Consider the following 57,671-nt stretch of genomic DNA (forward strand, 5'->3'; position numbering starts at 1 on the left):
ATCGAACAAATGTTTTTTAATGAAAAAGAAGACAACGATAACGAAAAACAAACCAGCGCGCCAATCTCGGATAAAAATAAAAACCGTTCCTAGAATAAGTAAGATGCCAGCAATGATAAATGAAACGTCACATATGAGAGCCGAAAGTGTACCGTTCATAGAAGATTGCCACTCTCCTATTAAAAGAAAGATTATTCCTATTAGAAAAACGATTATTCCTAGATAAAGCATAATTTTACTTTATTAAATCACCAACGCTCACATTAAGGGCTTCGCATATTTTCTTGAGCCTATCAAGCATGCATTGGATTCTAGTTTTTGCCGGTCTCAGTTTCAGCTGGAAATACCCATGGTTGTCAAAGTCTAGAAGGTTTTCGACGAGTGTAGTAATTATGTAGTTTTCGTTTTCGATTCTTTTTAATTTCCTTCAATCGATATGGTTCGAATCTTTGTAAGTATTCGAAAATGAGCTTTGTTTGAGATTTTGTACTATCTTCGCTACTAAAATGCCACCATGAATTGCGATTTAATTTTTGTGAAAGTAAATTAAGAATATTTTCAGCAAGTTTAAAAAGTTTCTCAATCTCCTCCGCAGAAAGAGACACCTTCTTTTTTTTGATCTGATCATGAGCTAAATCTTGATTACGAAATTTTTTTAGCTTCCCAATTAAGCTTCCTTTTGTAAATCTTTTCTCATCCAAATTTAGACCATTTGTAAATAAAAGCTCGCGACACTTGTTGAGATCAGTTTCTTTAATGCCATCATAATTTTTAGAAAGTTCATCAATATTCAGTCTTTGGGAATTAGACTCTTTAAATGTTTCCAAGGTCAGCTTTTTTAAATTGGCTTTTGCAAAATTTATAATTTTCACAATTGAAAGAGAATCTGGGTTGGGGTCGAAAAATTTAACAAGTTCAATTGCAAAAATCTTTCGGTGTGCATCCATTGTTGGACCGAAAAAATTTATAAAATTATTCATAGTTTTTACATTTTTTTCTGCTTGCTTCTTTCCAATTTGGAATGGATCACGAATCTCTTGCATAGCTTCCCAAATTTGAAAATGTTTATATGCAATAAACAACCGCTCATGTGAGCGTTTTAAAAATTCCCATAACTTTGAAAATTCGTTTTTCAAGAGATAAAACTTACTTTTTATAAAACTTACTCCTCCTCCCTCACCTCAATATGGAGCTCCTTGATCTGCTCCTCCGGCATTTTTGACGGAGCGCCGAGCATGAGATCCTGTGCGGTTTGGTTTTTTGGGAACGCAATCACTTCCCGAATATTTGGTTCTCCCGCAAACATCATCACAATCCGATCGAGTCCCGGAGCGCATCCTCCATGCGGCGGCGCTCCATATTCAAACGCGCGGAGCATGTGTCCAAATCTTCTGTCCGCATCTTCTTTCGAAATTCGGAGAATATCAAAAATCTGCGCTTGGAGTTCGGATTCGTGAATTCGGATCGAACCTCCTCCGAGTTCCACGCCGTTCAAAACGATGTCATACGCTTCCGCACGAGCTTTTAAAGGTTCATTTGCGAGCAAATGCTGATCTTCTTTCAGCGGTCTGGTAAACGGATGATGCACCGCGCCAATTTGTCCTTCGGAATTCATTTCAAACATTGGAAATTCATACACCCAAAGATACGCAAAATTATTCGGATCTTTGAGGTTGAAGACATCTCCCAAGCTTGAGCGAATTGCACCGAGCGGAGAAACTGCAGTTTCAAAATTTCCGGCGCCGAAGAGAAGGAGATCACCTTTTTCAGAATTCGTTTTTTTCGTAATTTTTTCCAAAAATTCTTTGGAACAGTATTTTGCGACTGGTCCGGATTCTTCTCCCACTCGAAACCATGCAAGCCCTCCGGCTCCATTTTTCTTCGCGAGTTCCGTATAGTCATCAATCATTTTTCTCGTCACTTCTCCATGTTTTTTCGGAACCGGAAGCACAAACACATATTCCGAATTTTCAAAAACTCCAAATCCACATTTTTCTTTTTCGCTCGAAATATTGACGAGTTTTAGATCAAATCGCATATCTGGTTTATCGACGCCGTATGTGCTCATCGCGTCGTGATACGTCATTCGGGGAAATTTCTTTGGGAATTTCTTTCCCGTTGTATGTTTTTCCGTAATTTCTAAAAAATATCGTTCGATCACGTCCATCACATCTTCCTGATTCACAAAACTCATTTCGAGGTCGAGTTGCGTAAACTCCGGCTGACGATCTCCGCGCTGATCTTCATCGCGAAAACATCGCGGAATTTGGAAATAGCGATCTATTCCTGCAACCATGAGGAGTTGTTTCAGCTGTTGCGGAGATTGCGGAAGTACATAAAAATCTCCGGGATAGAGTCTGCTTGGAACGAGGTATTCACGAGAACCTTCAGGCGTTCCCTTAATGAGAATTGGCGTTTCGATTTCGAGAAATCCTTCATTCTCAAAAAATTTTCGTGTCGTTTTGAAAATTTCCGACCTCAAAATGAGATTATTTTTCACTCGCTCACGACGAATATCAAGGTAGCGATATTTCAGGCGAAGCTCTTCTTTTACTTCCATTTCCTGATCGATTTCAAATGGCGGAGTTTTTGCACGATTCAAAAATTCGAGTTCCGTCACTTCGATTTCAATTTTCCCGGTTTTTATTTTTTCATTTGTCTGACCTTCCGGACGCATTCTCACTTTTCCCTGAACTTTGATCACATATTCCGGACGAAGCTCTTCGGCAAGCGAAAAATTCTTTTTCAGGATATCGGGATGAAAAACGACTTGTGTAAGCCCATAACGATCGCGAAGATCGACAAAAATTACACCGCCATGATCGCGTCTTCTGTGAACCCAACCGCACAGCGTGGTTTCGGTTTTTACATGTTTTTCGGTCAGTTCTCCGCAGGTATGTGTTCTCAGCATAGAAAAGAAAAAATAGCAGGGGGGATTTTCTCGTGTTTCTGCGGAAAAGGCAACGAAAATCAACTCCGCTGAAGCGGAGTCAATTACGAATTACGAGTTGATTCTTTACATATTGAGACTTTTATAAAAATTTTCACGAGCTCCGATGGCAACAATAAGAATTTCTTTCTCAATTTTATAAACAATGCGATACTCGACTCCTCTGTAAGAGAAATGATGAGAAAAGAGCCCTCGTAATGTACCGCCAAGAGTTCTTGCTTTTTGGTACGGGTTGGTCTGGATTTTCAGTGTTTCCAGTTTTATTTTTTCTTCAAGTTCTTGAGAAGACTTTTTGATGAATTTTTGCGCTTGCCGGAGGAAGAAGATTTCCATTTTTTTTGCCCAAATACCTCCTCAAATGTATATCGCTCTCCTGTTTTTTTATAATGCTTGAGTTCTTGAAGAATAAATTCTTCTTCTTTTTTTGCCAAATAGTCTTGTGCACGGAAATAATACTCCACAGCAGTATTCACGACTTTGCTTTTATTCGCAGCAGAAGTGACTTTTCCCCAGTTTTGAGGAGTGAAAGAAATGGTGCTTCTGACGACACTCATAGGATTAGAATAGTATTACGAATATATCATATCGTAATACTATACAAAAGTCAAAAAAAATAGGAATTTTCTGTCGACGAACCCCGACGACAGAATCGCAAGTTCTATCGAGTGTTGCCTGCGATCAATATCGCTCACAATCTTGAATTCAAAATTCAAAATTCAAAATTTAGAATTTAAAATTTTACCGAATTTTTCCCTGAAACTTCGCTTTTTTCCCGAGCATCGTCTCAATCCGAAGCAGCTGATTATACTTCGCAATTCGTTCACTTCGGCAGAGTGAACCGGTTTTGATTTGACCGGTCAAAAGTCCGACCGCGAGATCAGCAATCGTCGTGTCTTCCGTTTCTCCACTGCGGTGGCTGATAACGCTCGTCCACTTTGCATTTTTTGCCATTCCGACGGTTTCAATGGTTTCAGAAAGTGTTCCGATTTGATTCACTTTGATGAGCGCCGAATTCACGCATTTTCGCACAATCGCCATCTGAACTCTTCGTGGATTCGTGACGAGCAAATCATCGCCCACAATTTGGATTTTGTCTCCAATTGCTTTTGTAAGAGCGGTAAACGCATCCCAATCATCTTCAAAAAATGGATCTTCGATCGAAATAATTGGATATTTTTCTACGAGCGAAGAATAGAATACGAGCATTTCCTCCGCAGTTTTATATTCTCCACGAATTTTATAGCCCTTTCCTTCTTCATAAAATTCCGAAGCGGCAGCATCGAGCGCGATCTGAATTTTTCCATCATGTCCCGCTTCATGAATCGCCTCCAGAATCACTTCAATAGCTTCTTCATTGGTTTTAAAATGAGGAGCAAATCCGCCTTCATCGCCAACTGCCGTCACCATTTTTCGTGCCGCAAGAATTTTTTTGAGATGGTGAAATGTTTCTGATCCCATTCTCAGTGCTTCAGAAAAATTTTCCGCGCCGGTTGAAAAAATCATAAATTCTTGAATTTCCATTCCCGAATCCGCGTGAGCTCCACCATTCACGACGTTCATCATCGGAGTTGGAAGTAAATTTGGAGATGAATTTCCAGCAAGATGTCCAAAATATTCGAAGAGGGGAATACTCTTCTCCAGTGCTGTTGCCTTCGCTGTCGCGAGTGAAACTCCGAGAATTGCATTCGCTCCGAGTCGTTCCTTATTCATCGTTCCATCGAGATCAATCATCGTCTGATCGATTTTTTTTTGTTCTTCGCTTTCCATTCCGATCACAGCTTTTGCAATTTCTGTATTCACATTCTGAACCGCTTTCAAAACTCCTTTTCCGAGATAGCGATTCTTGTCTCCATCTCGAAGTTCCACAGCTTCATGAGCTCCAGTGGAAGCTCCAGAAGGAACAATTGCGCGAGCATTTGCACCACTTTCCAGTTGTACTTCTACTTCTACCGTCGGATTTCCACGAGAATCGAGAACTTCAAGAGTGTGGATGTGGGTGATACGAGACATAAAATTGGGTGTGAGAATCTGGTAGAATTGTAAGTGAGGAAACGAAAAGTACAAAGTACAAAGTACAAAATTAAAAAGTAGATAATGATTTTGTACTTTGTACTTTGTACTTTTAGCTTTGTACTTCGGCGTATCCGCTCATTCTCACTGCCACCTGCCCGATGATCGGAATCTTAAAGAATTTTCCTCTTGCGGCAAAAAATCCAACGAGGAAAAGTAAAGTAATTCCCACGGGAAGTGGAAAAAAAATTGATTTCAGAAAAAACTCATTTGGTTCTCCAGCTTCGAGTGCACGAATTGTATTTTGCACGTACCACAAATAAAAAATAACATCGAGAAGCGCAAAAGAAGTATTAAGAATGAGCGCTTGCCATAAGTGAAATAACGTCAGCGTATTTTTTTTCTCCTCCATAAGAATTCCCACAAACGCAATGGCTCCAAAGAAATACGCGAAGAAAATGAAAAATCTCGGATACTTCTCCATATATATTTCAAAGTAACAGTTTTCGTAAAATTCGCACTTCCATCTCCAAATGTATCATACACTCAAAGCGTAATTTTAAAGAATGATGCTGATCGAGAACTTGTCTTCTTTTTACAAATCTTTTACCGTATGCATTGACGTCATGTATCGACATTATGCGCAAGATTCCTGTTACGATGGCTACCCAACATCCGGATAACGCCTGCAAGACATATTTTACGGGGAAAAGGGCACTTTCTTCTCAAGATGAGATTGAAGAGTGTTATCGATGTTTTTCAGAACTCGGAATTCACGAATACATGTGGGATTGGGAAGGGAAATTTGTCGATGAAGCCGTTGTGGATCGCCTCTACAACACCTATCATGATTATTTTCAGAAGCATCCACTTGGACGTGATGAGTTTCTGACATTCCGCATTCCGAATATCTGGATTGAATCAAGCCATAAACTCCCAAGAGCATTTATGAATCTGCTTTCTTCTGAGAAGGCCGCTCTTCATTATAAATTTCATTCGCCGCCACTTTTTGAAATTATTCTTCCGATGACGACGCGAGCAGATCAGCTCATATATCTCCAAAAAGCGTTTTCTAAAATTGCAACCGCGACGGAAGAAATTTTTGAGCTGAAAACGGTTCTCTCCGTGCTCAGTATTATTCCGCTTTTTGAAGAGCTCAAAATTGTGGAAAAAGCGCCAGAAATTTTGCGAGAATATGTCCATTTTTTGAAAGAGGAATATGACGCGTATCCCGAATATCTCCGAGTATTTACCGCACGAAGTGATCCAGCACTCAATGCCGGATTCCTTTCAGCAAAACTCATGAATAAACTCGCGCTCCATCTCTATCAGGAATTCGAATCTGAGAGTGGAATTCCTGTGTATCCCATTGTTGGAGCTGGTTCGCTCCCATTTCGAGGAGGACTCAATCCGGAAAATATTGATGCTGCCATCGAAGAGTACAAAGGTGTTGCCACTCTTACGATTCAGAGTGCATTTCGATACGATTACGATTATGAAACTGTAAAAAAAATAATCGAAAAAATAAATACCGAAATTCCAAAAAATAGGGGAAAATCGCAAAAAATTTCCCCAGAAGAACAAAAACTTTTAAGGAAATTTACGAATGCAGCGGAAAAATTTTATCGCCCTATAATTGAAAGTTCTGCGGAGATGATCAATGCTGTCGCGGAAAAGCTTCCATCTCATCGAGAAAGAGTCCTTCACATTGGTCTTTTTGGATATTCTCGAGGAATGGGAAAAGTGCAGCTTCCGAGAGCGATTCATTTTACGGGAGCTCTCTATTCACTCGGGGTTCCCCCCGAACTCATTGGATCGGGAAGAGCTCTCAGATTCGCAAAAGAACAAGGAATGTTGGACCTTATCAATACACTCTGTCCGTATTTGAAAGAAGATTTTCGTCATGCTGGACATTATTTGAATCGTGAAAATCTCGATCATCTCTGCAAAGAAGATCCGCTGTGGGAAGAAGTGAAAAATGAAATTCAGGATATTGAAAAACACGTAGGAATTCCAATCGGACCTGAAGAATCTCACCATATCATCCACCGAAACTTTACTTCAAACATTTATCATAAATTGAAAATTGGTGAGGATTTTTCCGAAGATATTTTGCAAGCGGCAGAGATTCGAAAATCACTTGGATAAGAGTCAATTACGAATTACGAATTAACTTCCCACGTATTCCTCTATCGCATTCTTCAGTGTCGAATACGTTTTTTTCCTCCTCTCATCATCTCGATCAAGAGTCGTGAGACGGAAACCATGATACGGACTGAAAAATCCAGAAGCTGGAACCACGCAAATTCCGGTGGTTGCGAGGAGATAATAAGTAAATCGTTGATCCAGTGGGAATCCCGGGCGAGAAACTTCTTTTTCTATAAATTTTTGAACTTCTTCATTTTCAATGTGGAGCTTCTGCTTATCGTTTAAAATTCCTTTCTGAAAAAGCGGCATCATATAAAATGCTCCATTTGTTCTATTTACCTTCATTTCTTGAGCTTGAGAAAGAATATCTGCGATAAAATTCCCGTTTTTTTCAAGTTCTGAATTATAATGTTGAATCCATGCATCAAACTCAGGATGATCATAAATTCGCGACAAAATAAATTGCGGGAGACTTACAGAGCACACTTCCATAAGAACTCTTTTTTTCACTCCTTCCGCGTATGAACGAAAATCAGGATCTCTGTCAACATTATGAAATTCAAGCCATCCAGATCTTCCTCCCGGCCATGGAACGTCTTTTGAAATTCCCCTCATCACCACAAGTGGAACTCGATTCTGAGCGATTTCCGTAATTTGTGCATATGTATGCCCATTGTATACCATGCGAAAATACACTTCATCAGAAATCAGCATGAGGTGATATTTTTCAGCAATTTGCACGATTTTCTCGAGTGTTTCTGGGCTGTACACAGCGCCTGTTGGATTATTCGGATTAATAATAAGAATTCCGGTGACTTCTGGATGTGCTTTTACCTGTGATTCTAAATGTTCTATATTCGGCTGCCAGTTATTTTCCGGATCGAGCATATACGAAATAGGCTCTTTCCCAGATGAAAAAGATTCCATCGAAGCATGAGTTGGATAACTTGGAGTTGGTTGCAAAATTCGACTTCCTTCGGGGAGCATGTGATAGAGTGCAGAAATTCCGGCTCCGAGTCCGCTCACAAAAAGAACATATTCATAATCGAGTTTTGAAGATGGAGAAAAACGTTTGGCATAATCAACAACCCACTTTCTCGCTTCAGGAAGTCCCCTCGAATGAGAATATCCGAACACTTTATCTCCCGGTTTTTGCACTTCTTTTACAATAATTTCTTTGAGGAATGGCGGCACCGTCCAACTCTTTGCAATGGGATCTCCAATATTTTCTGAAATAAATTGGAAATGGGGATCCATTTCAGCTAACTTTTGCGCAACATCTACGATTTCACGGATGCCATATTTGAGGAGATGGACTTTTGGATTTGAGAGAGAATTGCGCATAGAAAAATCTTAAAAAAATGAGGAATATTTTCTCGGAAAAAAGACTCGCTCATTGTAGGAAATGTCCTCAAGAAATTCAAAGAAAAAATACACCTTCTCTCGTCTCCAGATTTTTCATTGTTCTCACCAAACGCGTAGTTGTATTCTGGAGAGGAAGATGATACCTTTACGCCTTATTATTTTACGTACTCGTTCTATGGACGCTCCTCAAAAAGTTATTTCTGCTCTTAGAAGCATTGGACTCAATGATAAAGAAGTTCATCTCTACGTTGAAATGCTTACGATTGGCGCTCAGCCCGCTTCTGTTCTTGCAAGAAAAATAAATTTGCCGAGAAGCAGTACACAATTCCTTGCAGAATCGCTCGTAGCGAAAGGAATTGTCAGCAAACATCATAAACAGCGCATTACACTATACCAGCCAATTCAAGCCGAAGACCTGATGCGAATGCTCGAAAAAGAGAAGACAGAAATGATGAACAACTTTGAAGAAAAAGAGAAGCAACTTTTATTCGCAGTTTCCGAACTGAAGAAATTGAAAAAACATGAATTTTCAAAACCGAAATTAAGTTTTTATGAGGGAACTCAAGGAATTAAAATGGTGTATGAGGATACGCTTTCCGCCAAGGAACCAGTTCGAGCTCTTGCAAATTTTGAAGAGCGACTCAAGTTTCTTCCGGATTATTTTAAAGAATATTACAAGCGTCGGAAAAAAGCAGGCGTCTATATGATGGCCATTTATCCGGATACTCCATTTGGGAAAGGGAGAAAGGCTGCGGATCCGGAGTGTTATCGGGAATCGCAAATCATTGATCACAAAAAGTACCTTTGGGAACCAGAAATTCAAATTTATGATAATAAAGTAACAATTGCATCTGGGAGAAATCGCATCGGAACCATTATTGAAGATGCCGAAATCGCCCAAGCCATGAAAGTGCTTTTTGATTTGGCATGGGAAGGAATCAAGAAGCGAGGAAAGAATTTACGGTAACCACAAAATAGCAGTTTTTAAGGGGAAATGGATTTTCATCGAAAATATTTTTGCCAATTTCTAGAGTCCTTTCTTGATTTCCCTCAGCACCTTCTCACTCACGATCTCAAGAAGCTTTTCATCACTCGCATCGCGGATTCCAGATATCGATCCGAACGCTTGCAGAAGTTTTTTCTTCGTTTTTGTTCCAATTCCCGGGAGATCATCAAGCACTGATTTCTGCTGTGATTTTTTGTGAAGATCAGCGTTATAGGTAATCGCAAACCGGTGAGCTTCATCACGGATTCGTTGGAGGAGTTTCCCTTCGGGAGAATCAGCGGTAATTGCGAGTGGTTTTGAATTTCCAGTGATATAGACTTCTTCAAATTGTTTCGCGAGGGAACAGAGTTGGATTTTTTTTGCGAATGGAAACTCATCAAGGATCTTTTTTGCAGAAGACAGTTGTCCTTTTCCTCCATCAATTACCAGAAGGTCTGGTATGATTTTGAGAGAATCGTATTTTTTCTTTTTGCTGAGATTTTTGAAAACCCAACATTCATTTTCAAAAATAAACCCGAGATTTTCCAAGTGTCGATCATCGTCGACTCCGGAAAAAAATATTTTCTTCGATTCTGAAATTTCCAAGAGTTTTCGCACGAGGAAATATCCGACTTCGGATTTCTGTGTCATTGCAAGTTTCGAATCCATCCAAGAAATTTGAATTTCTTCAGATTGGGCAACCGCGAGAGTTGCCCCTACGGGTTTGCGTTCCAATATTCCAATTATCTTTTCACCATTTTTGAGAATGATGAAATTTTCGTTTGGGCGTGAATTTGGATTCGCGCCTTCATTTTTGCCCGACGTCGCCGCTACGATGAATTCCATATCTTTTTTTGAATTCACCTTTTGTACTTTCCATCCGTCTGGCATTTGCCTCGGAATATGTTTGAGCCTTCGAAGAATCACCTCTTCCATGCTTTTAAAATCATTTATCTCTCCATGAGCAATTGTTTTTAATTGAAATCGCCGATACTCTGCATTTTTCTCTTCTCCTTCCACAAAAACCGCCATCGAAGCGACCGTTTCCGTTCCTCCAAAATGGGAAACATCATAACATTCGATGCGTTTTGGAATGTGTTTCATTTTGAGTTTTTTCTGAAGAGTTTCCAAAACTTTGTCGAGGTCTTCTTCGTGTTTCAAGAAACTTGCGGCATTTCGAATCGCATAACTCTCGGCATTTTTCTCAGCGAGTTCGAGAAGTTTTTTTCGTTTTCCCTTTTCTGGAAGAGAAATTTCAATTTTCTGATGCCATTTCTCTTGAAAGAATTTCTCCCAAATTTCCTGTTCTTCTTTGGGAAAAATTTGAAGGGAAAGTACGAGAGTTTTGGGAATATCCGCGGCTCTGTCTGAGTGTTCTCGAAGAAAAGCAAAAAGCGCTTCTTCAGAGTCCTCAGATGAATTCATCGACAGAGAAAATGTTTCTGAATTGATCACTTTTCCTTCGCGAATTTGAAAGAGATGAAAAAATGCATGACCAAATTTGAGGCATGTTCCAATGACATCTGCAGAAAATTCATCGGGAGCAGAAACGATTTGTTTTTCAGAAATTGACTCTACTGCACGAAAAAGATCACGAACCCGAGCGGCTTTTTCAAATTCTCTTTTCTCGGCAGACTCCTGCATCTGTTTTTCCAAATCCGCAAGAACTTCTTTGGTATCGCCCTTTAAAAACTTGATCGCCTTTTGAATTCGCGATCGATATTCTTCTTTGAAGATATTTCCAATGCAGGGGGCGGAACATTTTTTGATATGAAAATTAATACAGGGATACTTGATATTTCCCGGATTTTTCACCTCTACTTTTCCTGGAGAAATTTCGGTAATTTCCAGATTCGTTGTTCTCAGGAGAAAAATATCCCGTAAAAGATCGATTGTTTTTCGCACTGATCCTGCAGAAATTTTCGGACCAAAATATAAACTCCCATCTTTAATGACGTGCCTCGTGAGCGTGATTTGAGGAAAATCATCCCGTATGGAAACACAAAAATACGCATAACTTTTATCGTCTCTGAGAAGAATATTAAATTTGGGACGCTTCTCCTTGATCAGATTCGATTCGAGAATAAGAGCCTCGACCTCAGAACTCACTTCTGTCCAGAAAATATCGTGTGTTTTTTCGATCATTTTTTGAATACGCAGACTCAAAACTGCTTTTACTCGAAAGTAGGTTTGTACTCGCTTTCGGAGATTTTTCGCCTTTCCCACGTACAAAGTGTCGCCATCCTCCGACAGCATTTCATAAACACCAGGAGTACTCGGAAGATGGCGCAATGATTTTTTGAGTTTTTCAGAAAGCATTGTTAAAAGCGAAAAGTACAAAGTACAAAATACAAAATGCCAACAAGAAAAACAAATTTCTTTCCTGTTTTTATACTTTGTATTTTGTACTTTGTACTAAAAATTGACATCTTTTTCCATTTCGAGGAGAATTCAAACCGCTCTCAACACATACGAATATGGCATTCTTTGGTCACAAACACACTCCGTATTTTCGCAAACGGAAGGTTCATCCGCTTTTTATCAGCCTTCTCATTATTGCTGGAGGAGTCGCTCTTTTCTATTTGATTCAGTTTTTATTTTTTGGACAAACGGGAGAAGTCGCTGAAGTGAAACTGAATGTACCGCCACAAAATACGGTTTATGTTCAGTTTTCTGGTGAAGAAACATATCGATCAGTTATGGCAAGTTCGATCAAACTCCTGGAAAATGAAGTGGTCCAAAGCCGTAATACAGCGAACAGCTCTCTGGAATTTTTTGAAAAATCTGAGCTATATCTTGACACCAAAACAGAAATACGTCTCGTAAAAAGTAGGGTGCAAAGTGGAGATACTCGGGAGATACGAGTGCGCATGAACGGTGGGAAAATATGGGCTGATGTTGCTTTGAGTCTTAATCCACGTTCTGTTTTCGAAATCCAACTCTCTTCCACTATTTTTATAACTTCAAAAAATGGGGAATTTTCTGTGGACTATGATAAATCACTCGTAAAAGTTGCAAAAGGAAATGTTCGAATTTCAAAGCAAGAGAAGGGAACAGAAGTCTTTTCACAGGATGTCGGAGTGGGGCAACAGTTTGAATTCTCCGATAATATTGAAGAAAAAGCTCTGGCTATTCTTACGGAAGATGATTGGTTTTCAGCCCATGCTCCTCGCGAGGTGCCACCAGCTTCAGAAGAGGTTTCTTCCGAGGAAAGTGGAGATAAAACTTTGGGAGAAGAAAATCCTGTAAAAATTCTCGTTCCAGGAAAAAACAATTCTGTAGTGCTTATCAGCAAAGAACCTCAGAAAATTTCGGGGACAGTTCCGCGCGGAACGAAAAAAGTAGTAATAAATGATTACGCACTCTCAAAATTTGTCGAAGGGGATAAGGAATTTACCTATATTGCAAGTGTAAAATTTGAAAGTCTCATTCTCGGGAAGAACGTGTATGTCATTCAGGCATTTGATAAAAATGACACACTCCTCGGCAAAGCTGAAATCACCATTCACTATGATCCGGAGGGAAAATTTGAGGGAGGAGATACTCTCGGCGGAGAGAAAGAGCTTGATGCGACGAAAACGCCAGAATCAACAGGAAAATTGGAAATCACCGAGCCGAATAAAGGAGATGACTTTACAGCGAAGGATTTAACCGGGTTTGATCTCATCGGGACAACGTCTTCAGACACAGAAAAAATTCTTGTAAATGATTATGCCCTCTCGAAATATGTTCCAGGAAACGAAAAATGGACATACAAAGTGCGTATAGAGTTTGGAAACCTGAAAGCCGGTGAAGAAAACATTTATGAAGTTAAGGCAGTCGACAAAAATGGAAAGGTACTTGCCAAAGACTTCATCAAAGTTATCTTTCCAGCGAAAACAGGATCCGAAGCAAATGTGATTACTCCCGAGGCGGCAAGACAATAAGCTCATACTCATTCCGAAGAGAAATTCTCCCAAAGTTTGCCTTTTTCAGGAGCCTGCAAGTAGTCAGCGGTCAGTAGTCAGTTGTCAGCAAAGGAGATAATGATTATGATCAAAAGTAACGTTCTTAATTAGTATTAGTACTGATCTTCTTTTTCTCAACTTGTTCCGGAATAATTACCGCAGCTTCACCTTTATGAGCAATTTTTCCAAGGAAAGGGATGCTGAAGAGTGAAATGCTCACAAGGAGGACACCAAACATGAGGAATCCGCTCGTGAAGCCCAAAAAGGCGAAAATAAGACCTCCACCGAATTGCCCCAAAATGTTTCCAATGTTGAGAACGAGTCTGAGTGGTGCAGCACCAGCATCGTTACTGAGGATTTTCCCCGTGGTTCTGTAAATATGCCGCTGATGCTCGGAAATAAACATTGCCTGAGAAGGCGAAAAAGCTGCCGCGTATCCAGTGCTGTTGAGCATTCCCGACAAAAGCAGAATCCAGAAACTTCCCCCAAATACAATATCAATAAGTCCAAGAGCGAGGAGAGAAAGACCAGAAATGCTTATCCCGATGAGAATCATAATGTATCTGCCGTATTTATCCGCAAGTTTGGAAAAAGGGATTTGGAGCACGAATACCGGCAATATAAAAAGTCCCATAATAACGCCTCCGAGTGATTTTCCCCATGGTCCAAGGTCATTTGCGAATCGTCCGAGAAAAATTGGTTGAAAGGTAATCGCCATTGTGTCCCAAAATGAAAAAAACATGACCACGAATATCGCCCAAAACATTGCAAGCGGCGTATTTTTGGAGAGAATACTCAGGAAATCATTGAGAAGTTCAACGACTTCCTTCCCCATTTCATGAAACCTAAATTTTGGCTTTTCCGAAGATTCGTGCTCAATCTCTTTTTCCTTCATGAGAATATCAATGAGGTTTTTTCGTGCCGCTTCGAGCATTTCCTCAGCTTTTTTCTTTGCATTTTCTGGAAGATCTTTTATTTTTTCCGCAGTTTCTTTTGAGAGTGCGATCACCTCATTTTTGAGCGAGGTACTCGTATCACCTACCGCGGTAGCAATCTTATCGGGGTGGGCAATGAGTTCAAACACTTCTTTCCAGTTAATCCCGGATTTGTCGGAAAATTTTAAAGAAACATTGTCTTCATCTCGATCAAAATGATGTCTCACAAAGAGGAAAAGCCCGAAAAGGAAAAAGAGAAGAAATACTTGAGCGATCTCTGTTCCGAATGAAATAATAACTCCTCCAACAATGAGACCTCCAAGCATTCCGAAGGCCTCAGCGACCTTTTTTTGAGAAATATTTTGTGCGAATTCTTCAGATTTTGATTTTCTGAGAATGTACGTCACCATGGTGACTTCATAGAGATCATAGCTCCATCCATACGTAAACGCCGCAACCACGGTAAAAAATGCCCATTTGAGTGGCTGGAAAAGATCCACATCAAATTGAGAAAAGAGGAATATAGAAACAGTAAGGGCGAGTCCACAAATTGACCACATAAAAAGCATCCGAGCAGTTCTGATTTTTTGAAGATATGTCCAAAAAACATCCACAAACGTGGCGAAGAAACTGGCTGCCCCGAGAATTGCGCCCACTAAAAAGATAGCATTGTCCGCCCCCTCAAATCGCTCTTGCAGGAATACGGCAATAGAATAAGCAAGAACTGTGTAGACGAACATAAAGTTCATCGCCGCGAGGTAATACATAAGTATCCTTTTTGTCGTAATCGTTGTTTTTTGAAGGAATTTTGGAGCGAGCATGGAAATATGTCTTTATTTTCGCTCCATTATACCAAAAAATCGAATATTTTTGAAGGGAAAAACGTGAAGAAGTGCTAAAATTCCAGATCTACTTGAGCCCGAATGAGAAGTGGTGTGGTGACGATTTTTCCGGAAACTCTTTGAATTCCAATGTTTTGCGCTTCAGGAAGCCATGGGAGTAAAAATTTTGGGAAAAAACTAAACACTTCCTCCGATGGACCAGCAAATTTGAGGGGGAGTTTTTGAGAAAGGAGTGAGGAAGCATTTTTCTTGAGGAGTTCGCCGACTTTTGTGCTCGGAATACCAAAAAATAAGGTGTCACCTTCTTGTCCTAAACTCAAAGAAAAAAGTGAAGCTTCATCATTCTTGGCTGAAAACGTAAATATTTTTCCATTTCCTTCGGCAGTTTCTTCCATTTGTACGGCATCTTCATCGGGAAACACCTCTTCTACGGTAGAGCCATCTTCTAATGCGTACGAAACAATTTTTGGAATAAATCGAGCCGATATTTTTTTAATGGCACTTATCAATTTTTCTAATTTTGCCTGCGCAAATTCTTCATCATTTGTCTTGAGAACAGCAAAAAATCCATCGTCAGAATTCCCGACCACAAATTCGGAAGCAAGAAGTGGAAGAATATCATATTCCCATGAAATTTCTCCGCCAAAAAACTGTTCGAGCCGCGAAGCGATAGTGCTTTTCACAGTAATCAAAAAGGCAGGATCCACTTCGCCAAAATAAGAAAATCCATGGTCAATATCTTCCGCAAGATCATTTCCCCAAAGAAATGCGTTGGCGTTTTCGGGAAGATACGAAAGGATTTCTGGAGAATCTTTTTGGAAAGAAATCGCCTCATTTGAAATATCTTTTTGGATACCTATATTTTTTCTAAGGAGAACGAAGGCAGTTTCGAGCGCATTACTCCGCGGTCTTTCAGTGATTGCTGCACCGACACTCGGGAATACTCGGATGAGGGGCAATACGAGTTTTGCCGAAAAAGTCGGAGGAAGCAGATTTTCGAGTGCAGCAGTTCGGAGAAATACTCGCGCTTTGTGAAGTCGCGGCAGCTCAGACGCGATCTTTTGAAAATCTTCTGCATCGGCCAATTTTTGAACTGCTGAATCTTTGCTCTCGAGAATATTTTGAAGCGTCAGTTTTTCGTCGGAGCATGCCATGTATTTGAGGTAGAGTGTGCAATACTCAGTCCGAGGGGTATCAAAAGTGTATATCTCATATCCCTGAAAAACCTGAGTATCTTTCGGACTTCTGCTAATGAGATACTCATGAGCTCTTTGCCAGTCTCGTGTTTCTACGAAATCAACTTTTGAAAACCAATCGCCTTCCACTGCATCTCTCCTGTAAAGCGCTACTCCTCCACGTCGTCCTTTCCATTCAAGCTGAGAGAGATCGGTCCCGAGCATGCTATCCTGAAGTGATAAGATTGTTTTGAGTAGCAGAGGACTGCTCTTCTCAAGAGAACTCCATGTTTCGAGTTCTTCGAGATTCATCAGCATCACGAGATCTTTTTCGGGAAGAATTTTTTCGAGATCTGGAGCAACAAAAAATCGATCCCACAGCAAATATCCCGCAAAAATTGTCATAGCTCCTCCGATGAGGAGAAAGAGCAGACCCGCCATGAGGCTTCGTCTTTTCTCTTCCTCTTGTTTCTTTCGTTTGTATTCCCAGATTTTTTTGAAGACTCTCGAAAGTTTCATAAATTCTAAAAAGCGTATCCGAAGTATAACGGAAGAATATATAAATTTAAAATTCTAAATTTTGAATCCGCTAAAGCGGATTTGAATTTTGAATTGAATTCAAAATTTCAGCTCGTCATGCGATAATCTTCTCGTTCTTTCCTTTTTTTATGTTTTCGGACATTCTCACATCATGGGGAGAGAAAAAATATCGAATTCTACAGGTGAATCATGGAATTTTTCGTGAACTCGTTTCAGATTTTTCCGAAATTTCCACGCTCCCAGAACCGCTTCGTAAACGCTTTCATCAGGAGAAAATTGAATTTTCTCTTCTAAAGCCGAAAAAAATAGTAGCGAGTTCTGATGGCAACACGGAAAAAGTACTTTTTCGCACTCACGAAGGGAAATACATCGAATCTGTTCTTATGCATCACAAACGACGAAAAACTGTTTGTGTTTCTTCGCAAATCGGCTGTCCTGCGGGATGCGTGTTTTGCGCCACCGGAAAACTGGGAATTACGAGAAATCTCGAAACGAGAGAAATTATTGAACAGGTTCTTTTTTGGAGTCGCCATCTCAAAAATGAATGGCAGAAAACAAATCCTCAAGAAAAATGGAAACCGCTGAATCCTCCGCATGAGGCAAGAGTTCGGAATATTGTTTTTATGGGCATGGGAGAGCCACTTTTTAATTATGAAAATGTCGTAGGAGCGATCAAAACTCTCAATGATCCCAAAAAGTTTGGAATCGGTGTTCGCCATATTACGGTTTCCACTGTTGGAATTATTCCGGGAATTGAAAAACTCATGCACGAAAAACTTGGAGTTCATCTCGCATTTTCTCTTCATGCTCCTACCGAAGAGTTGAGAAGCAGCTTGGTTCCGATGAATAAAACCTTCTCTCTCACAAAACTCATGAAAGTGCTGGATGAATTTACAAAAATGACCGGAAGGAGAATTTTTTATGAATACGTTGTTTTGCAAGGGAAAAATGATGGAGATGAAGATGCAAAGGTGTTAGGGAAACTCCTCGAAAGGCGTCTCGCACACGTAAATTTTATTCCCTACAACGTCAATCCTGAATGCGGCGATGATCTCAAAAAACCCGAAGAAAAACGAATTCGAGACATGCAAAAAATTCTCGAGAAATATAACGTACCATCTACAATTCGCCTCACGATGGGAGATGAAATTGCCGGAGCGTGTGGGCAACTCGCGAGTAAGGAAGAATGAAGTAGGAATCAGGAAGTAGGAATTACGAATTACAAATTACAAATTACAAATGAAACGTCCTTATCTGTTCTGTATGAAAGTAAAGGTTCTGGTTGTCGGCAAAACAAAGGAATCTTGGTGCAGGGATGGCGAGAAGTTTTATTTTGATCGTGTTCAGCATTTTTGCGATCTCCAAAAAGTGGAAGTGGCGGAAGAAAAAATCACAGAAAGTATGACTGATAAGGAGATTGTACAAAGAGAGGGACTGAGGTTGCTGAGTCGAATTGGCAGTGATGAATTTGTAGTTGTCCTCACGCCTTCGGGAAAAAAGCTGTCTTCCAAAGATTTTGCTGATCTTTTTCGAGAAGTTCGAGACTATAAGGGAGGAAAGATCACGTTTCTTATTGGTGGACCACTCGGACTCTCTAATGAAGTCATAGGGTCAGCTCAAGCAAAAATTTCCTTCTCAGATATGACATTTCCCCATGATTTATTTCGGATCATGCTCCTCGAACAAATCTACCGAGCGTTTTCCATCTTGGTCGGAAAGAAATACCACAAATAAGCAGTAAGCAGTAAGAAGTAAGCGGTAAGTATTTTTGAGCTGCAGCTTACTGCCTATTGCTTACTGCTTATTTCTCGCTCTTCTCCATCGCTTCTCGTGCAATGCTTTTCCAATCGTATGGAAATCGATAGTTTTCCATTGTCCGAACAACAGTTGCAAACACTTTCCATTTCTCCGGTGATTCGAATAAAAACGAGTTTCCATATTCCTGATTCGGATTATAGTCCCGAAGGATTTCGGGAAAATGGTATTTATCAGCGATGGGAACAACGCCGTATGAAAGCGCGTTGTGAAGGGCAGTAGCATTTTCTTCATTTCGAGAGAAAAAGAGCATTGCATCGCATCCGGCATTAAGCTTTCGAATATTTTCGTCTGTATTTTCGAGAATAACAGCGTGCGTTTCATTCTCTTTTGCAAATGTTGTTACGATTCCCTGATATCTTTCCGTTCCAATTCCTAAAAATGCAATTTGGATACCAAGAGCCTCAATCCCGGGAAGAATTTCTGAGAGCACATTTGCTCCATTTTTTTCCGTAAGGGGAAGAGAAAATCCAAGGAGAAGTGTTTTCTTTTCGGGAATAAGTCCAAATTCCTTTTGGAACTCTTCTTTATTCATTGCCTTTTTCTCCAAAGTCTTCGAAGAAAACTTTATATAGATTTTGTTATCATATGCCGCCGATGGCAATCGAGGTTCTTGCTGGGGAATTTGAGCGACTGGATTCATTCTTTTGGGATGTGTATAAAATTTGAATATCAGGACATGATACCACAAAAGCGCTTCTTTTTGAAGGGAATATACTTGCCAAATGTGCGAAATTCCTCAAAAAATAATCTTTCTCAAAAACTCTCCAAAATACGATTTTTTCGCTACACTCATGTTGTTTTTTTCATAAAATCATGTCACTTGTCCAAATTTCAGCTCTTTCTAAAAATGATCTCAGGAAAGAAGTGCTTCAGAAGAGGGCTGCGCTGCCAAAAGATGCACGTCAAAAATTTTCTCAAGAAATATGTGCCTCACTTCAAAAGCTGATACATCACAAATTTCCCGATGCGGCGAATATCCTCTTTTATGTTCCTTATAAAAGTGAGGTGAATATTAAAGCTCTTATAAAATGGGCACTTCTCCATGAGTCATATCATGTGTATCTCCCCAAAATCATTGACCCTGAATCTGCTCTTTTTGAGGCGATACGTATTTCTTCATACGACGAAATTTCTCCTGTTTCTGAAAACTATAATCTTTCCGAACCGAAAGGATCGTCTTCGATTTCTCCTCAAATGCTCGATCTCGTCATTGTTCCGGCAGTAGCAATTGATTTTCTGGGAAATCGTATTGGATATGGAAAAGGGTACTACGATCGATTTTTGGCAAATGTTTCAGGGCGATGTCAAAAATGGGCGGTTATTTTCTCCTGTCAAAAAGTCGAAAAAGTTCCAGTGGATGAATACGATATTCCCGTTGATGCGTATGTTGATGAGAATGGTTTGCGAGGAATAAGGAATAAGGAATAAGGAATTGGTAGTACTCATCGCTTATGAAATAAATCTCTGCTACGAATGCCTGAGCACCCAGAAAATTCAGAATATTTGCAAAATCTTATTTCTGATGACATGATACATTTGTATGAAAAAGTCCATTTTTTGCGTTCTTTCTTTAAAAAATTTTATGCAATATTCCGCAGTAAAAGCCACGGATCCACTTATCTACGAACTTCTTCTTGCCGAGGAAAAGAGACAGAAAGAAGGTCTTGAGCTTATTCCTTCGGAAAATTACGCATCTCGTGCGGTGATGGAAGCAATGGGGAGCGTGTTTACGAATAAGTATTCCGAAGGATATCCCCACAAGAGATATTATGGAGGACAAGAAAATACAGACGGTATAGAGGAATTGGCGATTGAGCGTGCGTGTAAACTCTTTGATTGCAAATATGCAAATGTACAGCCGCACGCTGGAGCTCCTGCAAACATAGCGACGTATTTCGCCCTTATGGAGCCAGGAGATACACTTATGGGAATGGATTTAAGTCACGGTGGACATTTAACTCATGGTCATCCCGTCACGTACATCACGAAGATCTTCAATTTTGTTCGATACAAAATGAAGGATGTGAATACGGGAGAAATAGATTTTGATGAATTTCGAAAAGTGGCGCGTGAGGCAAAACCAAAAGTAATCCTTGCCGGATATTCAGCGTATCCGCGGGACTTGGAATATGACAAATTTGTAGAAATCGCAAAAGAAGTAGGCGCAATTGCCATTGCAGATGTCGCTCATATCGCTGGATGTATTGCTGGAGGTGCTATGAAAAATCCATTTCATTACGGATTTGATGTCGTGCTCACGACGACGCATAAAACACTTCGTGGTCCACGAGGAGGAATGATCCTCACTCGAGACAATGAAGAAATTGCTACAAAAATCAATAAATCTATATTTCCTGGATTCCAAGGCGGACCACTTATGAACATGATAGCAGCAAAAGCCGTATGTTTTGAAGAAGCACTCCAACCAGAATTTAAAGAGTATGCACATCAAATTATTAAAAATGCGAAAGCTATGGAAAAAGTTTTCCATGAAAGGAAAGTGCGCATGATTACAGGAGGAACATCAAATCACCTTATTCTTATGGATGTGCAGACTTCTTTTGGAGTGAATGGGCACGATGCGCAAGAAGCCATGGATGAAGCGGCGATTACTCTTAACAAAAATATGATTGCTGATGATCCAAATCCAGCAATGAGACCTTCAGGAATTCGTTTTGGAACTCCAGCGCTCACCACTCGGGGAATGAAAGAACCAGAAATGGAGCAAATAGCTCATTGGATGGTCGATATTCTTAAAAATATGGGTGACACGGAACTCAGGAAAAAGATCAGACTTGAGGTGAATAGCATGGCTCTGAAGTTTCCAGTGCAGGGAGTTGGATAGGAATGTGTTGACGATGTCCGTCGACACATTATTTCATACAAAATATCGTAGGGGCGACCCTCGCGGTCGCCCGAAATGACAGATGATAATGAAAATGATTCGATCATCCAAAGTAATAATTTTCGCATGATGAGTTTTGTCGTACCAAATCTTTCCATCATTATAATATGTGGAAGTTTTTTCGTGGCGCATGAAGGATCTTTACAACAAAAATCGTCGATCAATTCGTCTGAAGGGATACGATTATTCACAACCCGGGTATTACTTTATTACGATCTGCACAAAGAATAGAGAGTGTGTTTTCGGCGAGATTTTTCAACAACACATGCGTTTGTCAGCTTTGGGAAAAATTGTTGATTATGAATGGCGACACATTTCGAATCGATATTCGAATGTAATATTAAATGAATTTATTGTGATGCCAAATCATATTCATGGAATCATTATAATTAGTGATGAATTTTTCGTCGGCATATCGGAAGAAATCGTAGGAACGACCTTCGCGGTCGCTCAATGCAATTCGATCGTTCAAAATAATAATATGACAGGCGCAAGGTCTATATCATCATTAATTTTGAATGAAAGGGCAGGCGCAAGGCCTGCCCCTACGATTACGATTGGGAATATTGTCGGATCATTTAAATCATTGTGTGTACATGGATATTTGCAATACTTAAAAAACAAGAACATTCATGATGTTCCTGGAAAATTCTGGCAACGAAATTATTACGAATCCATAATTGAGAATGATTCACATTTGGAAAACGTTCAGGCGTATATTCAAAATAATCCTCTGAACTGGAATACTGACCCAGAAAATCTGGAGTTTATTTTATAAAATTTTTCCATTTTTCACTTTTTCCACTCCTCCCACAAACACCTGATCAGCTTTTCCAAGGAGCGTCATTCCTTCAAAAACAGAATTTGCACCTTTTGTTTCCATATCTTTCACGCGCACTGCCCATTTTTTCCCGGTATCAAAAATCGCAATGTCCGCATCAGTTCCGACAGAAAGTGTTCCGTGAGGAATTCCAATAACCCCGGCTGGATTCACACTCATGAGTTCAATAAGTTTTACGAGAGAAATATGATCTTTTTTGACGAGATGTGTAAATCCCGCAGCAAAACTCGTTTCAAGACCAACACTTCCTCGTGCTGCGTCTGAAAACGGTTTGAGTTTATCAAATTTCGTATGGGGAGCATGATCTGTACTGATCACAGATATCACTCCTTTTTTGAGTCCTTCAACAATTCCTTTTTTATCTTCTTCAGAACGAATGGGTGGATACATTTTAGCATTTGTATTGTATCCTTCAACAATTTTATCGGTGAGAGAAAAATATTGAGGACACGTTTCTGCCGTCACATGAACACCTCTTTTTTGAAAAAACTCAATGAAATCTACTGAATTTTTGGAAGAAACATGGAAAATATGTATTTTTGCGCCCGTGTATTCTGCCAAACATAACATTTTAAGAACGGAAACATCTTCGGCAACTCTCGGAATTCCCGGAAGTCCCAATTTTGTCGAAATGATTCCCTCATGCATCATTCCGCCAGCAGAAAGACTTTCCACTTCACAGTGATTCATGAGCACTAAATCAAGCGTTTTCGCGTATTCCATGGCTCTTTTGAGAACAACTTCATTCTGCACATCTTGCCCATCATCTGTGACGGCAACAATTCCCGCATCTTTCATTGCTTTCATGGGAGCGAGCTCTTTGCCTTCTTCGCCTTTCGTAATCGCTCCTGCAGGAAAAAGTCGCGCAAGCCCGAGTTTTTCAGCTTGTTCGATTTGATAGCGAACAGCAAGTGCTGAATCTGTTATAGGACAAGTGTTCGGCATGGAAACGACAGAAGTGATGCCTCCTGCGAGAGCAGCTCTAAGACCGGTTTTCAAGTTTTCTTTCCCTTCTTGTCCTGGTATCCTCAAGTGTACTTGAATATCCACGAGTCCCGGAGTAACAATTTTCCCTCGCGCTTCCACTTTCTGGCAGTGTTTTTCCACTTTTATTTTTTTCCCGATTTTCAGAATTTTTCCATCCCGCACATGAATATCACAAATGGTGTCCACTTTGTGAGCAGGATCAATCACATGTCCATTGGTAATAAGAAATTCAGTCATTTATGCAGGAGAAAAAGGTTTCGTTTTTTTATCGTACCTCTTTGCGAGAAGCCAAAGCACCGCTTTTCTCACAGCGAGACCATTTGTTACCTGTTCCCGAATTTTTGATTGCGGATGGCAAACGAGATCAGATGCCACATCAACCCCGCGAATGACTGGTCCAGGATGAATAAGGATCGCATTTTTATCCGCAAGAGCAAGACGCTCTGAAGTCATACAGTACATTTTTGCGTATTCTTGAAGACTCGGAATAAAACCAGTTGAACCTCGTTCTTCTTGCACTCTGAGTGCGCATATTACATGTGCTCCTGCAAGTGCTTTTTCTACATTGGTGAAGATTTCCACGCCAAATTCTTCCACTCCTTGTGCGATAAAAGTACACGGAGAAGCAATTCTCACCTTTGCTCCGAGTTTTTTTGCAACTCGAACAAGTGATCCAAAAACCCTCGAGTGTAAAGTGTCGCCGATGATCGTCAACACTTTTTTTTCCATATTTCCGTGATGATCGAGCATCGTTTTTGCATCGAGGAGACCTTGGGTTGGATGCTCATGCCACCCATCTCCAGCACTCACCACTGCACATGGTACATGTTGCGCGACAAAACACTGACTTCCGGCATCAGTGGAACGCATGACAATTACTTTTGGTTTGAGTGCTGCAAGCGTGAGCATCGTGTCGAGAAGACTCTCTCCTTTCCTCAGAGAAGAGCTTTCTGCTGAGGTTCCGACAACATCTGCCCCGAGGTGTTTCCCTGCAAGTTCGAAGCTGAGCCTCGTCCTCGTCGACTGTTCGTAAAACGCGGTAATAATGGTGGAGTCCTTAAGAAGGCTAAGCTTCGCCGTTTCCGCTTCCTTAAAGAGTATCGCAATTTTTAAAATAAGTTCAATATCTTGCATCGAAAGATCATCAATCGAAAGTACGTCAAAAACAGAAAGATCGCGTTTCCTGCGAGCTTTTTCGAGTTTTTTTTCAAGTGATACAGGCATGGTCAGGGTACCAAAAATTTTCTTCTGCCATCATACCGTTTTCTGCTGGAATTTGAAAAGAAGAAAATACAATTGACTGACAATTTGTGTTTTTGTAAATATTCTGTATTCTGAAAGTACATTCCTTTTTGTTTTTTTTCTTTCTTTTTATGTCAAAAACTTCTGTAAAAGACCCGAGACATGAAGCACTTTTAAATGCTATGGCTCAGATTCAAAAACAATATGGAGAAGGTTCTATCATGAACCTTTCCAGCGCCGGAAAAATGAACGTAGAAACTATTCCAACAGGATCAATTTCACTCGATATTGCTCTTGGAGGAGGAATTCCCAAAGGGAGAGTTATTGAAGTATATGGACCGGAATCTTCCGGAAAAACGACACTCGCTCTTCATATCGCGGCGGAGTATCAGAAACGCGGTGGACAGGTCGCATTTATTGATGCCGAACATGCCCTTGATCCGGAGTATGCCAAAAGAATTGGGCTAAATCTCGAAAAATGTACCATTTCTCAGCCAGATTCTGGGGAACAAGCACTCGAAATTGCTGAACTCCTCGTTCGTTCGGGCGCGATTGATCTCATCATTATAGACTCCGTTGCAGCTCTCGTTCCAAAAGCAGAAATTGAAGGAATGATGGGGGATTCGCACATGGGACTTCAAGCTCGTCTCATGAGCCAAGCACTTCGAAAACTCACAGGAATTGTGGGAAAAACAAAAACGACCATTATTTTCATTAATCAAATTCGCATGAAAATTGGGGTTATGTTTGGAAATCCAGAAACGACTACCGGCGGAAATGCGCTCAAATTTTATGCTTCTGTGCGAATGGACATCAGACGAACGTCAAAAATTGAAACAGGATCAGGTGATACAAAAGAAGCTGTGGGAAATAGGGTAAAAGTGAAAGTGGTAAAGAATAAAATTGCTCCTCCGTTCAAATCAGCAGAGTTTGATATTATGTTTAATGAGGGAATTTCTCGAGTTGGAGATATTCTGGATACTGCCGTGCGTCTCGGAATTGTAAAAAAATCAGGCGCATTCTTTACGTATAAAGAAACAAAACTTGGACAAGGTCGAGAGAACGCTAAAGACTTTCTGAAGACAAATCAAAAAATTTCAGATATTCTCGATAAGGAGGTCCGAGAAATGGTGGCACGTGGCGAAGTTGAGCCAGTTCCTGCAATAATGGAAGAAGAGAACGGTGCGGAAAATGAAAAGATGGAGCTGTAGAGAAAAGGTAAAATGTAAAAAAAATTACAAAATTAAAAATTCTTTAAAAATTATAAAATTTAGAAATTCCACATTATGTTTCAACAGCACAGTCTTCCCAATAACCTTCGCCTCATTACCTCTCAAAATACTGGTACGAAAGCAGTAACGCTCCTCATCCTTACCGGAGCAGGATCACGAAATGAGAAAGATGAAGAGCGCGGAATTTCTCATTTTCTTGAGCATATGTTTTTTAAAGGTGGAGCTCGTTATAAAAATGCGAAAGAAGTTGCCGAAACAATTGATGGCGTTGGCGGAGATTTTAACGCGTTTACGGGAAAAGAATATGCGGGATATTACGTAAAGGTTTCTGCTGAACAAGTGGAAACCTCGTTTAATGTTCTTTCTGACATGCTCCTCAATTCCATTTTTTCTCCACATGAAATCGAAAAGGAACGCGGAGTAATTTTGGAGGAATTTAACATGTATGAAGACACGCCGATATATAAAATTGGGTGGGATTTTGAAGAACTTCTTTTTGGAAGTGATCATCCGATGGGACGGGATGAAATCGGGACAAAAGAATTCATTGCAAAAGTTACGCAGCAGGAATTTCAAGATTACAAATCTGCGCTCTATACGCCGGAGAATACGGTCATCATTGCTTCCGGAAATATTTCTCCCGAGAAATCGCTTGAGCTTGCAAAACAATATTTTCAGTTTCCAGCTGCGAAAAGAACGCGACATCATATTGATTTTGCTTGGCCAAAAAATCCTGAACGTCTTCATCTTCGAAATAAAAAAACCGAACAAGCGCATCTCGTGGTCGGCTATCCGGGGCTTCCCATGGCGCATAAAGATGAACATGTCCTGAATCTTCTCGCCGTAATTTTAGGCGGCAATATGAGTTCTCGCATGTTTTTGAACATTCGAGAAGCACACGGTCTCTGTTACTCCATTTCTACTACGACCGATCGATACACGGATTGTGGAGTGATTTCTACACATGCGGGAGTAGATATTGCTCGGGTGGAAAAAGCAATCACGGCAATTCGGCAAGAATATGAGAAAATTACTGCTGAAAAAATTTCAGATGAAGAGCTTCAAAAGGCAAAGAATTTTCTCAAAGGGAAAATTACGCTTCGTATGGAGGACAGTGAAGAAGTTGCAAGTTTTTTGGGAACGCAGGCGCTCCTTCTTCCGGAAATCAAAACACTGAAACAACTTTTTGCAAAAATTGACGCGGTTTCAGCAGATGATATTCTCCGAGTTTCTCGGGCAATTCTCATTCCTGAAAAACTTTCTCTCGCACTCATCGGACCGTTTGAAGGGAAAGAGGAGGAGTTTCGAAAGTTGCTGGGGTGAAAATTTGTAGTATTTAAAAGTATTTTATAGTATAATATCTACATAATATAATATTTTATACTATGGTACACTATAATATTACACTCAATGAGGATCTTGCTGATGTAGTTGAATCTCAAATGAAGAGAAGAAGATTTGCGAATCGCAGTGAATTTTTTCGTGATCTCATTAGAAGTCAGTATGTCCTCATCGAGAATGAAAACATCCTCATAGAGGAAATTTCGCGAGATGATGCCGATTATGCTATCATAAAAAAGCGAGAAAAAAATGCGGAATTTATTCCATTAGAAAAAATACTGCGCTCAAAGAAATAATATTTTTCTATTTTTTTATATATGTTCGAGCTTCTTATTGAAAAAAGAGCATGGAAAGACATTGATAAAATTGATGTGCAAGAACAATCAAGAGTTTTAACAAAATTACAACAAATTCTTTCCGAAAACCCTTATCCTCGAGGCGGAAATCCAAAGAAACTCATGGGAGAAGAAGCATTTCGTCTGAGAATTGGAGATTATCGAGTGCTTTATAGAGTTTATAAAAAACAAGTATTTGTTTTTGCTGTGGGTCATCGGAAGGATGTGTATAGATGAAACTGGATTATGTGTGAAAATATTCCCCACGAAAATGCAAGTGAATTTTTTTGCAAAGTGGAGTACAAATAAAAAAACTTTTTTCACGGAATATGCCAAATTCAATGCTCACTATGCCAAACTGTAAAACTTCTTCGAAGTCTAATCGTAAATCTGCTCGTGCTTCTTTGAAGAGAAAGAAAAAGATTGTAAAAAAGGGAAGAAAAAATTCGTGAACTTCTTACAATTTTACATCAGCACTTTGCGACATGTGCGGGTGTGTGATTCGCACGAACATGTTTTATCGATAATACCATCCAAGTAGCGAGCACAAATGGAGCAGTAAGAGCGATTATACCGAGTTTGTTCAGACCGAGGAAAAAGAGCACAGAGAGAATAATTGCAAAATTCGTAATCACAAATGAGTCCCACTTCTTCGTTCCTAACACTATGCCACAGAGTATGGCATTATATCCAAAAAGACCGATATTTATCAGAGAAAGAGGCAAATGAAAAAATATCGCTAACAGATTCCCGAGTAATGATGCATAAAGTGCATAAAAAGCAGCAGTACGTGAATTTATTAAAATGCCAAAAAGAAAGAGGAGGCCAGTGATGGCATTCTCTTGGAACATCACCTGACCAATTCCAATGCTGATTGCTGAAAATAAATCGAGCAATGCGGTTTGTGGCAATGCTGATATCAGCAAAGGGGAAGCATGAAGAAATTTTATACCAAAAATTCCCATCCAGGTACTCAGAACGAATGGTGCAGTAAAAGCAGGGATTCTTTTTTGTATTGCATGCATGATAACGCTAGAGAGTGCGGAGCTAATAATTATAGCAAGCGCTGTAGCGACGTTGACCCCAAAGAAAAACCAAATGGCAATTCCGACAAGTGTTCCATTGAATCCATACAAACCGTTTTTAATATCTTCCTGAGGATATTTGAGAAACACAGCGAAAATACTTCCAACAATGTTTCCGAGAATTGCTCCGAGTCCCAAAATCCAGGAGTTGTAAAATATTCCGACTAAAAATAAGAGCCCGGTCAAAGCATTATTTTGAAGCATCACTTGGCCAACTCCACGGAGTATTATTTGGACGGAATCTCGCATAGAAAAAACTTGTCGCGTATAATGCTATACTTCTTTTCCCAAAGAGTCACCCGTCCTTGGATGACTTCCTCGGAAGCTTGTGCAAGGGATTTCAATCTCGCCCTGGTGGAGAGGACGGGAATCGAACCCGCAAAATTAGGTCTCAACCCCAATTCGTACACCAGTACCCTCCCCATAGCCACCAGGGCATGGTTGATAATACTTCCATGCAATGAGATACAAAAACGACCACTTCTTGCGAAATAGTCGTTTTTGCTGAGACCTAATTTATGCAGGCAGATGCCTGTGTACGAATTTGGGCATCACTATAATACAAAATTGAGTTCAAAAATTCAAGAGAAAATCATAGTTTTTACTTTGGGATCACATCAAAAATTTGGGGAGAAAATAATCAAGCATATATTTTAGAGAGACGGAAAAGGAAGAATTTTTTATCAGTAACACCACGAACAAGCGCACGGAAGCCTTTGATTTTTCCACAGCGAAAATGTGTCGACGAGGTCCGACGACACAATCGACATTTCTCTATGAAAAAAACCCAATCGTCGGTTCAACTCTTTTGAGTTGAACCCTTCGTTTCTTTTTTACCATTAACTTACTTTTTTGATGAAAAGGAAACGTTGTGGAGCAACTCAAAAGAGTTGCTGGTATATTCAAAGTACTAAGAGATATGTAAGAATCAAGGGAAAGGGAGTTGCGGAGAGTTACTTGAGAACAAATGTCTCGTGAGGGAGCATGCAATCCCTACTGTTTGTAACGAATGAGAAGGTTGTGGATTTCGCCACGTATCACTCACCAGCTTGTTAGGCAGTAGGACTCCCTTCCCTTTTCATCATTTTACCCAATTTTTTTATGAAATGCATCGGCATTGATGTTTCCTCCAAGAAACTCAACATCTATAGGAATGATACTAAAGAGAGTTTTGAGATTGAAAACACACAAAATGCTTTAGAAAAATTTGAGAAGCAAAAGAAATTAGAATCTGATGAATATGTGATAGGGGTCGAATCAACTGGTCGATATCATTTTGTGTGTCAGGAGTACTTTGTTATGAAGGGATACGAATTTCGTTGTTTGAATCCACTTCTCACGAACAAAGTAATATTTGCGACTGTGCGAAAGAAAAAAACGGACAAATCAGATGCGGAAGTAATTGCATTTTTATTGAATTTAGGAGAAGGACAAAAGGTAACAAAAGAACAACTGCGAACCACAAAGAGGACAATTCTCCGCACCAGAAAAAAATTGGTACATCAAAAGACAGTTTTGAAATTATTACTTCAGGAACTAGGAAAAGAGCATCAAAACAAGGGCATTACGGAAACAAAAGCTTCTCTTCAAAGAGTTCTCATAACGATCGAAGATGAAATAAAAGTATTGGAGAAAGAGGCAATGGGAGTTTCTGAAACGAAGGCAGAAAAACTCATTCGATCAATTCCTGGATTTGCTACGCAACTCGCAGGAGTGGTCGCGACAGAAGTTGGAGATTTTACGAGGTTTTCTGCTGCAACGCAGTTTAAGGCGTATGTCGGGATTGATCCGAAAGTATCTCAGTCAGGGGCAACTCATTACACCGGAAAAATAACAAAGAGGGGAAATCCGTATCTTCGATGCGCATTCTATCTTGCCGCACAAGTCGCGAGACAACATGATCCGGAACTGAAAGCTTTTTACGAGAAAAAAATAGGGGAAGGAAAAAACTTCAGAGTGGCAATTTGTGCAGTTGCGAGAAAGCTCTGTGAAAGAGTTTACGCCGTAGTAATGAGAGGTGTTCCTTACCAAATACGAGAACTCTCTTTCTCTTGATTTTGATATAGAAGGCTCCCTCGGAAAACGTTTCAGAGCAATCGAGACGATTGCTCCAGCACAAGATTTTTCTATTTTGATATTCGGTCTAAATCTTCTTCGATAATTTTTATCAATGCCGGGGTATCGTCAACCAATGTGGCAGTATCGGAGCTTGAATTCTTTCCCCAAAGAGTCACCCGTCCTCGGGTGACCTCGAGTCGCCCCAGGAGGGGCGACTCTTAGGAAAACGAGAGGTGTTCCTTACCAAATACGGCAACTTTCTTTATCTTGATTTTGATATAGAAGGCTCTCTCGAAAGGACCAAAACTCAGGAAAGGTCATGCGTGGATGCATGCCCCCCACGAAATATTACTAATAAATTTTTCTTAAAAAAAGCCAGAAGAATTAACATAAAATTCTAGCACTCAGAATAAAGAAGTGCTAATATCACCGAGTCCTTCTCTGCTAAGATGAAGGAGCCGATGGTGAGAAAATGGCGACATGAAGAATATAAGCCATAATCACCAAAGGGCGCCACCGACGCGCGTCGGTGGTCGGAACCTTATAAGGGTACGACGTAAGTCGTGGTCAGATAGGGGATCCAAACTCGGGAAAGAGTTCCGAGCGGGAGAAATCCCAACCAATCGGAATCTTAGCCACGCAAGTGGCTGAGGATTCCAAAAGAACTCAGAACCGAGAGAGTCAGGCTCTTAAAAAAAGAGCTTGACTCACCGAGTCCTTTTTTTGTTATCTCTTTAATCACATGCCAATATCTCTCCAAAACTTGAGCAAAATAAGGTCACTCGAAACGGCTTGGGGGTTAGTAAAAAGTAGAAAATCTATTGAAAGTCGGAAGAACTCACGAGGAATTGATAAGGTCAGTTTAGAAGATTTCGAAAAAAATTTATCAGAAAACCTTAACTTAATCAGCAATAAATTAAGAAATAACTCTTATGAACCAGATTCAGTTAAAATAGTTCCACAAAAAAAAGAAAATGGTAAATATCGATTCATAGCTGTACCTACAATAAGAGATAGAATAGTACAAAGAGCAATGTTGGAGTTATTTATGCCATATATAAAAAATATTATACAAACTGGGGTGAGTTATTGTGGTGTGAAAAATGATGAAAATGAAGCTATGTGTACTAAAAAAGCTGTTAAAAAAATTATAGATCACATTAAAAATGGTCTCTTTTGGTTTTTTAAGTCAGATATAGAGGGCTTTTTTGATAATATACCTAAGAAATCGATTCTTAAAAAAATTCAAAATAAAATTCCATTAAGCGAAGAGGTTTTTAAGCTGACAAAAAAATACATTCATTATCAAGTTGGCAACCCTGAGGTATTCCAAAAACACAGGCTAAAAATACCTGACGATATATTAGGAATAACACAAGGATCGGCTCTTTCACCAGTCTTTGCTAATTTATATTTAGCCGATTTTGACAGAAAAGTAAAAAAAGTTTTTGGAGACAGATTTATTAGATATGTGGATGACTTTGTCGTTATATGTAAAGATCAAAAAGAGGCAAAAGAAGCATTGAATTTTTTAAAAGATGAGATAAAAAAAATAGACCTCAGTTTGCCAAACGAAAACAAGAAAGATTCAAAAACAAGGACTGGAAACCTGCGAGCTTCAAATAAAATTGATTTTTTAGGCTTAGCCATTGATCGTAATAGGATTTGTCCAAAAGGCGGAATTAAAGAGTTGAGATTTAAAATACAAAATAAGTTGAAACTAAAAAAGAAAAATGGGGAAGAATATAAATCTGTAAAACGCAATGGAAAAGAATATAGTGTTCGTGAGCAAATCGAAGAAAAAATCATGGGATGGGCAAAGCATTACAGTTTCTACCATGTAAAAGAACTATATGAGTCTTTAGATATCTTCATAAGAGAAAGAGCGAAAAACACAAAACTTTTGAAAGGAATGATTGGATTAGGAACAATAAAATTGTCACCTATCATCTCTGAAGGCGATTGGCAAAAAATGTTCTCAACAAAACATTAGCAAATTATTTCCTGTTAAGAACATTTCTCCAAAAATCTCTTCTTCCATTCTATAAACTTCCCATTCCCAATACTTTTCCGAATTCCCCTCATCATCCCCAAATAAAAATGCAAATTGTGGATGGTGAGAAGACGCATTCCGAGCATTTCTTCCGCTTTAAAAAGATGGCGTAAATACGCTCGAGTGTAATTTGCACACAGTTCACAATCACACTTCGGATCGAGAGGAGAAAAATCTTTTGCGAATTTTTCATTTTTCACATTCACTTCGCCAAAGCTCGTAAATGCTTTTCCGTGGCGCGCATTTCGTGTTGGCAAAACGCAGTCGAACATGTCGATTCCGTGCGACACCGCTTCAATAATATTTTCAGGAGTTCCGACTCCCATGAGATATCGCGGTTTTTCTGCGGGCATTTTTTGCGTAATTTCAGAGAGCACTTTGTACATTTGTTTAGTCGATTCTCCCACCGCGAGTCCGCCGAGCGCGTAGCCATCGAACGGGATTTCGGAAAGTTTCGACAAACTTTGTTCGCGGAGATCGAGATGCGTTCCGCCTTGAACAATTCCAAATAAAAATTGTTTCTTTTTCGATCCCCGCTTTCGCGGGGACAAGTTTTTTTTGAGGAGTTTTTGGTGATGCTCGTATGATTTTTTTGCCCAAAGACTCGTTCGGTCCACGGCTTTTTTGATTTCTGACTTCTTCGTCGTCGATGGCGGACATTCATCAAACGCCATGATGATATCGGCTCCGAGGTCGTGCTGAATTTCCATCGATTTTTCTGGAGACAAGAAAATTTTATCGCCATTTAAATGGTTTTGGAATTCCACTCCGTCATCTTTAATTTTCCGAATATTCGCCAGAGAAAAAACTTGATAACCACCGGAATCAGTGAGCATTGGTTTTTTCCAATTCATAAATTCCGGAAGTCCGCCGGCATCTTTTACAATTTTTTCTCCCGGACGAAGATGAAGATGATACGTATTTCCGAGAAGAATTTCCGGCTGGAGTTTTTCGAGATCAGAAATGGAGATTCCGCCCTTAATTGCTCCTTGAGTCGCAATCGGCATAAAGCACGGAGTTTCAATCGTTCCGCGGGAAGTCACGATTTTTCCGAGTCGAGCGGAGCCGGAGGTTTTTTTGAGAGAAAAAAACATATTAATTTCATTGTGTGAACCTTGTAGAGACAAGGCATTGCCTTGTCTCTACCATTAGAAAAATTCCAGTAGAGACGTTGCATTGCAACGTCTCTACATTTTTATCCATTTAAGAATTTTTTTCTCCACCTCATCAATTCCGACTTCTTCCGTTTTTTCCGAACTTCGTTCTTTCCATTCCACAGAATTTTTTTCCAGAGTTCGTGGAGAAATCACAATTCTCAGCGGAATTCCAATCAAATCTGCGTCAGCGAATTTTTTTCCCGGACTTTCTTCTCGATCATCCACCAGCACTTCGATTCCTTTTTTCTCCAGCGCTTTTTCGAGGTCTTCTGCTTTCTTCAGAGAAGTTTCGAATTCTCCCGTTTTTCCAATGGGAACAATGATGACGTGGTATGGCGCAATACTTTTTGGCCAGAGAATTCCTTTCTCATCGTGAAACGCTTCCACCGCTGTTCCCATAAGTCTCGTCACGCCGATGCCATAACATCCCATCAAAACTTGCTTCAATTTTCCATCTTTGTCCGTGAATTTAAAATCAAATGCATCAGAATATTTTGTTTCGAGATCAAAAATATTTCCGACTTCTACACATTTTTCCGCTTTCAAAACATGTCCACTTTTTACTGAAGTAAAGCCTTCTTTGACCAACGCGAAATCGGCGAAATCTTCAAAATTACAGTCTCGTTCGACATTTGCATTGAAATAATCGTGATTCATTGTGTTTGCTCCGGTACAAAAATCTCTCATCTTTTTCACCGAATGATCGGCATAGAATTTAATTTTTGAATTTTTTATTGGTGAAATAAATCCTTCCGCGAGTCCTTTTGCCGCAAGTTCTTCTGAAGTTGCTGGACGAAATTCTTCGGTTTGGAAATACGAGGAAACTTTGTGCATATTGATTTCCAAATCTCCACGAACAGAAACCCCGACCATTTCTGATTCTTTTTCTCCTTTTTTTCGAATGAGGAGAATAAGTGTTTTTAGAATTTCCCATTCGTGAATTTTGTACTGTTCAGCAGTTTTCGAAATACTTTTTGGTCGAGGAATTTCTTTTTCTTCGAGCGGCAATTCCTTTTCTTTCCACTTTTCTAAAAGTTCTTTTGGCTCCGGAGCATTTCCCACCGCAATTTCAGAATTTTGCGGATGAAGAAGTTTTCCCTTCTCTTCCTCAAAAATAACGGTGTCTTCTCCCGCCGGAGTAATCGTCACGAATTCGTGCGAAACTTTTTTCGTGAAAATTCCTCCGGAAGCTTCGATCGCATACGCCGTGAGTCCGCACCTTGCAAAAACTTTCAAATACGCGTCATACATTTTTTGATAATACTGATCGAGATCTTCTTGCGCCCTATGAAACGAATACGCATCTTTCATAAGAAATTCTCTTCCACGAAGAATTCCTGATTTCGCTCGCGGTTCATTTCGGAATTTTGTCTGAATTTGATACAAAGACATCGGCAAATCTTTCCAAGATTTAATATATTCTTTTGCAATTGGCGTCACCATTTCTTCATGACTAAACCCGAGAATCGTTCGATCTGTTGGTCTGTACGCAATGTCAAGTTTGTCGCGTCCGGTTTTTTCCCAGTTTTCAAGCGGAGTAATCGCGGTCATTCCGATTTCGACAGAATCGATCGCATTCATTTCTTCTCGAATAATTTGTTCAATTTTTCTCACGACACGTTTTCCGAGTGGAAGAAGGGAATACACTCCCGCAAGTTCTTTTTTCATAAAATTTCCCTGAGTGAGGAGCTTTGCGTTGATAGAATCAGCGTCGGAAGGAGCTTCTTTAGTTGTGCGAATGGCGGCTTTTGTAAATTTCATATGGAAATGGATGAGGATAAAATTATTCGGAGGAATTGGATGTGTTAATTTCGAATTTTAAATTTTAAAATTTCTAAATAAATTCTAATTTTTAAATCTTAATTTCCAAACATTAAAAATTAGACATTAAGATTTATTTAAAAATTTCAAAATTTCAAAATTAAAAATTCTCCAAAAATCATATCATAACAAGAAGAAACGTAACTCCCACTCCCAAAAATATTCCCGTCATCATTTCCACAAATGTGTGCCCAAGGCGTTCTTCGAGTTTTTTCTCTCCGATGAGATAATTGAGAACTTTCGCATGTTTCCCCGCTTCCCATCTCAGTTTTATCGCATCGTAGAGGACAATTACAGAAAATACACTTGAGAGGGCGAATTCAATAGATGAAATTCCATATACAAGAAATATTGTCATAGTCAGGCTTGAAACCAGTGTTGCGTGTGCAGAAGGCATTCCGCCAGACCTCGCAAAATCACTCCAGTGAATTTTTTTTTCTTTCCAAAAACAAATCAGAAGTTTCAATATTTCCGCAGAAAGAAGAGCTATAAATGGGGTAACCACCGGAAATTTGAGAAAAATATTCATGAGTTCCCAAGAAAGGAAGCGGGAATATGATGCTATTTTTTCAGAAAAATGGCTCCCTCACAAGTTCTTCCCGAAAATACATTTGTTTCTGGCAAAAAATAGTGGCAGACTACCTCTGTATTTTTCTTGCATACGCTATGACAGAACACATTGGAATGGGCGATCTTGGTGATACGTCGCTCTTTTCGGGGAGAAGAATTTCAAAAGAAAGCCAGTGCATTGAGGCTGTGGGGAATACTGATGAACTGAATGGAGTCCTCGGGATGATTTTGACCATGGATCTCCAGCCTGAATCGCGTGAAATTTTGGAAACGATATCACATATGACTTTCGACATAGGAGCTGAAATTTGCGCAGAAGGGAAATTCATGGCAGAAAATGTTTCTTCGAGTGAGGTTATCAAAATGACCGAATGGATTCTCTTTTTGGATGAAAAACTTCCAGAACTTCGAGAATTTATGCTCCCGAGTGGAGCTCAAGCAGCCATTTGGCTCAATTATGCTCGAGCAGTAACGAGGAGGCTTGAAAGGAGCCTTGTCCCGCTCTTAAGGACGCAGTATATCCGTGCTGAACTTTTTGCCTTTGTAAACCGACTCTCTCGGCTTCTTTTCTCATTGGAAAGATGGGAGAATTTCCGAAAATCTGGAGAAGAAACGAAATGGAAAAAGGGAAGAAAACTCCCAGAAATTCCGTTTAAAAATTCTGTAATCACAAAGAACATCGATGTCGGAACTGATGAGACTCTGAATAGCAAAGTACATAAAAAATATGAGAGCGACAGAACAACAGAAAAAGGAAATTTGGTTGCGGACCAATTTGATGCGGATATTCCTGTTCAAGAGGAAGAAGTTCCAGATGTTCAAAGTTCAATTTTTTCATAATGTTCATGTCTCCATCTCTTGGATTCATTGGTGCCGGAAACATGGGATCAGCACTGATTTCCGCGTTTTTAACGTCCGAAAATATCTTGCGAGCAAATCTCAAAATATGCGACCGCAGCTCTGGAAAACTCGAATATTTTCGAAAAATGGGAATACAAGTTTCGGAAGATCCAAATGTCGTCATCCGTGGATCTGATATCATATTTCTTGCCATCAAACCACAAGATGTTCAAACATTTTTTGGTTCTGTTCGAGATTCTCTAAGAAAAAACGTACTTTTAGTATCAATAGCTGCTGGGATTTCAATTCATTTTCTTCAGAAGATCAGCGATATTTCAAAAGTAATTCGAGTGATGCCAAATACTCCAGCACTCGTAAAAATGGCGGTAGCGGGAATGTTCCCGTCGAAAGAAGTAGAAAAGAAAGAATATGAATATGTGAAAAATCTTTTCCACACATGTGGCGTTACAATCGACTGTACATCTGAAGAGCAAATTGATGCCATTACGGCTCTTTCAGGAAGTGGTCCAGCATATTTTTTCCGAATTCTCGAAATTTTTTCTCAAAAAGCACAAAAATTTGGATTTTCTGAATCAGACGCGAAAAACATCGCACTCGGAACTTTGCGAGGAACAGGAGAACTCGCGCAACAATCCGAAGATTTTTTTCAAACTCTTCGGGAAAAAGTCACATCCAAAGGCGGAACAACGGAGGCAGCACTAAAAAAATTTGAAGAACTCAGACTCGAAAATGTCCTAAATGCAGGAATTCAGGCGGCGTATGAAAGGGCGAGGGAAATCAGCAATAAGCAGTAGGCAGTAAGCAATAAGTTCGAATTGAATAACTTATCGCCTATTGCTTATTGCTTACTGCTTGCCGAGCTATTCTTCCTTAAAATAATGAATGTAATCCTCTTGCCTGATGATTCCATCTTCCGCGAGTTGTTCTGCATATTTCTCCATTCGAATCATTCCGAGTGAAGCTCCAGATTGGATTGCATTCGGCATCTGCGCAACATCTCCTTGACGAATAAGATTTCGAATAGCGGCATTTACCACCATGAATTCGTAAATTGCAACTCGTCCTGGACGATCTGCCCTCGGTACAAGTCTCTGAGAAATAACTCCGATGAGCGTATCCGCAAGACGTGAATATATTTGCATCTGTTGTTCTGGCGGGAACGCACTTGCGATTCTCGAAATTGTTTGAGGAGCGCTTGACGTGTGGAGTGTAGAAAATACGAGATGTCCTGTTTCAGAAAGGTTCATCGCCGCCATAATTGTTTCTGGATCACGCATTTCTCCGATCATAACGACATCTGGATCCTGACGAAGAGCTCCACGAAGAGCATTTGCGAATGAAAGAGTGTCAGAACCGATTTCACGTTGAGAGATAATCGACTTGTCAGGCGTAAATACGAACTCGATAGGATCTTCAATTGTCAAAATATGTTCGACACGATGTTTATTAATATGATCGAGCATTGACTGCATGGATGTTGATTTTCCTGATCCCGTTGGTCCGGTGACCAGAATGAGTCCCTGTTTTGCGCGAATGAGATTATATACGGCGTGAGGAAGTCCAATTTCATCAATAGACCATGCTGCTGACGAAATTCTCCTCATTACGCCTGAAAGATTTTTTCGTTTATAAAAAAGATTCACACGGAATGCGGTTCCATCTTTATGTTCGTATGCAAAATCAAGTTCCCGAGTACGAATCAATGTTTCTTTCATCGATTCTGTAGGAATCATGCCGTAAATAATACGCTCTGATTGCTCTCTTGTAAGTGGTGGAACATTATCCACAAAACAAATTTGTCCGTTAATACGAATGGCGATACGAGCATTTGCCCCAAAGTGAATGTCGGACGCTTCTTGATCGATGACGAGGTCCAGTAGGTCATCAAGAGAGACTTCATCTCCAATATTTTCAAGTTTCACCTCATGATCGGGCTCTTGGACTTCTTCTTCATCCTGTTCTTGCATGAGTTCTTCATTGATCATATGTGTGTGTATTTAAAATAAGAACTTCGGATTATTGTATCATTTTTTGAGGTAAAAAACAAGGATTCAGGGCGAGAATTCCTAGAGAAATGGGGCTCTTCATCTTAGGGAAAATCGAGAGTTTCGCATGAGGGAAATGTTTGAGAACGATTTTTTTGATTTTTAATTTTTGTTTTTGAGAAAATTCAAAAATACACATATCGCACGGAAACTTTTGAAGTTCTTGAAAAAATCTTCGATACAAAGAAAGTCCATCATTCCCGCTGAGTAAAGCTATTTTTGGGTCATATTTTTTTACTTCGACGGGAAGAATATCACGCTTCGGTATGTAGGGAAGATTCGCAAGGACAAGAACCGGACATGGAGTATTTTTCGGAAGGCGAATATTTTTCAAAAGATTTGATTTTTTAAAAATAATATAAGAAGCGTGAAGTAGTCGAGCATTTTTTCGGGCTATTTTTAGCGCTTTTTCCGAAATATCAATGGCATACATCTGATGACATGCGGGAAGATATTTTCTGAGCGAAATCGCAATACATCCGCTGCCCGTGCCAATGTCGAGAATGGTCGACTTTTCAAAATTCTTCAGAATTTCTAATGCTTTCTCTACGAGGATTTCGGTTTCCGGACGCGGAGTTAAGACGTGTTCATCGACATAAAACTCAAGTCCGAAAAATTCTTTTCGATGGAGAAGATGAGAAATGGGAGTTCCAAAAGTTCGTTTCTTAAGAAGAACAGAGTATTTCTTGAGATTTTTTTGAGAAAGAGAAGTGTTTCCATGTGCAAAAAGGTACGTGCGGGAAACACTCAGAATATCGGCAAGAAGCACTTCCGCATCCAAATTCGGAGTATCATCTTTTTGGAGATATTTCTTCAGGCTTTTTTTTGCCATCTGTAAGGCTTCAGTAATGGTCACATTCAGAGAATAATTTCTAAAATTCAAAATTCTGTTTTGTGCTTTGTGTTTTGTACTTTGTACTTCTATAATATTTCCATCTTTCCGCTTGGAATCCAATGAAAAAACGAGCACTCTACATCGGCAGATTTCAACCGATTCACCTTGGACATGTCGATGCAATCCAGCAAATACTTAAGCATCCAGATCATTTTGACGAAATTATCATCGCTATCGGCAGCGCTGAAGACAGTTTTCTTCTGGAAAATCCGCTCACAGCTTCAGAACGATTTGAACTCATTCTCGGAGTCCTTGAAGAAATGAAGATTCCTCGAGAAAAAGTATGGATTCTTCCTGTTCGAAATATTGACAATTATGCCCTTTGGCCAGCGCACGTTATCCATCTCTGTCCTGAATTTAATGCTGTTTTTTCAGGGTCTCCAATTGTGAGAAAGTTATTTCATGATTTCACTGAGAAAAAGGTATATGAAATAAATACAAAACGAGTGTGTATTTCCGCCACAGAAATTCGGAAAAAGGTAAAAAAAGGGGAAGATGTGTCATCATTTCTTCCAAAATCAGTGCAGGAATATTTGCAGAAATTGGATTTTCGGAAAAGGTTGCAGGAAATTGAATAAAAATTTTCTGTCGTCGGACCCCGTCAACACTTTCGATCGCCTGTTTTTCTCTCTATTGTGAAGAAATTCAAGTCTTCTCTTTTTTTTGTCACCCCGGACTTGATCCGGGGTCAAAGTATCATGTCTGATATAAACCATCGTTCCAATATGACCAGATATTTTTATGAAAACAGAGCATATTATGTGTATATCCTGAGTAATATAAAGAGAACTGTTCTGTATGTTGGCGTAACAAATAATCTCGAAAGGAGAATGCTTGAGCATAAAGCAAAATTGAAGGATGGATCCACAAAGAAATATGGAGTTCAGAGATTGATGTATTTTGAAGAATATCAGTATATTGGAGATGCAATTTATCGTGAAAAACAATTGAAAAAATGGAGAAGAAAATGGAAGGAAGAGCTTATGGAAAAAGAAAATCCTCTTTGGAAAGATCTGGCTGAATCGTGGAACGATGATTGCATCTTTGACCCCGGATCAAGTCCGGGGTGACAAAGACCGATATTGACCATAATTTGAGGAGTTTTGTTGTTTTTAATAATGGCGAAGTACAAAACATCCTGCCGTGCTTTGGACCTTTAAAGGAAAACAAACAAATGGAACCGCGCTAAAAACGCGCTTCCGCGGAAAGTTTGTGGTGGTGGAGTAAAAATTTTACTTGTATTCAGCAATAACAAATTTATCTATTGGCTTAAAACCAATACTTTTGTAAACTTTTTGAGCGGCGATGTTATCATTGCCTGTGAAAAGCAATCCATACTTTATTCCCTTTTGAAAATAATATTCGCATAATTTGCTCACGACCTTTTTCGCCAGTCCTTGTCCTCTAAATGCTTCTAACGTTCCCACACCGCCTATTTGAAAGTAATTTTTTGAATACCCGTGAAGATTCGCCTTTGATACGATTTTGTTTCTCATTTTCATAAAAAATGTGTGTTCATGGAGAATTTTCTTTCTCTCTTTTGACCTGATTTCCCCTTTTTCTTTTGAAAAACCAATTTTTCTATCAAATTTAACAATATCATCAATATCTTTTTTAGAACCTTTTTCTTCGATCCCCGCTGAAAAATTTCGGAAAGTTTTTTTTGTGAGAATGAATACAATATCATTCATTATTTTTTTTGGCTTTTTCTTATGGATTTTCTCAAATCTCTCAATCATTCCCTTTGCATATTTCTTAAATGCAGGAACACATCCAATATTTAATTTTTCACGAACTCCATAATCAACAAGTGCTTCAAGGACTTTTATTCTATTGGCGTTAATCACAAAACTTCCAAATTTTCCAAAAAATGTAGCAAGTCCTATTAAACTTCCCCTTTGAAAGTATCCGTAGTATTTGTTTATAGAGAATGGTTTTTTGTCATTTTTAAAACTACCGATAACAAAAAGATTTTCTCTTTCTCTTTTGTAGCAGAAATCAAGTATTTGTTGCTGGTTTTTTAGGGTTAGCTTTTTAATCATTCACTTATATCTGATCTTTAAAAGCAATATCGAAAGTGCGAGGAAAAATCCTATGACACTCATAATTCCTATCGGATAGTTCGGTTTTAAAAATCCGTAAACTGACCACAACATCAAACCAGAGGTATAAATGGTGTACCGACTAAGAGATAAATCTTTTGTGGATTTTGTTTTCCAGCTTTTTATTGTTTGCGGAATCAAAGAAATAGTCACAAGAATGCCGGCAATGTATCCCAATATATCGATGTATGGCATGCGAGAATTAAAATTCGAATCTGTTTTTTTTGGCAATTAACTGCGGATAATCTTCCTGCATTTCTTCCTCCCACAATTACATTCCATATAAGTATTAGGAGGCAATTCTTCGCTGTAATCCGCAGTAATCTCTTCTCCTTGTTGAATATCTCTCATGGCAACATCACAAAAATGCTGAGCAGTGGTGTTTGGTTCACATGAATGATTTACATACTTTTCAGGTTCTTGCAGTATCACATACTTACCATCTAAAAACGAAATGTACTTTTTTTCCTCGTTAGACATTTTTTCCACTTTTTCTTTTGGCAATGTATGTGAAGTATCCCAATGCAAAACAATTTCCCCCTTCTTAAAATCACGATGTGCGAACACTCCTTTTCCTTCAATCCCAGAATTTTTGACGAGGACTTGATCTGTTTTCATATCTCACAAAAAGTTGTCGACTTTGTTAAACGTATCCTCATTCGTAATTGATTATTGAATTCTCGTCTCTCCGAGCGAATCTCCCGCTGCGACCATGGGGAACACATTTTCTTCCTGCGAAACATTACATTCGATCAGTACTGGACCTTTGATTTTTCGGGCTTTCTTAATCGCTTCACGCGTTTCTTTTTGATTATTTGCACGAAATCCCGGAATTTCATTTGCTTCTGCGAGCTTCACGAAATCTGGGGTTTTCATGTCGACGAATGAATAGGTTTTATCATGGAAAAGTTCCTGCCACTGACGCACCATTCCGAGGTAATGATTGTTGATAATCATCATTTTCAGTGGAATTTTATCTTGAATGAGTGTGATAAGTTCCTGTGAATTCATCTGAAATCCGCCATCGCCAGAAACACTCCAGACTTCCTCGTCTGGCATCGCGAGTTGAATCCCCATCGCTGTTGGAAGAGAAAATCCCATGGCGCCAAGACCTCCAGAATAAAAATGGGAATTTTCTTTTTTTACGGGAAATACTTGTGCTGCCCACATTTGGTGCTGACCAACGTCAGGAACAAAAAGGACGTTTCCCTTCGTTTCTTCTGCGAGAATGCTCAGGGCATCGCACGCTCTCAGCGTATTCAAACATTTTCGGTCTTCACACGCATGGACTTTTTCAATTGCGAATTTATCTTTCCACGTATCAATAACCTTCCACCACGATTCGCATTTTTTCTGTTTGAGGAGTGGATTCAGTTTTTTCAAAGTTTCGGAAATATCTCCGATGAGAGGGACCGTCACTCGAACATTTTTTTCAATTTCAGAAGGATCAATTTCAAAGTGAATTACCTTTGCATCAGGAGCAAAATCTTTGAGTCTTCCGGTAATACGATCATCAAAACGAGATCCTAATGAAATCACGAGATCGGAATTATGAACTGCATAATTTGCATACACATTTCCGTGCATTCCGAGAAGCCCGAGATTTTTTGAATGTGCGCTCGGAAGTGCGCTGAGTCCATGAAGTGTACAGACTGCGGGAATATCAGATTTTTCCAAAAAAGATTTAAGTTCCTGAAAAGCGCGAGAAATTACTACTCCATGCCCAACAATTGCCACTGGTTTTTTCGATGCCTGAATGAGATCACGAGCTTTTTCTAAATCTGAAGAAGAAACGCTGTGAATTTTTGGAAATCCCGGAAGAGAAACTTTTTTCGGATATTCATATTTCGCTGTTTTTAAAAACGCATCTTTCGTGATGTCGATATGCACTGGACCAGGACGTCCATTTTGCGCGATATAAAAAGCTTCCTTGATCACTCTTGCCAAATCTTTGGGATCGGAAACAAAATAGCTGTGCTTTACCACAGGAAGAAAAATTCCAATGGAATCAGTTTCCTGAAATGCATCACTCCCGAGAAGATGCGAGTGCACTTGCCCAGTAACGGCAATCATCGGAATAGAATCGAGCATTGCATCCGCAACTCCGGTAACGAGATTTGTCGCGCCGGGACCAGAAGTTGCAAAACATACTCCCGGTTTTCCGGTTGCGCGACCAACTCCATTTGCCGCAAATGCGGCTGCTTGTTCATGACGAACAAGAATATGTCGAAGTTTTGGATACTTTACGAGTCGATCGTAGAGCGGAATCACCGAGCCTCCTGGATATCCGAAGACGAGACGAACTCCTTCTTGTATTATGCTCTGCAGTAATATATCAGCACCGCTTATTTCCGTCATGTTTTCAACAAAAATGTATGAGTATTTTCTTGGTTTTTTGCTGAAGATTCAAGTCAATTACGAATTACAAATTACGAATTACGAATAAAAAAACTAAATACTGACAACTTGATCGTAATTCGTAATTGACTTTACCATTTCTCCGGTCGCACTTCCTTTTTTTCCGCATCCCAAAGAAATGGATTCGTCACAAATACGTTTTTGGTGAGTTCTTCCAGAATTATCCCCCGATCTGACACGAGATCTTTGTGGATAACCTGATTTTCTAAAATGTCGATAAGCTTTGTGATCTCTTCATCCTTGGGAATTTTTTTACCGATGAGTTCCGAAACTTTTGACTCAAGAGGAATATACACTGTAATTTTTTGAAGAAGAAAAAGCTTTCCCACTTCTTCTATCTTATCGAGCAAATAGTTCTTTTCTTCATCTAATTCGGCATTTTGATATTGTTCAATAATGTTCCAAAAAGCAATTTCCACTTTTCCTTTTCGCGCTTCGAGTGTTGGGATAAGTGTTTTTGCTCCGCGAAGGCATCCAGATTTTGTGAGACATCGCTCATATGCGGCAATCGCTTTGTCGTAATCTTCGAGATAATAAAAAGAGAGAAATCCAAGATCAAAAGAAATTTGCCAGTCATTCGGAACATTTTTTTCACCCTTCAATAAAATTTCTTCAGCTTCAGGATATTTTTGTACTGAAGGAAGCATCAGTCCGGCAAAGTGATACACATATGCAAATTTCGGATCGAGATCAGTAATGGTTTGAGAAAATCCTTCGAGCGCGGGGAATTCCCTGAGCCGCGCATTTCCTCCCACATACTGAAGTGTTCTCAGCCAAAATAAATCCGCTAAAAAATTATCAAAACCCAGCGCAAAATATTTCAGTTCCTTTCCGCTATTAAACGCGGTAATGGGAGCTTTATCAGAAAAAAAACGATTTTCATGAAATGGGAAAAGACTCATTTGTCCTTCCCAGATTCCCAGAAAAGAAATTCCTATGAAAACGACGAGAACAAGCGTTCGAAATATTTTCATGAGAGAAAAATGATCAGCATATTTTTTCGCAAGGAAATCAAGAAAAATCTCGATTTCTCACACAAATTGTTTTCGAGAAAATATGAGGATAGCGAAGATAAGGAAGAGGAGGATAAAAAGAACAGCAGTGAGGACAATGTAAAAAATATCAAGAGACGTATAGGGAATATCGTACAAAATATAATTTTTTAAATTCAAACTGCTAAAATTCGGCATGATGACATAGATGACATTGGAAAATTTTTGAAACACTTCTCCTCCAAAATGCGCTGAAAGAATTTTCAGAGATGCTGTGGTATTTCCGACTACAAAGAGAAGTATTCCCGCTACGGAAGAAAGGAGTGGAGACATGAACGATGAAAGAAATAATACGAGTGCAAGGAGAAGCAAAAAAGAGAGATAGAGGAGTGCGACTGTGAGAAGTATTGCGAAAGAAAACGGAACAAGGAAAAAATACACTCCCGTCATCAGCATGGTCGTCAAAAAAAGTACGGCGCCAAGTCCAAAAAATTTCCCCAGAATAATGGAACTTCTCGGAATTGGTTTTGGAATAAGGAGGAAAATAGTTTTTTTATCAATTTCATTGAAAATCAGCCTGCTTCCGACAAATATGGTGAGAAAAATTCCAAAAAGGTGAATCATCGAAATGCCAAAATTTGCCACGAGTCTTTGCTCTTGCCCTACCGCGAGTTTTCCAGCAAGTGGTGCTGCGAGAAGAAAGAGAAATCCAAAAACAAAAATAACAGAGAGAATTCGGTCTCGAATTGCTTCTCGGAATGCGTTTTTTGCCAGAGAAAAAAGGACATTCATGTGCGTTTTTGAGTAATAATGGAAACAAAAACTTCTTCGAGCGGAATGGTGTAATTTTTGGTAATTACTTTCACGGTATCGTCCAGAATAATTTTTCCACGATCAATAATTGCCGCATGATCGCAGAGATCTTCGACATCAGAAAGAATGTGAGAATTAAAAAATACGGTTTTTCCATTTTTCTTGAGATTCAAAATAATGTCTTTTACTTCTTTTCGCCCAAGAGGATCAAGTCCTGCCATCGGTTCATCGAGAACTACAAGCTCAGGATTGTTAATAAGCGCTTGCGCAAGACCAAGACGCTGTTGCATTCCTTTGGAATATGTTCGAATCTTTGTATTCCATGCTTCTTTTTTGAGATGAACACTCAGAAGTGATTCGCCGATTTTTTTCTGAATTTTTACTCGCGGAATTCCAAAAATATTCGCACACATTTCAAGAAATTCCACTGCTGTAAGATACTGATAAAAATACGGATTTTCTGGGAGGAATCCAATTTTTGTTTTCACCCGAAAATCTTCAGGAGTGGAATCAAGAATCGAAATTTTTCCAGAAGTTGGACGCATGAGTCCCATCATCATTTTTACAGTTGTCGTTTTTCCAGCTCCATTTGGTCCCAAAAATCCAAAAACTTCTCCCTTTTTCACATTCAGCGAAATTTTCTCAACTGATGGAGTTTTTGTTCCTGGATATATTTTGGTAAGATGAGAAATGGAAATCATCACGTTTCGATAAGGAAAACTCTGCTGAGATTGTATCCAAAAGTAGATTTTTTGCAATGAGGAAAAAGGCGATCGGGCAGTAATTTTCTGGTAACGATTCCATTGTGTTTTATAAGGAGAAATGGAGATGCTTGTTGACTTCCTCTCGTAATCGTCATCCCGACTGCAGACGCGAAACATTAGGAAGAATTCATGAAACACTGAGGGTGTCTTTTTGGAGGGATCTCACTTGACCATAAATATACACTGAATAAGGTGTACAGAGATTGGTGACAAGAGATTCCTCCCGTTCGTAAAGTTCACCCATCACACATCTTCCTGAAGCTGAATTACTGCGGTCGGAATGACGAAAAGCGTAGTGGGAACTTACTTCTATCGAATTCTCATCCAATGATTTTGAAAGAGAATCGAGAAAATTTTGCTTTCCTGCGCTATTTCTGGTAAAATAATATGAAATGCAAGAACCTTTTTCCAAGAATATGTCGGAATCTCCATCGAATACCACTGCTCAAAATCTCCCAGATGATATTGAAAAAAATAAAGATATCGCAGCATTTTCCTACATCCTTATTTTCGCTCCTATTCTCCTCATAAGTCGCAGAGATAGCGACTTTATAAAGCATCATGCACTTCAGGCACTCTATCTCGGATTTTTCTTTGTGATTTTCGCCATGCTTCCCTGGGGTCTCAATTATTTGAATATTCTCATTGTAGCCGGTGCACTTATGGGATTTTTGGAAGCACAGGCGGGACGATATTATAAAATACCAGTTGTTTCTGATCTTATTGTTCGAAAAATTACTCTCGAATCGACTTTTCAGAAACTGAAAAATTTCGTTTTTAAAATAGGGAATATTCTGAGAAGAATTTTTACGGAAGGACCTGGATTTGCCGTGAGAGAAACTGCTGAAGCTATTGAAAAGGCTCGCGGAATTGACGCCCTGAGGGTACACAGCGAAGTTGAAGAAGTGCGAAAAGTTCTCGAAAAAACAAATGAAAAACTCAAGGTTCTGGAAACAGACCTGATTGCTCTCAAGAGTAACACAAGCTCCAAGCAGGAATTAGGAATTAGGAAGTAGGAATTAGGAAGTAGGAATTAGGAAGTAGGAATAAGGAAGCAGGAATAAGGAAGTAGGAATACGGCTTTATAGAGATGACACTTTTCGAATGTCATTTCTTGAGTGTTGCACCTCTTCCTTATCCATTATTCCTAATTCCTGCTTCCTAATTCCTACTTCCTTACAGAAGTGACACAGGATTTTCCATGTCCCTTTGCTCACGTTCAGTGCGAGTAGCATCATTTCTCACCTGCTCAATATGAATTAGGTACTCTTCTTTCACATTTTTCGTGCAATATACTCCATCAAAACAAGAAGTTTCAAATCCATCGAGTTTTGGATTTCCCTCATGACAGGCGGCGATAAAGTCTTCGAGATCCTGATAAAAAAGTCCATCAGCACCAATAAATTTCCCAATTTCATCTTCGGTAAGTCCATGGGCAATAAGTTCGTTTCGTGACGGCATATCAATGCCGTATACGTTCGGATATTTCACCTCTGGAGCAGTGGAAGCAAAATACACTTTTTTAGCTCCTGCATTTCTCGCCATCTCAATAATTTTCTTAGATGTATTTCCACGAACAATTGAGTCATCAACGAGAAGGACATTCTTATCTTTGAATTCTAGAGAAATAGCATTGAGTTTTTGTCGAATAGATTTTTGCCGAATTTCTTGTCCTGGCATGATGAAAGTTCTGCCAATGTACCGATTCTTTACAAAACCTTCGCGATATTTCACGTTCAGCTTATGAGCAATTTCGATAGCCGCAGTACGACCAGAATCTGGAATGGGAATTACCACATCAATATCGTGATTTTTTAACTTTTTCAGAATTTTTTTTGCGAGTTTTTCTCCCATTCTGAGGCGTGCTTTATATACGGAAATTTTATCAAGAATCGAATCTGGTCTCGCGAGATAGACGAGTTCAAAAATACACGGACGATATTCCGTGTGATCCGCGCATATTTTATATTCGTATTCATTTGAATTAAACGGGAAATAAATGCATTCTCCCGGAAGCACATCACGAATTATCTCGAATCCAAGGCTGTCCAGAGCAACCGATTCAGAGGCAACCATGTATTCTGTCCCGAACGGTGTTTTTCGTTTTCCGAAAATAAGCGGCCGAATAGCGTATGGATCACGAAAAGCAATCATGCCGTGATCTGCAATAAGAGCGACAGCCGCATAAGCGCCACTACATCTCTTATTGAGTCGGGTGACTGCGGCAAAAATATCATCTCCGCTCAGTTTGATTTTATTGCACTGCTGAAGCTCATGCGCGAGAATATTGAGGAGAATTTCTGAATCAGACGTGGTGTTCAAATGCCGACGATCTTTTTGAAAAATTTCTTCCGCAAGTTCATCTGCATTTACGAGATTTCCATTATGACCAAGTGAAATTCCAAACGGAGCATTTACATAAAAAGGCTGGGCCTCAAGTGGAGAAGCACAGCCTGCAGTTGGATAACGCACATGTCCTATTCCGACATTTCCAACGAGATCCTTCATATTTTTTGTGCGGATCACATCTCTCACAAGACCATTTCCTTTGTGCATGAAAAAATTCCGCCCCTGAATTGTGGTAATTCCTGCGGCATCTTGTCCCCTGTGTTGGAGAACAGTAAGAGCATCGAAAATATCCTGATTCGCCGGATATTGCCGATTAATAATACCAACAAGACCGCACATTGTTTCGGGAAAAAGGTACCTTTATTGTGAGGGAAAGGCAGGAAAAGCGCAATGTCAATATCAATTACGAATTACGAATTACGAATTACGAATTACGAATGCTGTCCTACTACCTGATTTTCATATTTTTGAAATATTCAAACTTTTCTCATGCGCGAAACCGAAATCGGGCTTTAAAATGTCGAAGTGAAAGCTCTTTGCCGTAAATCACATCCACGGGGGGAATTTTATCGCGATTTTCAAAAAGTTTTTGTATCGCTTGAGCAGCAGCAGTGAGATCTTGTTCCTCATATCGTAAACGTGGTACAGCGAGCCGCACAAAGTTTACTTCGGGAAATGTTTCTTTCTGTGACACCGAATCATAGGATCCAAATGCAAAATTGCCGAGTTCACATGCTCGATGTCCGTACCCGGCAAGAAGAAGTGCTGTAAAAGAAATTCCTCCAAAATCTCCCGGAGTCATTTTTGTACCAGCAAAAAACCGATTCATGTCAATATATACGGCATGTCCACCGAATGGCTGTAAAACTGGAACCCCAGCGTCCGCGAGGGTTTTTCCAAAATTTTGAACCTGCCTGATGCGAGCAGTAAGATACTCTTCTTCGGTCACTTGTTTGAGTCCATACACGAGCGTCATAATATCCCTTCCCGAAAGACCTCCATACGTTGGATGTCCCTCTTTCATGATCTGGTAATTCATGAGATCATCGAGCATTTTGGGATATTTCTTATGAAAAAGTCCACCATGCTTTATAAAAAGTCCGCCTCCCATATTTACAAGCCCGTCTTTTTTGAAACTCATCGTAAATCCATCTCCATGGGAAAAAATCTCTTTCACAATCGCTGGTATTCTTTTTTCTTGATACTCGCTTTCGTGCTGCTGAATGAACCACGCATTTTCTGCAAACCGGCACGCATCCAAAAAAAGAGGAATATCATAAGAGTGAAGTAACTCTGCAACTTCGCGAATATTTTGAAGAGAAACCGGCTGCCCACCTCCGGTGTTATTTGTAATGGTGAGAAAAACAAGAGGAATTCTGTTTGCAGAGGTTTCTAGCAGGCTTTGGAGCCTTCCTATATGCATATTCCCCTTAAAGTAGGATGAAGATGATTCATCCTTGAATTCTTCACAAAACAAGTTTTGTGGTTCAATTTTATTTGCTGTGATATTCGCTTCAGTTGTATCAAAATGCCCATTGCTCGGGATAATGAGGTTATCTCCGAGCTTTCCAATATGGGAAAAAAATGCATCTTCTGCAGCTCGTCCTTGATGGAACAAAAATGCATTTGGAGATTCTTCTGTCTCTATGTGCCAAAAATCTTCACCAAATGTTTCTCGGATTTGGTCTCTGAGCAAAAAATATCCAGCATTTGATCCGTACGCTTCGTCGCCTTTATGAAGAGCTGCCCATTGTTCTGAAGTCATTGTGGTCACTCCAGAATCGGAGAGGAGATCACACCCGGTTACCATTTCTGATGGGAAATAAAAAATATTGAGACCTACTTCTTCAAGTACTTTTGTTCTCATTTCTGGAGAGCAGATTTTTTTAAACTGTACGGAATGATTTATGTATGCTCGAGGGAGTGTTTCGAGGGTTTTTTCATGTGGAAAATTTTTGAGAAGAAGCGAGAGATTCATGTGGGGAAAAAAATTTGGTCTCATTGTGTCTGAAATGTGGAGTGAGGACAAATAATTTTGGAACACTTTTCTATTTCCAGTACAATATCGTCGCTTATTTACGAAGATAATGAAAATTCTTGGCATTGAAACATCGTGCGATGAAACGGCAGCATCAGTCGTAAAAGATGGGTATGGAGTCTTGTCAAACGTTATTGGATCATCAGAGAAGCTCCATGAAGAGACGAAAGGGATTGTGCCGGAAATTGCGGCACGCGATAGCGCTTTAAAAATCGCACCCATTCTCCAAAAAGCTGTTCTCGATGCGCGTGTTTCGTGGGAAGAAATTGATGCCATTGCCGTTACAAATGGTCCAGGACTCCTCGGATCGCTCCTCGTCGGAATTGAGGCTGCGAAAACACTCGCACTGCTTTATAAAAAACCACTTATTCCCGTATTTCATATTGCTGGGCATCTTTTTTCAAATATTCTTGAACGAAAGGAATTGCCGCATTTTCCGGTAATTTCACTCACTGTTTCTGGAGGTCACAATGATCTTTACGTGTGGGAAAGGCTTTCTGAAATTCAAAAACTCGGATCAACGATTGATGATGCCGCGGGAGAGGCATTTGATAAAGGAGCTCGAATGCTCGGGCTTCCTTATCCAGGAGGACCTCATCTTTCTCGAATTGCTGAAGGCGGCGACGCTCAAAAAATTCATTTTCCACGACCAATGAAACAGAGTGGAGATTTCAATTTTTCATTTTCAGGTCTCAAAACAGCGCTGTTTTATGAAATTCGTAATCGAGGAGGGCTTCATGAAATTTCTGATTCAGAAAAAGCCGATCTCGCTGCGTCATATCAAGAAGCAATCGTTGAGATACTTCTCCAAAAACTATTTTCAGCGGCGGATGCATATTCAGCAAAGGAAGTTCATCTCGCTGGCGGAGTTTCGGCAAATAAGAGGCTTCGCGAACGATTTCTCGAAGAAGCACAGAAACGAAATCTTCTCACGCGGATTCCAGAAAAAATGTCATATTCTACCGACAATGCCGCCATGATTGCAGCGGCGGGATATGTGATGTGGGAAAATGCATCGAAAGAAACGCGAAAAACATTTACAATTCAGAATTTAGAAGTGAATTTGTCACATGAATTTCGAATGTAAAAAGTGCAAAATTTGATTTTTTTCAATTGCCTTTTGTCTCATGAGGTTTGTTTTGTTCCACAAGCTTCTTCATGTTATCGATATAATCGAGCAAATATTTTTCGCATGCTTGTAAAATTAATCCAATATATTTTTGGCGAAACTTTTCATCATGAGATGGTATCCATTTTTGAATAAGGTAATCACTGAGAGCGCTACTACTCGAGAGATCTGATGGTTGATCCTGAAATATAAGAGGGCGCTTCTTTATTGATCTAGAGAATACTCCGAAAAAAAAATTGCGAGAATATTCATATTGAGCAATATTAGTTTTCGATAATTTCTCAGAAATTTCATGGGAAATAACATTTTGATTTTTAGTGGCGAGCGCCGCCTTGAGAGAAGTCAAATCCGAATATGCTTCACTAAGTTGAAGTATGGTTAATCTTGTCCGTGGATCTCGAATGTATTCATAATCCTCTGGAGGAAATATGACATCAAAAATAATATTTCCAGTTTCATTTGCGAAAACGAGTTCTCTTTGTGATTCATAGGGGATATTTGTTTTTTCAGCCGAAAATTGAATTCCTTCTTGAAATAAAAATATCTTCATATCATGCCTATTTATTGTTCCACAAAGTGGGAATGGACCTTCTTGTCCTTCGATTTCGGAAAAAAGAGGACTAGGAATTAACATTTTTCCGAGAGTTACAACTTTTACTGGAATTAGAGCTTTCAGATCATAAGGATTTTTGAGAGTTGTCTCTTCTATTTTTTCTATAGGATGAAAAAGCCATATTTGCACTTGATATCCTTCTAATTCTATATGACCGTATCCGTCAAAGTATATTCCTTGACGCTCAAAACTTTTTTGCAGTTTTCTATTGAGATTGATGAGGGAAAGATTTTCTCCAAGAAGAGTATTCATTTTTGTCACAGGGGATGATGTGATGAGCTCTGTCGCCCTTTTATCATCATCTGTTATTTTTTCTGCTGTTTGAAGAACATTTTTAAATTCTTCCGAAGTTCCAATTTGATACACTTGTTCCAATTTTTTGATTTCTTCCTCCGTAATTTCAATATTGGCCCCGGTTTTTTTCAGTGATTGAAATACTTCTAAAAAAGCGCCGAGAGTGAATAGATTCATCTGCATTTCAAATGTTTTCATTCCTCGAACTTTTTCCTGATTCGAATAAAATTTCTCAACGACATTTCCTACAATCTCTATAGATTTCGTTTTTTTTTCTTCTCTTTCTCTGCCTTCCTGAATTTTATTCTTCAGATTTACAAGCATCGACTTGCTCCAGTCATATATTTCCAAAGCTTTTTCCTGTACCGAAGATGTGAGGGATTTTTCTCCTTCTGGTTTTTGCATAAGTTTTCCTATTTTACTTGGGGCAGATCATACAGAGCATTATTTCAGAATTCAAATCCCCCAATTCTTTAGACCTTTTTTGATTGCGCTTTTTCCATTGATCCTTACAATATTTGTAGATTTTTGAGATTTTATGAAAATCGCCATTGCCTCAGATCACGCCGGATTTAAATATAAAGAAGAAATCAAGAAATTTCTTGGAAAAAAAGGGCATGAAGTGAAAGATTTTGGAACGAATTCGGAAGAATCGTGCGATTATCCAGACTTTATTTTCCCAGCTGCGCAGTCAATTTCAAAAGGAGATTCAGAGCGAGCCATTGTTCTCGGAGGATCTGGAAATGGCGAAGCAATCGTCGCGAATAAGGCGAAAGGAGTTCGCTGTACGCTTTGCTGGAGCGAAGAATCTGCCAAGCTTGCCCGCCTCCACAACGATTCAAATTGCCTTTCACTGGGGCAGCGGATGATGAGTTTGGAAACAGCGCTGAAAATAGTCGAAATCTGGCTTAGAACTGAATTTGAAGGAGGAAGACACGCGGTGCGAATTCAGAAAATAGCAGACTTGGAAAAGAGGTGAGGTGCATTTGGGAAATTTTGAATTTTAAATTCTAAATTTTAAATTTTTTTTAATCTAAAATCTAAAATTCAAAATCTAAAATTATCTATATGGATTCTACAACTCTCATTGGAACCACTGGCGCGACAATTGTCCTCATTGCTTTTATCCTCAGCCAGTTTCGAATATGGAATAATGAATATTTCATTTATGATTTTTGTAATTTTCTCGGGAGTGCGCTTTTAGTTTGCTATGCTCTCCTCCTTTCGAGCCTTCCATTTCTCATTTTGAATGCTGTTTGGGCGATTGTCTCTCTCAAAGACGTGTATACTGATCTCGTGAGGAATTCGAAGAGAAAAGAGTGCGGATTTTATGAGAAGTGGATGAAGTAAGAAATTTTTAATTTTTAATTTTTAATTTTAAATTTTGAAATTTCTAAATAAATCTTAATGTTTAATTTCTAATTTTTAAAATCAGAAAAATGACTGCGAAGGTTTTTGTTTAAAAATTACGATTTAGAAATTATTTTGAAATTTGAAATTCGAAATTTAAAATTAACTATGCCAAATCTCCAAATATTTCCCTCCCTCCTTTCCGCTGATTTTGGAAAACTCCAAAGTGAAATTGATCGTTTTGAACCCTATGTCGAAGGATTTCACTTTGACGTCATGGATGGTCATTTTGTTCCAAATCTTACGATGGGAGCACCGGTTCTTAAAAGTTTACACACAAAAACTCTTTTCGATGTGCATCTCATGGTGGAACATCCAGAAGAATATGTTGAAGATTTTCAAAAAGCTGGGGCAAAAATGATCTCTTTTCATGTCGAAGCAGCAAAAGAAAATTCTTCGAATGCACTGATTCAGCAAATTCAAAATCTTGGCATGAAGGCAGGAATAGTTCTCAAGCCAAAAACGCCATGCTCAGAAGTTGAAAGTTTTTTAGATGCCATTGATTTTGTCATGATCATGAGTGTCGAACCCGGATATAGCGGACAAAAATTTATGCCAGAAGTTCTTCCCAAAATTCGAGAAATTCGAGAAAAATATCCAGAAATGGATATTGAAGTTGATGGAGGAATCAACGATGAAACAGTTCGTGAGGTTGTTGAAGCTGGAGCGAATATGATCGTATCAGCATCGTATTTGTTCGGGGCAAAAAATGGAGAAGAAGCAGTGAGGAGTTTACGGTTGTAGGCGCGACCGCTCGGTCGCGCTTTCATGTCATCCTCATTTTCTGTAACCTCTCAATCGCCTTTGCATTCCCCGAAGGGAATGTGTATTTTTTGAAATCGCTCGGAGAAATCCACTGTATTTTCTCATGTTCAATGCATTTTGGAATTCCTTTTAAAATCTGACATCTAAAAAATCGAAGCCGCCAAAAAAATTCTTTTTCTTCCCACACCGTTTCAAAAAAATAGGGTCGAACAGAAATTTCAATTCCAAGCTCTTCCTCAATTTCTCGTTTGAGGCAATGTCTCCAATCTTCTCCTCGTTCTCGTTTTCCTCCCGGGAATTCCCATCTTCCGCCTTTCCGTTTTTGACGTTTCGCGATGAGGTATTTTCCATTCTGATGAATACAGGCTACGGCGACTTCCATGGGAATTTTTGCGGAAAGAATCTTTTTCCGTGGAAGTGAAAGAAGTTTTTTTGTAAAATCTCCCCTTTTTCCACTCTGAAAAAAATGACAATAATTTTGCAGCGGACAGATTTCACATTCCGGAGTTCGACTTTTACAAATCATTGCGCCGAGATCCATAAATGCGTGATTCAAATGGGAAGGCGACGATCCGTATTGTCGCTGAAAGCGCGACCGCACGGTCGCGCCTACCGGGACATCGGCGCGAATAAGATTCGCGCTTTCATGGAGAAAAAGCGCATTTGCTCTCGGGATCACTCCTTTTTCCGTACACCCATACACGCGCTGGAACACTCTTCGTAAATTCGTATCGATCGCTGGGACAGCTTTTCCAAATGCGAAGCTCAGAATTGCAGCAGAAGTATATTCGGCAACACCTGGGAGGTTTATGAGAAGTAACTTTGATTTGGGAAATTTCCCGTGATGTCTCTCCACAAGCATTTTTGCAGACCTCAGCATATTTTTTCCACGAGAGTAAAATCCGAGCCCCTGCCAATACGGCAGAAATTCTTCCCAATTCGCATTTGCAAGATTGTAAATGTTTGGAAAACGTTTCAGGAATCGTTCGTAATAGTCGAGAACTCGAGAGACTTGTGTTTGTTGAAGCATAATTTCTGATACCCAAATTTTGTATGGATCAGAAGTTTTTCGCCATGGAAGATCACGCTTGTTTTTTTTATACCAAGTGAGCAAATCTTTTCGAAGATTTAAAAATTCGGACATAATCTCACAAAAAAGCGCATGTACTATGCCAAAAATCTCTCAGGACGTCCAAAAGAAACGCTCAGGAAACGTGAAGAGAAAAGGATTTTTTAGAGGAGAAGAGAACTTTTTTTTATTTTCGCCCAGATTTTCGTTTTTTAGCGAGAAGATGACGTCCTTTTCGTTTTATCGGAGCGCGCGATATTCTTTTCTTCTTAAATACTATTGGTGCCATAAAAAAATGGAAAAAGGATAGAAATAAATTTATTTTTTTGATGAGAAAAAATGTTTTTCAATTGCAGGAATATTCGTTATTTCCGTATTTCGGTGCTCTTCAGTTCTTTTTTCGGTCATTTTTTGCGTTAATATTTCATAAAATCTCCCTTTTTTTCTCATAAGTGCATCAAAAGTGCCCTCCTCTACAATTTTCTTCTCAAAGAGAACGATAATACGATCGGCTTTCTTGAGCGTTTCGAGATGGTGAGAGATAATAATGGTAGTTTTGTCTTTCGTAAAATCCTCAAGAGATTTGAGCACCAGGTGTTCTGATTCTGGATCAAGAGCAGAAGTCGCTTCATCAAAAATAAGGAGCGGCGGATTTTTGAGAATCGCTCTCGCAAGGGCTATTCGTTGAAGTTGGCCGCCAGAAAGGTTTGCATAATTTTGTGAAATAACTTCGTGATATTTTTTCGGAAGTCGCATAATAAAATCATGGGCG

55 protein-coding genes and 1 tRNA gene (1 of these 56 running past the window's edge) are annotated in these 57,671 nt (G+C 39.5%); 23 read left to right on the forward strand and 33 right to left on the reverse strand.

The window, feature by feature from the left end; translation table 11 throughout:
• Positions 1-235 precede the first annotated feature (235 nt).
• The 7 genes from HZA38_06120 to HZA38_06150 all read right to left on the reverse strand — a co-directional run bounded on the left by HZA38_06120 (position 236) and on the right by HZA38_06150 (position 5,444).
• Positions 236-301 (reverse strand): helix-turn-helix domain-containing protein, encoded by a 66-nt coding sequence (locus HZA38_06120; GenBank protein ID MBI5415056.1) that lies wholly within the window; start codon positions 299-301, stop codon positions 236-238.
• Between the two features lie 55 nt (positions 302-356).
• On the reverse strand, positions 357-1,136 hold the full coding sequence (locus tag HZA38_06125; GenBank protein ID MBI5415057.1) for a hypothetical protein: 780 nt from the start codon (positions 1,134-1,136) through the stop codon (positions 357-359).
• A gap of 26 nt (positions 1,137-1,162) precedes the next feature.
• Positions 1,163-2,911: an aspartate--tRNA ligase gene (aspS, locus tag HZA38_06130; protein ID MBI5415058.1), complete on the reverse strand. Its 1,749-nt coding sequence runs from the start codon at positions 2,909-2,911 to the stop codon at positions 1,163-1,165.
• A gap of 105 nt (positions 2,912-3,016) precedes the next feature.
• On the reverse strand, positions 3,017-3,283 hold the full coding sequence (locus tag HZA38_06135) for a type II toxin-antitoxin system RelE/ParE family toxin (GenBank protein ID MBI5415059.1): 267 nt from the start codon (positions 3,281-3,283) through the stop codon (positions 3,017-3,019).
• Positions 3,211-3,504 carry a hypothetical protein gene (locus HZA38_06140; GenBank protein MBI5415060.1) on the reverse strand — a complete coding sequence of 98 codons (294 nt, stop codon included), beginning with the start codon at positions 3,502-3,504 and terminating at the stop codon, positions 3,211-3,213. The genes HZA38_06135 and HZA38_06140 overlap by 73 nt, the downstream gene beginning before the upstream one ends.
• A gap of 184 nt (positions 3,505-3,688) precedes the next feature.
• The gene (eno, locus tag HZA38_06145) at positions 3,689-4,960 is read right to left on the reverse strand and encodes a phosphopyruvate hydratase (GenBank protein MBI5415061.1); all 1,272 of its coding nucleotides are present in this window, start codon (positions 4,958-4,960) and stop codon (positions 3,689-3,691) included.
• 112 nt (positions 4,961-5,072) lie between these two features.
• Positions 5,073-5,444: a hypothetical protein gene (locus tag HZA38_06150; GenBank protein MBI5415062.1), complete on the reverse strand. Its 372-nt coding sequence runs from the start codon at positions 5,442-5,444 to the stop codon at positions 5,073-5,075.
• 176 nt (positions 5,445-5,620) lie between these two features.
• Here HZA38_06150 and ppcA point away from each other — a divergent pair, with 176 nt between their 5' ends.
• A complete protein-coding gene (gene ppcA / locus HZA38_06155; protein ID MBI5415063.1) occupies positions 5,621-7,108 on the forward strand; it encodes a phosphoenolpyruvate carboxylase in 1,488 nt (495 codons plus the stop codon).
• Between the two features lie 21 nt (positions 7,109-7,129).
• On the opposite strand, the gene HZA38_06160 is transcribed toward ppcA, so the two are convergent.
• Positions 7,130-8,452, reverse strand: a complete 1,323-nt coding sequence (locus tag HZA38_06160) for a pyridoxal phosphate-dependent aminotransferase (GenBank protein ID MBI5415064.1) — start codon at positions 8,450-8,452, stop codon at positions 7,130-7,132.
• A gap of 196 nt (positions 8,453-8,648) precedes the next feature.
• Between HZA38_06160 and HZA38_06165 the strand changes: the two genes are divergently transcribed.
• Positions 8,649-9,440, forward strand: coding sequence for a BlaI/MecI/CopY family transcriptional regulator (locus tag HZA38_06165; GenBank protein ID MBI5415065.1), 792 nt, complete (start codon positions 8,649-8,651; stop codon positions 9,438-9,440).
• 60 nt (positions 9,441-9,500) lie between these two features.
• On the opposite strand, the gene uvrC is transcribed toward HZA38_06165, so the two are convergent.
• On the reverse strand, positions 9,501-11,777 hold the full coding sequence (gene uvrC / locus HZA38_06170) for an excinuclease ABC subunit UvrC (GenBank protein ID MBI5415066.1): 2,277 nt from the start codon (positions 11,775-11,777) through the stop codon (positions 9,501-9,503).
• 158 nt (positions 11,778-11,935) lie between these two features.
• Here uvrC and HZA38_06175 point away from each other — a divergent pair, with 158 nt between their 5' ends.
• Positions 11,936-13,384, forward strand: coding sequence for a FecR domain-containing protein (locus HZA38_06175; GenBank protein ID MBI5415067.1), 1,449 nt, complete (start codon positions 11,936-11,938; stop codon positions 13,382-13,384).
• A 124-nt stretch (positions 13,385-13,508) separates the two neighbouring features.
• Here HZA38_06175 and HZA38_06180 read toward each other — a convergent pair whose 3' ends face one another.
• Positions 13,509-15,161 carry a hypothetical protein gene (locus HZA38_06180; GenBank protein MBI5415068.1) on the reverse strand — a complete coding sequence of 551 codons (1,653 nt, stop codon included), beginning with the start codon at positions 15,159-15,161 and terminating at the stop codon, positions 13,509-13,511.
• Between the two features lie 74 nt (positions 15,162-15,235).
• Positions 15,236-16,876: a DUF3352 domain-containing protein gene (locus tag HZA38_06185; GenBank protein MBI5415069.1), complete on the reverse strand. Its 1,641-nt coding sequence runs from the start codon at positions 16,874-16,876 to the stop codon at positions 15,236-15,238.
• A 149-nt stretch (positions 16,877-17,025) separates the two neighbouring features.
• On the opposite strand from HZA38_06185, the gene rlmN reads away from it, so the two are divergent.
• The gene (gene rlmN / locus HZA38_06190; protein ID MBI5415070.1) at positions 17,026-18,087 is read left to right on the forward strand and encodes a 23S rRNA (adenine(2503)-C(2))-methyltransferase RlmN; all 1,062 of its coding nucleotides are present in this window, start codon (positions 17,026-17,028) and stop codon (positions 18,085-18,087) included.
• A 73-nt stretch (positions 18,088-18,160) separates the two neighbouring features.
• Entirely contained in the window at positions 18,161-18,631 is a 471-nt protein-coding gene (locus HZA38_06195; GenBank protein ID MBI5415071.1) for a 23S rRNA (pseudouridine(1915)-N(3))-methyltransferase RlmH, read from the forward strand.
• A gap of 67 nt (positions 18,632-18,698) precedes the next feature.
• Here the strand turns inward: HZA38_06195 and HZA38_06200 are convergent, their stop codons facing one another.
• Complete coding sequence (locus HZA38_06200) at positions 18,699-19,355, reverse strand: hypothetical protein (protein ID MBI5415072.1); 657 nt, start codon at positions 19,353-19,355, stop codon at positions 18,699-18,701.
• 173 nt (positions 19,356-19,528) lie between these two features.
• Here HZA38_06200 and HZA38_06205 point away from each other — a divergent pair, with 173 nt between their 5' ends.
• The 3 genes from HZA38_06205 to HZA38_06215 all read left to right on the forward strand — a co-directional run bounded on the left by HZA38_06205 (position 19,529) and on the right by HZA38_06215 (position 22,398).
• A complete protein-coding gene (locus tag HZA38_06205) occupies positions 19,529-20,143 on the forward strand; it encodes a 5-formyltetrahydrofolate cyclo-ligase (protein ID MBI5415073.1) in 615 nt (204 codons plus the stop codon).
• Between the two features lie 154 nt (positions 20,144-20,297).
• Entirely contained in the window at positions 20,298-21,560 is a 1,263-nt protein-coding gene (locus tag HZA38_06210; GenBank protein MBI5415074.1) for a serine hydroxymethyltransferase, read from the forward strand.
• Between the two features lie 190 nt (positions 21,561-21,750).
• A complete protein-coding gene (locus tag HZA38_06215) occupies positions 21,751-22,398 on the forward strand; it encodes a transposase (protein MBI5415075.1) in 648 nt (215 codons plus the stop codon).
• On the opposite strand, the gene HZA38_06220 is transcribed toward HZA38_06215, so the two are convergent.
• Positions 22,393-23,685, reverse strand: a complete 1,293-nt coding sequence (locus tag HZA38_06220) for a dihydroorotase (protein ID MBI5415076.1) — start codon at positions 23,683-23,685, stop codon at positions 22,393-22,395. The two genes, HZA38_06215 and HZA38_06220, sit on opposite strands and share 6 nt — an antisense overlap.
• Positions 23,686-24,672: an aspartate carbamoyltransferase catalytic subunit gene (locus tag HZA38_06225; protein ID MBI5415077.1), complete on the reverse strand. Its 987-nt coding sequence runs from the start codon at positions 24,670-24,672 to the stop codon at positions 23,686-23,688. It lies immediately after the preceding gene.
• Positions 24,673-24,821: 149 nt separating this feature from the next.
• Between HZA38_06225 and recA the strand changes: the two genes are divergently transcribed.
• From recA to HZA38_06245, 4 genes are all read left to right on the forward strand, one after another.
• The gene (recA, locus tag HZA38_06230) at positions 24,822-25,901 is read left to right on the forward strand and encodes a recombinase RecA (GenBank protein ID MBI5415078.1); all 1,080 of its coding nucleotides are present in this window, start codon (positions 24,822-24,824) and stop codon (positions 25,899-25,901) included.
• 75 nt (positions 25,902-25,976) lie between these two features.
• A complete protein-coding gene (locus HZA38_06235) occupies positions 25,977-27,245 on the forward strand; it encodes an insulinase family protein (GenBank protein ID MBI5415079.1) in 1,269 nt (422 codons plus the stop codon).
• 62 nt (positions 27,246-27,307) lie between these two features.
• A complete protein-coding gene (locus tag HZA38_06240) occupies positions 27,308-27,559 on the forward strand; it encodes a ribbon-helix-helix protein, CopG family (protein ID MBI5415080.1) in 252 nt (83 codons plus the stop codon).
• A gap of 21 nt (positions 27,560-27,580) precedes the next feature.
• Positions 27,581-27,835, forward strand: coding sequence for a type II toxin-antitoxin system RelE/ParE family toxin (locus HZA38_06245; protein MBI5415081.1), 255 nt, complete (start codon positions 27,581-27,583; stop codon positions 27,833-27,835).
• A gap of 233 nt (positions 27,836-28,068) precedes the next feature.
• Here HZA38_06245 and HZA38_06250 read toward each other — a convergent pair whose 3' ends face one another.
• Positions 28,069-28,932, reverse strand: a complete 864-nt coding sequence (locus HZA38_06250; GenBank protein ID MBI5415082.1) for an urea transporter — start codon at positions 28,930-28,932, stop codon at positions 28,069-28,071.
• A 103-nt stretch (positions 28,933-29,035) separates the two neighbouring features.
• Positions 29,036-29,106 (reverse strand) — tRNA-OTHER (locus HZA38_06255).
• Between the two features lie 678 nt (positions 29,107-29,784).
• Here HZA38_06255 and HZA38_06260 point away from each other — a divergent pair.
• Entirely contained in the window at positions 29,785-30,738 is a 954-nt protein-coding gene (locus HZA38_06260) for an IS110 family transposase (GenBank protein MBI5415083.1), read from the forward strand.
• 745 nt (positions 30,739-31,483) lie between these two features.
• Positions 31,484-32,734, forward strand: a complete 1,251-nt coding sequence (locus HZA38_06265; GenBank protein MBI5415084.1) for a hypothetical protein — start codon at positions 31,484-31,486, stop codon at positions 32,732-32,734.
• Positions 32,735-32,748: 14 nt separating this feature from the next.
• Here HZA38_06265 and tgt read toward each other — a convergent pair whose 3' ends face one another.
• The 3 genes from tgt to HZA38_06280 form a co-directional block, all read right to left on the reverse strand.
• Complete coding sequence (tgt, locus tag HZA38_06270; protein MBI5415085.1) at positions 32,749-33,888, reverse strand: tRNA guanosine(34) transglycosylase Tgt; 1,140 nt, start codon at positions 33,886-33,888, stop codon at positions 32,749-32,751.
• Positions 33,889-33,981: 93 nt separating this feature from the next.
• Positions 33,982-35,712 carry a proline--tRNA ligase gene (locus tag HZA38_06275; protein MBI5415086.1) on the reverse strand — a complete coding sequence of 577 codons (1,731 nt, stop codon included), beginning with the start codon at positions 35,710-35,712 and terminating at the stop codon, positions 33,982-33,984.
• A 178-nt stretch (positions 35,713-35,890) separates the two neighbouring features.
• Entirely contained in the window at positions 35,891-36,301 is a 411-nt protein-coding gene (locus HZA38_06280) for a divergent PAP2 family protein (protein MBI5415087.1), read from the reverse strand.
• 137 nt (positions 36,302-36,438) lie between these two features.
• Here HZA38_06280 and HZA38_06285 point away from each other — a divergent pair, with 137 nt between their 5' ends.
• Positions 36,439-37,182: a cob(I)yrinic acid a,c-diamide adenosyltransferase gene (locus tag HZA38_06285; protein MBI5415088.1), complete on the forward strand. Its 744-nt coding sequence runs from the start codon at positions 36,439-36,441 to the stop codon at positions 37,180-37,182.
• A gap of 5 nt (positions 37,183-37,187) precedes the next feature.
• The gene (locus HZA38_06290; protein ID MBI5415089.1) at positions 37,188-37,997 is read left to right on the forward strand and encodes a pyrroline-5-carboxylate reductase; all 810 of its coding nucleotides are present in this window, start codon (positions 37,188-37,190) and stop codon (positions 37,995-37,997) included.
• Positions 37,998-38,063: 66 nt separating this feature from the next.
• Here HZA38_06290 and HZA38_06295 read toward each other — a convergent pair whose 3' ends face one another.
• Complete coding sequence (locus HZA38_06295; GenBank protein ID MBI5415090.1) at positions 38,064-39,170, reverse strand: PilT/PilU family type 4a pilus ATPase; 1,107 nt, start codon at positions 39,168-39,170, stop codon at positions 38,064-38,066.
• A 49-nt stretch (positions 39,171-39,219) separates the two neighbouring features.
• Positions 39,220-40,104: a peptide chain release factor N(5)-glutamine methyltransferase gene (gene prmC / locus HZA38_06300; GenBank protein ID MBI5415091.1), complete on the reverse strand. Its 885-nt coding sequence runs from the start codon at positions 40,102-40,104 to the stop codon at positions 39,220-39,222.
• A gap of 98 nt (positions 40,105-40,202) precedes the next feature.
• Between prmC and HZA38_06305 the strand changes: the two genes are divergently transcribed.
• On the forward strand, positions 40,203-40,721 hold the full coding sequence (locus HZA38_06305; protein ID MBI5415092.1) for a nicotinamide-nucleotide adenylyltransferase: 519 nt from the start codon (positions 40,203-40,205) through the stop codon (positions 40,719-40,721).
• A gap of 147 nt (positions 40,722-40,868) precedes the next feature.
• Positions 40,869-41,213: a GIY-YIG nuclease family protein gene (locus HZA38_06310; protein MBI5415093.1), complete on the forward strand. Its 345-nt coding sequence runs from the start codon at positions 40,869-40,871 to the stop codon at positions 41,211-41,213.
• Between the two features lie 162 nt (positions 41,214-41,375).
• Here the strand turns inward: HZA38_06310 and HZA38_06315 are convergent, their stop codons facing one another.
• The 7 genes from HZA38_06315 to HZA38_06345 all read right to left on the reverse strand — a co-directional run bounded on the left by HZA38_06315 (position 41,376) and on the right by HZA38_06345 (position 47,172).
• On the reverse strand, positions 41,376-42,185 hold the full coding sequence (locus tag HZA38_06315) for a GNAT family N-acetyltransferase (protein ID MBI5415094.1): 810 nt from the start codon (positions 42,183-42,185) through the stop codon (positions 41,376-41,378).
• Positions 42,186-42,440, reverse strand: a complete 255-nt coding sequence (locus HZA38_06320) for a SemiSWEET transporter (GenBank protein MBI5415095.1) — start codon at positions 42,438-42,440, stop codon at positions 42,186-42,188. It lies immediately after the preceding gene.
• Positions 42,441-42,476: 36 nt separating this feature from the next.
• Positions 42,477-42,863 (reverse strand): SET domain-containing protein, encoded by a 387-nt coding sequence (locus HZA38_06325; protein ID MBI5415096.1) that lies wholly within the window; start codon positions 42,861-42,863, stop codon positions 42,477-42,479.
• 51 nt (positions 42,864-42,914) lie between these two features.
• The gene (gene ilvB / locus HZA38_06330; GenBank protein ID MBI5415097.1) at positions 42,915-44,603 is read right to left on the reverse strand and encodes a biosynthetic-type acetolactate synthase large subunit; all 1,689 of its coding nucleotides are present in this window, start codon (positions 44,601-44,603) and stop codon (positions 42,915-42,917) included.
• Positions 44,604-44,734: 131 nt separating this feature from the next.
• A complete protein-coding gene (locus HZA38_06335) occupies positions 44,735-45,637 on the reverse strand; it encodes a hypothetical protein (protein MBI5415098.1) in 903 nt (300 codons plus the stop codon).
• A gap of 57 nt (positions 45,638-45,694) precedes the next feature.
• A complete protein-coding gene (locus tag HZA38_06340; protein MBI5415099.1) occupies positions 45,695-46,447 on the reverse strand; it encodes an ABC transporter permease in 753 nt (250 codons plus the stop codon).
• A complete protein-coding gene (locus tag HZA38_06345; protein ID MBI5415100.1) occupies positions 46,444-47,172 on the reverse strand; it encodes an ABC transporter ATP-binding protein in 729 nt (242 codons plus the stop codon). Before HZA38_06345 ends, HZA38_06340 begins: the two co-directional genes overlap by 4 nt.
• Positions 47,173-47,648: 476 nt before the next feature.
• On the opposite strand from HZA38_06345, the gene HZA38_06350 reads away from it, so the two are divergent.
• Positions 47,649-48,248 carry a hypothetical protein gene (locus HZA38_06350; GenBank protein MBI5415101.1) on the forward strand — a complete coding sequence of 200 codons (600 nt, stop codon included), beginning with the start codon at positions 47,649-47,651 and terminating at the stop codon, positions 48,246-48,248.
• A gap of 160 nt (positions 48,249-48,408) precedes the next feature.
• Here HZA38_06350 and purF read toward each other — a convergent pair whose 3' ends face one another.
• Both purF and HZA38_06360 read right to left on the reverse strand, forming a co-directional pair.
• The gene (gene purF, locus HZA38_06355; protein ID MBI5415102.1) at positions 48,409-49,920 is read right to left on the reverse strand and encodes an amidophosphoribosyltransferase; all 1,512 of its coding nucleotides are present in this window, start codon (positions 49,918-49,920) and stop codon (positions 48,409-48,411) included.
• A 148-nt stretch (positions 49,921-50,068) separates the two neighbouring features.
• The gene (locus HZA38_06360) at positions 50,069-51,559 is read right to left on the reverse strand and encodes a tryptophanase (protein ID MBI5415103.1); all 1,491 of its coding nucleotides are present in this window, start codon (positions 51,557-51,559) and stop codon (positions 50,069-50,071) included.
• 109 nt (positions 51,560-51,668) lie between these two features.
• On the opposite strand from HZA38_06360, the gene tsaD reads away from it, so the two are divergent.
• A complete protein-coding gene (gene tsaD, locus HZA38_06365) occupies positions 51,669-52,706 on the forward strand; it encodes a tRNA (adenosine(37)-N6)-threonylcarbamoyltransferase complex transferase subunit TsaD (protein ID MBI5415104.1) in 1,038 nt (345 codons plus the stop codon).
• 22 nt (positions 52,707-52,728) lie between these two features.
• Here tsaD and HZA38_06370 read toward each other — a convergent pair whose 3' ends face one another.
• Complete coding sequence (locus tag HZA38_06370) at positions 52,729-54,060, reverse strand: hypothetical protein (protein ID MBI5415105.1); 1,332 nt, start codon at positions 54,058-54,060, stop codon at positions 52,729-52,731.
• Positions 54,061-54,193: 133 nt separating this feature from the next.
• Here HZA38_06370 and rpiB point away from each other — a divergent pair, with 133 nt between their 5' ends.
• From rpiB to rpe, 3 genes are all read left to right on the forward strand, one after another.
• Positions 54,194-54,634: a ribose 5-phosphate isomerase B gene (gene rpiB, locus HZA38_06375; GenBank protein MBI5415106.1), complete on the forward strand. Its 441-nt coding sequence runs from the start codon at positions 54,194-54,196 to the stop codon at positions 54,632-54,634.
• A gap of 89 nt (positions 54,635-54,723) precedes the next feature.
• Entirely contained in the window at positions 54,724-55,005 is a 282-nt protein-coding gene (locus HZA38_06380) for a hypothetical protein (GenBank protein MBI5415107.1), read from the forward strand.
• Between the two features lie 168 nt (positions 55,006-55,173).
• Complete coding sequence (gene rpe, locus HZA38_06385) at positions 55,174-55,809, forward strand: ribulose-phosphate 3-epimerase (protein ID MBI5415108.1); 636 nt, start codon at positions 55,174-55,176, stop codon at positions 55,807-55,809.
• Positions 55,810-55,831: 22 nt separating this feature from the next.
• Here the strand turns inward: rpe and HZA38_06390 are convergent, their stop codons facing one another.
• Both HZA38_06390 and HZA38_06395 read right to left on the reverse strand, forming a co-directional pair.
• Complete coding sequence (locus HZA38_06390; GenBank protein MBI5415109.1) at positions 55,832-56,974, reverse strand: A/G-specific adenine glycosylase; 1,143 nt, start codon at positions 56,972-56,974, stop codon at positions 55,832-55,834.
• Between the two features lie 243 nt (positions 56,975-57,217).
• On the reverse strand, positions 57,218-57,671 hold the 3' end of the coding sequence (locus tag HZA38_06395) for an ABC transporter ATP-binding protein (protein MBI5415110.1). The gene runs 1,367 nt beyond the window's last position; only the last 454 of its 1,821 coding nucleotides appear in the window; the start codon falls outside the window, past its right edge — the gene reads right to left on this strand; its stop codon occupies positions 57,218-57,220.

The sequence above is a fragment of the Candidatus Peregrinibacteria bacterium genome (genome assembly GCA_016220175.1).
Taxonomy (GTDB): Bacteria; Patescibacteriota; Gracilibacteria; order CAIRYL01; family CAIRYL01; genus JACRHZ01.

Coding starts and splice junctions, on each gene's coding strand:
- aspS (MBI5415058.1), bottom strand. CDS start 2,911: ATGCTGAGAACACATACCTGCGGAGAACTGACCGAAAAACATGTAAAA.
- HZA38_06135 (MBI5415059.1), bottom strand. CDS start 3,283: ATGGAAATCTTCTTCCTCCGGCAAGCGCAAAAATTCATCAAAAAGTCT.
- HZA38_06140 (MBI5415060.1), bottom strand. CDS start 3,504: ATGAGTGTCGTCAGAAGCACCATTTCTTTCACTCCTCAAAACTGGGGA.
- eno (MBI5415061.1), bottom strand. CDS start 4,960: ATGTCTCGTATCACCCACATCCACACTCTTGAAGTTCTCGATTCTCGT.
- HZA38_06150 (MBI5415062.1), bottom strand. CDS start 5,444: ATGGAGAAGTATCCGAGATTTTTCATTTTCTTCGCGTATTTCTTTGGA.
- ppcA (MBI5415063.1), top strand. CDS start 5,621: ATGGCTACCCAACATCCGGATAACGCCTGCAAGACATATTTTACGGGG.
- HZA38_06160 (MBI5415064.1), bottom strand. CDS start 8,452: ATGCGCAATTCTCTCTCAAATCCAAAAGTCCATCTCCTCAAATATGGC.
- HZA38_06165 (MBI5415065.1), top strand. CDS start 8,649: ATGGACGCTCCTCAAAAAGTTATTTCTGCTCTTAGAAGCATTGGACTC.
- uvrC (MBI5415066.1), bottom strand. CDS start 11,777: ATGCTTTCTGAAAAACTCAAAAAATCATTGCGCCATCTTCCGAGTACT.
- HZA38_06175 (MBI5415067.1), top strand. CDS start 11,936: ATGGCATTCTTTGGTCACAAACACACTCCGTATTTTCGCAAACGGAAG.
- HZA38_06180 (MBI5415068.1), bottom strand. CDS start 15,161: ATGCTCGCTCCAAAATTCCTTCAAAAAACAACGATTACGACAAAAAGG.
- HZA38_06185 (MBI5415069.1), bottom strand. CDS start 16,876: ATGAAACTTTCGAGAGTCTTCAAAAAAATCTGGGAATACAAACGAAAG.
- rlmN (MBI5415070.1), top strand. CDS start 17,026: ATGTTTTCGGACATTCTCACATCATGGGGAGAGAAAAAATATCGAATT.
- HZA38_06195 (MBI5415071.1), top strand. CDS start 18,161: ATGAAAGTAAAGGTTCTGGTTGTCGGCAAAACAAAGGAATCTTGGTGC.
- HZA38_06200 (MBI5415072.1), bottom strand. CDS start 19,355: ATGAATCCAGTCGCTCAAATTCCCCAGCAAGAACCTCGATTGCCATCG.
- HZA38_06205 (MBI5415073.1), top strand. CDS start 19,529: ATGTCACTTGTCCAAATTTCAGCTCTTTCTAAAAATGATCTCAGGAAA.
- HZA38_06210 (MBI5415074.1), top strand. CDS start 20,298: ATGCAATATTCCGCAGTAAAAGCCACGGATCCACTTATCTACGAACTT.
- HZA38_06215 (MBI5415075.1), top strand. CDS start 21,751: ATGAAGGATCTTTACAACAAAAATCGTCGATCAATTCGTCTGAAGGGA.
- HZA38_06220 (MBI5415076.1), bottom strand. CDS start 23,685: ATGACTGAATTTCTTATTACCAATGGACATGTGATTGATCCTGCTCAC.
- HZA38_06225 (MBI5415077.1), bottom strand. CDS start 24,672: ATGCCTGTATCACTTGAAAAAAAACTCGAAAAAGCTCGCAGGAAACGC.
- recA (MBI5415078.1), top strand. CDS start 24,822: ATGTCAAAAACTTCTGTAAAAGACCCGAGACATGAAGCACTTTTAAAT.
- HZA38_06235 (MBI5415079.1), top strand. CDS start 25,977: ATGTTTCAACAGCACAGTCTTCCCAATAACCTTCGCCTCATTACCTCT.
- HZA38_06240 (MBI5415080.1), top strand. CDS start 27,308: ATGGTACACTATAATATTACACTCAATGAGGATCTTGCTGATGTAGTT.
- HZA38_06245 (MBI5415081.1), top strand. CDS start 27,581: ATGTTCGAGCTTCTTATTGAAAAAAGAGCATGGAAAGACATTGATAAA.
- HZA38_06250 (MBI5415082.1), bottom strand. CDS start 28,932: ATGCGAGATTCCGTCCAAATAATACTCCGTGGAGTTGGCCAAGTGATG.
- HZA38_06260 (MBI5415083.1), top strand. CDS start 29,785: ATGAAATGCATCGGCATTGATGTTTCCTCCAAGAAACTCAACATCTAT.
- HZA38_06265 (MBI5415084.1), top strand. CDS start 31,484: ATGCCAATATCTCTCCAAAACTTGAGCAAAATAAGGTCACTCGAAACG.
- tgt (MBI5415085.1), bottom strand. CDS start 33,888: ATGTTTTTTTCTCTCAAAAAAACCTCCGGCTCCGCTCGACTCGGAAAA.
- HZA38_06275 (MBI5415086.1), bottom strand. CDS start 35,712: ATGAAATTTACAAAAGCCGCCATTCGCACAACTAAAGAAGCTCCTTCC.
- HZA38_06280 (MBI5415087.1), bottom strand. CDS start 36,301: ATGAATATTTTTCTCAAATTTCCGGTGGTTACCCCATTTATAGCTCTT.
- HZA38_06285 (MBI5415088.1), top strand. CDS start 36,439: ATGACAGAACACATTGGAATGGGCGATCTTGGTGATACGTCGCTCTTT.
- HZA38_06290 (MBI5415089.1), top strand. CDS start 37,188: ATGTCTCCATCTCTTGGATTCATTGGTGCCGGAAACATGGGATCAGCA.
- HZA38_06295 (MBI5415090.1), bottom strand. CDS start 39,170: ATGCAAGAACAGGATGAAGAAGAAGTCCAAGAGCCCGATCATGAGGTG.
- HZA38_06305 (MBI5415092.1), top strand. CDS start 40,203: ATGAAAAAACGAGCACTCTACATCGGCAGATTTCAACCGATTCACCTT.
- HZA38_06310 (MBI5415093.1), top strand. CDS start 40,869: ATGACCAGATATTTTTATGAAAACAGAGCATATTATGTGTATATCCTG.
- HZA38_06315 (MBI5415094.1), bottom strand. CDS start 42,185: ATGATTAAAAAGCTAACCCTAAAAAACCAGCAACAAATACTTGATTTC.
- HZA38_06320 (MBI5415095.1), bottom strand. CDS start 42,440: ATGCCATACATCGATATATTGGGATACATTGCCGGCATTCTTGTGACT.
- HZA38_06325 (MBI5415096.1), bottom strand. CDS start 42,863: ATGAAAACAGATCAAGTCCTCGTCAAAAATTCTGGGATTGAAGGAAAA.
- ilvB (MBI5415097.1), bottom strand. CDS start 44,603: ATGACGGAAATAAGCGGTGCTGATATATTACTGCAGAGCATAATACAA.
- HZA38_06335 (MBI5415098.1), bottom strand. CDS start 45,637: ATGAAAATATTTCGAACGCTTGTTCTCGTCGTTTTCATAGGAATTTCT.
- HZA38_06340 (MBI5415099.1), bottom strand. CDS start 46,447: ATGAATGTCCTTTTTTCTCTGGCAAAAAACGCATTCCGAGAAGCAATT.
- HZA38_06350 (MBI5415101.1), top strand. CDS start 47,649: ATGTCGGAATCTCCATCGAATACCACTGCTCAAAATCTCCCAGATGAT.
- purF (MBI5415102.1), bottom strand. CDS start 49,920: ATGTGCGGTCTTGTTGGTATTATTAATCGGCAATATCCGGCGAATCAG.
- HZA38_06360 (MBI5415103.1), bottom strand. CDS start 51,559: ATGAATCTCTCGCTTCTTCTCAAAAATTTTCCACATGAAAAAACCCTC.
- tsaD (MBI5415104.1), top strand. CDS start 51,669: ATGAAAATTCTTGGCATTGAAACATCGTGCGATGAAACGGCAGCATCA.
- HZA38_06370 (MBI5415105.1), bottom strand. CDS start 54,060: ATGCAAAAACCAGAAGGAGAAAAATCCCTCACATCTTCGGTACAGGAA.
- rpiB (MBI5415106.1), top strand. CDS start 54,194: ATGAAAATCGCCATTGCCTCAGATCACGCCGGATTTAAATATAAAGAA.
- HZA38_06380 (MBI5415107.1), top strand. CDS start 54,724: ATGGATTCTACAACTCTCATTGGAACCACTGGCGCGACAATTGTCCTC.
- rpe (MBI5415108.1), top strand. CDS start 55,174: ATGCCAAATCTCCAAATATTTCCCTCCCTCCTTTCCGCTGATTTTGGA.
- HZA38_06390 (MBI5415109.1), bottom strand. CDS start 56,974: ATGTCCGAATTTTTAAATCTTCGAAAAGATTTGCTCACTTGGTATAAA.